Origin of the sequence: Phyllobacterium myrsinacearum, from assembly GCF_002980555.1 — a bacterium.
In the GTDB taxonomy this organism is placed as follows: Bacteria; Pseudomonadota; Alphaproteobacteria; order Rhizobiales; family Rhizobiaceae; genus Phyllobacterium; species Phyllobacterium myrsinacearum.
Genome location: NZ_PVBT01000002.1, coordinates 749,729 through 807,399, shown reverse-complemented (window position 1 = coordinate 807,399; position 57,671 = coordinate 749,729). Strand labels below are relative to the sequence as shown.

General features: G+C 54.8%; 54 protein-coding genes and 1 pseudogene (1 of these 55 cut by a window edge). 32 read left to right on the top strand and 23 right to left on the bottom strand.

The window, feature by feature from the left end; genetic code table 11:
* The 5 genes in view from C5750_RS10595 to C5750_RS10575 are tightly spaced (at most 7 nt apart) and all read right to left on the bottom strand, a layout consistent with a single transcriptional unit that may run on beyond the window.
* A protein-coding gene (locus C5750_RS10595) for an aldehyde dehydrogenase (RefSeq protein ID WP_105733815.1) crosses the window boundary here: on the bottom strand, positions 1-915 show its 5' portion. It extends 549 nt beyond the left edge of the window; only the first 915 of its 1,464 coding nucleotides appear in the window; its start codon is at positions 913-915; its stop codon lies beyond the left edge, outside the window.
* Between the two features lie 7 nt (positions 916-922).
* Positions 923-1,960, bottom strand: a complete 1,038-nt coding sequence (locus C5750_RS10590) for an LLM class flavin-dependent oxidoreductase (RefSeq protein ID WP_105733814.1) — start codon at positions 1,958-1,960, stop codon at positions 923-925.
* Between the two features lie 3 nt (positions 1,961-1,963).
* The gene (locus tag C5750_RS10585) at positions 1,964-2,890 is read right to left on the bottom strand and encodes a flavin reductase family protein (RefSeq protein ID WP_162800169.1); all 927 of its coding nucleotides are present in this window, start codon (positions 2,888-2,890) and stop codon (positions 1,964-1,966) included.
* A 6-nt stretch (positions 2,891-2,896) separates the two neighbouring features.
* Positions 2,897-3,697 (bottom strand): alpha/beta fold hydrolase, encoded by an 801-nt coding sequence (locus C5750_RS10580; RefSeq protein WP_105733900.1) that lies wholly within the window; start codon positions 3,695-3,697, stop codon positions 2,897-2,899.
* Positions 3,672-4,274: an amino acid synthesis family protein gene (locus C5750_RS10575; RefSeq protein ID WP_105733812.1), complete on the bottom strand. Its 603-nt coding sequence runs from the start codon at positions 4,272-4,274 to the stop codon at positions 3,672-3,674. The genes C5750_RS10580 and C5750_RS10575 overlap by 26 nt, the downstream gene beginning before the upstream one ends.
* A gap of 100 nt (positions 4,275-4,374) precedes the next feature.
* Between C5750_RS10575 and C5750_RS10570 the strand changes: the two genes are divergently transcribed.
* Positions 4,375-5,061 (top strand): GntR family transcriptional regulator, encoded by a 687-nt coding sequence (locus C5750_RS10570; protein WP_105733811.1) that lies wholly within the window; start codon positions 4,375-4,377, stop codon positions 5,059-5,061.
* A 269-nt stretch (positions 5,062-5,330) separates the two neighbouring features.
* On the opposite strand, the gene pdxR is transcribed toward C5750_RS10570, so the two are convergent.
* On the bottom strand, positions 5,331-6,827 hold the full coding sequence (pdxR, locus tag C5750_RS10565) for a MocR-like pyridoxine biosynthesis transcription factor PdxR (RefSeq protein WP_105733810.1): 1,497 nt from the start codon (positions 6,825-6,827) through the stop codon (positions 5,331-5,333).
* A 156-nt stretch (positions 6,828-6,983) separates the two neighbouring features.
* Between pdxR and tauA the strand changes: the two genes are divergently transcribed.
* The 8 genes from tauA (at position 6,984) to pta (ending at position 15,588) form a co-directional block, all read left to right on the top strand.
* The gene (gene tauA / locus C5750_RS10560) at positions 6,984-8,003 is read left to right on the top strand and encodes a taurine ABC transporter substrate-binding protein (protein ID WP_105733809.1); all 1,020 of its coding nucleotides are present in this window, start codon (positions 6,984-6,986) and stop codon (positions 8,001-8,003) included.
* A 76-nt stretch (positions 8,004-8,079) separates the two neighbouring features.
* Complete coding sequence (locus tag C5750_RS10555; RefSeq protein WP_105733808.1) at positions 8,080-8,892, top strand: taurine ABC transporter ATP-binding protein; 813 nt, start codon at positions 8,080-8,082, stop codon at positions 8,890-8,892.
* The gene (locus C5750_RS10550; protein WP_105733807.1) at positions 8,885-9,712 is read left to right on the top strand and encodes an ABC transporter permease subunit; all 828 of its coding nucleotides are present in this window, start codon (positions 8,885-8,887) and stop codon (positions 9,710-9,712) included. Before C5750_RS10555 ends, C5750_RS10550 begins: the two co-directional genes overlap by 8 nt.
* A 139-nt stretch (positions 9,713-9,851) precedes the next feature.
* Positions 9,852-10,238, top strand: coding sequence for a nuclear transport factor 2 family protein (locus C5750_RS10545; RefSeq protein ID WP_105733806.1), 387 nt, complete (start codon positions 9,852-9,854; stop codon positions 10,236-10,238).
* A 22-nt stretch (positions 10,239-10,260) separates the two neighbouring features.
* Positions 10,261-11,661, top strand: a complete 1,401-nt coding sequence (locus C5750_RS10540; protein ID WP_105733805.1) for an NAD(P)/FAD-dependent oxidoreductase — start codon at positions 10,261-10,263, stop codon at positions 11,659-11,661.
* A gap of 41 nt (positions 11,662-11,702) precedes the next feature.
* Positions 11,703-13,478: a sulfoacetaldehyde acetyltransferase gene (xsc, locus tag C5750_RS10535; protein ID WP_105733804.1), complete on the top strand. Its 1,776-nt coding sequence runs from the start codon at positions 11,703-11,705 to the stop codon at positions 13,476-13,478.
* 74 nt (positions 13,479-13,552) lie between these two features.
* The gene (locus tag C5750_RS10530; protein ID WP_105733803.1) at positions 13,553-14,584 is read left to right on the top strand and encodes a YeiH family protein; all 1,032 of its coding nucleotides are present in this window, start codon (positions 13,553-13,555) and stop codon (positions 14,582-14,584) included.
* Positions 14,584-15,588, top strand: coding sequence for a phosphate acetyltransferase (gene pta / locus C5750_RS10525; RefSeq protein WP_105733802.1), 1,005 nt, complete (start codon positions 14,584-14,586; stop codon positions 15,586-15,588). Before C5750_RS10530 ends, pta begins: the two co-directional genes overlap by 1 nt.
* Before the next feature lie 158 nt (positions 15,589-15,746).
* On the opposite strand, the gene C5750_RS10520 is transcribed toward pta, so the two are convergent.
* Both C5750_RS10520 and C5750_RS10515 read right to left on the bottom strand, forming a co-directional pair.
* Positions 15,747-16,154: a lysozyme inhibitor LprI family protein gene (locus C5750_RS10520; protein WP_105733801.1), complete on the bottom strand. Its 408-nt coding sequence runs from the start codon at positions 16,152-16,154 to the stop codon at positions 15,747-15,749.
* Between the two features lie 388 nt (positions 16,155-16,542).
* Positions 16,543-16,746, bottom strand: coding sequence for a hypothetical protein (locus C5750_RS10515; protein WP_105733800.1), 204 nt, complete (start codon positions 16,744-16,746; stop codon positions 16,543-16,545).
* Positions 16,747-17,016: 270 nt separating this feature from the next.
* Here C5750_RS10515 and C5750_RS10510 point away from each other — a divergent pair, with 270 nt between their 5' ends.
* On the top strand, positions 17,017-17,487 hold the full coding sequence (locus C5750_RS10510) for a YciE/YciF ferroxidase family protein (RefSeq protein WP_105733799.1): 471 nt from the start codon (positions 17,017-17,019) through the stop codon (positions 17,485-17,487).
* 56 nt (positions 17,488-17,543) lie between these two features.
* Here C5750_RS10510 and C5750_RS26540 read toward each other — a convergent pair whose 3' ends face one another.
* Positions 17,544-17,927 (bottom strand): sensor histidine kinase, encoded by a 384-nt coding sequence (locus C5750_RS26540; RefSeq protein ID WP_162800170.1) that lies wholly within the window; start codon positions 17,925-17,927, stop codon positions 17,544-17,546.
* Between the two features lie 37 nt (positions 17,928-17,964).
* Positions 17,965-18,870: a LysR family transcriptional regulator gene (locus C5750_RS10500; RefSeq protein WP_105733797.1), complete on the bottom strand. Its 906-nt coding sequence runs from the start codon at positions 18,868-18,870 to the stop codon at positions 17,965-17,967.
* 119 nt (positions 18,871-18,989) lie between these two features.
* Between C5750_RS10500 and C5750_RS10495 the strand changes: the two genes are divergently transcribed.
* The 3 genes from C5750_RS10495 (at position 18,990) to C5750_RS10485 (ending at position 21,164) form a co-directional block, all read left to right on the top strand.
* Positions 18,990-19,412, top strand: coding sequence for a DoxX family protein (locus tag C5750_RS10495; protein WP_105733796.1), 423 nt, complete (start codon positions 18,990-18,992; stop codon positions 19,410-19,412).
* A gap of 45 nt (positions 19,413-19,457) precedes the next feature.
* Positions 19,458-20,330, top strand: a complete 873-nt coding sequence (locus C5750_RS10490; protein ID WP_105733795.1) for an NmrA family NAD(P)-binding protein — start codon at positions 19,458-19,460, stop codon at positions 20,328-20,330.
* Positions 20,331-20,789: 459 nt separating this feature from the next.
* A complete protein-coding gene (locus C5750_RS10485; protein ID WP_105733794.1) occupies positions 20,790-21,164 on the top strand; it encodes an EF-hand domain-containing protein in 375 nt (124 codons plus the stop codon).
* Positions 21,165-21,426: 262 nt separating this feature from the next.
* On the opposite strand, the gene C5750_RS26365 is transcribed toward C5750_RS10485, so the two are convergent.
* A complete protein-coding gene (locus C5750_RS26365) occupies positions 21,427-21,777 on the bottom strand; it encodes a hypothetical protein (RefSeq protein WP_130502101.1) in 351 nt (116 codons plus the stop codon).
* Positions 21,778-22,187: 410 nt separating this feature from the next.
* Between C5750_RS26365 and C5750_RS10475 the strand changes: the two genes are divergently transcribed.
* The 3 genes from C5750_RS10475 (at position 22,188) to C5750_RS10470 (ending at position 27,089) form a co-directional block, all read left to right on the top strand.
* A complete protein-coding gene (locus tag C5750_RS10475; protein WP_105733792.1) occupies positions 22,188-26,396 on the top strand; it encodes a non-ribosomal peptide synthetase in 4,209 nt (1,402 codons plus the stop codon).
* 7 nt (positions 26,397-26,403) lie between these two features.
* Positions 26,404-26,634 (top strand): hypothetical protein, encoded by a 231-nt coding sequence (locus C5750_RS26360; RefSeq protein WP_130502100.1) that lies wholly within the window; start codon positions 26,404-26,406, stop codon positions 26,632-26,634.
* A 119-nt stretch (positions 26,635-26,753) separates the two neighbouring features.
* A complete protein-coding gene (locus C5750_RS10470) occupies positions 26,754-27,089 on the top strand; it encodes a hypothetical protein (RefSeq protein WP_105733791.1) in 336 nt (111 codons plus the stop codon).
* A 218-nt stretch (positions 27,090-27,307) separates the two neighbouring features.
* On the opposite strand, the gene C5750_RS10465 is transcribed toward C5750_RS10470, so the two are convergent.
* Positions 27,308-27,982: a response regulator transcription factor gene (locus C5750_RS10465; RefSeq protein ID WP_105733790.1), complete on the bottom strand. Its 675-nt coding sequence runs from the start codon at positions 27,980-27,982 to the stop codon at positions 27,308-27,310.
* A 1,292-nt stretch (positions 27,983-29,274) separates the two neighbouring features.
* Here C5750_RS10465 and C5750_RS26355 point away from each other — a divergent pair.
* The 6 genes and pseudogenes from C5750_RS26355 to C5750_RS26820 form a co-directional block, all read left to right on the top strand.
* Positions 29,275-29,520: a hypothetical protein gene (locus C5750_RS26355; RefSeq protein WP_130502099.1), complete on the top strand. Its 246-nt coding sequence runs from the start codon at positions 29,275-29,277 to the stop codon at positions 29,518-29,520.
* A 63-nt stretch (positions 29,521-29,583) separates the two neighbouring features.
* Positions 29,584-30,258 (top strand): response regulator, encoded by a 675-nt coding sequence (locus C5750_RS10460; protein ID WP_105733789.1) that lies wholly within the window; start codon positions 29,584-29,586, stop codon positions 30,256-30,258.
* Between the two features lies 1 nt (position 30,259).
* Positions 30,260-31,606: a sensor histidine kinase gene (locus C5750_RS10455; RefSeq protein WP_105733788.1), complete on the top strand. Its 1,347-nt coding sequence runs from the start codon at positions 30,260-30,262 to the stop codon at positions 31,604-31,606.
* A gap of 730 nt (positions 31,607-32,336) precedes the next feature.
* Entirely contained in the window at positions 32,337-33,305 is a 969-nt protein-coding gene (locus C5750_RS10450; RefSeq protein ID WP_105733787.1) for an AraC family transcriptional regulator, read from the top strand.
* A gap of 146 nt (positions 33,306-33,451) precedes the next feature.
* Positions 33,452-34,201 (top strand): SDR family oxidoreductase, encoded by a 750-nt coding sequence (locus tag C5750_RS10445; RefSeq protein ID WP_105733786.1) that lies wholly within the window; start codon positions 33,452-33,454, stop codon positions 34,199-34,201.
* A 73-nt stretch (positions 34,202-34,274) separates the two neighbouring features.
* Positions 34,275-34,484: pseudogene (locus C5750_RS26820) on the top strand (flavin reductase); the annotation flags it as partial.
* A gap of 108 nt (positions 34,485-34,592) precedes the next feature.
* Here C5750_RS26820 and C5750_RS10435 read toward each other — a convergent pair.
* The 7 genes from C5750_RS10435 to C5750_RS10405 all read right to left on the bottom strand — a co-directional run bounded on the left by C5750_RS10435 (position 34,593) and on the right by C5750_RS10405 (position 42,338).
* Positions 34,593-35,291, bottom strand: coding sequence for a LysR substrate-binding domain-containing protein (locus tag C5750_RS10435; RefSeq protein WP_105733784.1), 699 nt, complete (start codon positions 35,289-35,291; stop codon positions 34,593-34,595).
* 252 nt (positions 35,292-35,543) lie between these two features.
* A complete protein-coding gene (locus tag C5750_RS10430; RefSeq protein ID WP_105733783.1) occupies positions 35,544-36,332 on the bottom strand; it encodes an ABC transporter permease subunit in 789 nt (262 codons plus the stop codon).
* A complete protein-coding gene (locus C5750_RS10425) occupies positions 36,329-37,084 on the bottom strand; it encodes an ABC transporter permease (protein ID WP_105733782.1) in 756 nt (251 codons plus the stop codon). Before C5750_RS10425 ends, C5750_RS10430 begins: the two co-directional genes overlap by 4 nt.
* 2 nt (positions 37,085-37,086) lie before the next feature.
* Positions 37,087-37,851 (bottom strand): transporter substrate-binding domain-containing protein, encoded by a 765-nt coding sequence (locus C5750_RS10420; protein ID WP_105733781.1) that lies wholly within the window; start codon positions 37,849-37,851, stop codon positions 37,087-37,089.
* 32 nt (positions 37,852-37,883) lie between these two features.
* The gene (locus C5750_RS10415; protein ID WP_105733780.1) at positions 37,884-38,678 is read right to left on the bottom strand and encodes an ABC transporter ATP-binding protein; all 795 of its coding nucleotides are present in this window, start codon (positions 38,676-38,678) and stop codon (positions 37,884-37,886) included.
* Between the two features lie 566 nt (positions 38,679-39,244).
* Positions 39,245-40,747: a M81 family metallopeptidase gene (locus C5750_RS10410; RefSeq protein WP_105733779.1), complete on the bottom strand. Its 1,503-nt coding sequence runs from the start codon at positions 40,745-40,747 to the stop codon at positions 39,245-39,247.
* Between the two features lie 94 nt (positions 40,748-40,841).
* Positions 40,842-42,338, bottom strand: coding sequence for an aldehyde dehydrogenase family protein (locus tag C5750_RS10405; protein WP_105733778.1), 1,497 nt, complete (start codon positions 42,336-42,338; stop codon positions 40,842-40,844).
* A 267-nt stretch (positions 42,339-42,605) separates the two neighbouring features.
* Between C5750_RS10405 and C5750_RS10400 the strand changes: the two genes are divergently transcribed.
* Positions 42,606-43,445 carry a helix-turn-helix transcriptional regulator gene (locus tag C5750_RS10400; protein WP_130502098.1) on the top strand — a complete coding sequence of 280 codons (840 nt, stop codon included), beginning with the start codon at positions 42,606-42,608 and terminating at the stop codon, positions 43,443-43,445.
* A 158-nt stretch (positions 43,446-43,603) separates the two neighbouring features.
* Here the strand turns inward: C5750_RS10400 and C5750_RS10395 are convergent, their stop codons facing one another.
* From C5750_RS10395 to C5750_RS10385, 3 genes are all read right to left on the bottom strand, one after another.
* On the bottom strand, positions 43,604-44,305 hold the full coding sequence (locus C5750_RS10395; RefSeq protein ID WP_105733776.1) for a DJ-1/PfpI family protein: 702 nt from the start codon (positions 44,303-44,305) through the stop codon (positions 43,604-43,606).
* A 165-nt stretch (positions 44,306-44,470) separates the two neighbouring features.
* A complete protein-coding gene (locus C5750_RS10390) occupies positions 44,471-45,637 on the bottom strand; it encodes a pyridoxal phosphate-dependent aminotransferase (protein ID WP_105733775.1) in 1,167 nt (388 codons plus the stop codon).
* A gap of 451 nt (positions 45,638-46,088) precedes the next feature.
* On the bottom strand, positions 46,089-46,889 hold the full coding sequence (locus tag C5750_RS10385; protein WP_105733774.1) for an HpcH/HpaI aldolase family protein: 801 nt from the start codon (positions 46,887-46,889) through the stop codon (positions 46,089-46,091).
* Positions 46,890-47,642: 753 nt separating this feature from the next.
* Here C5750_RS10385 and proV point away from each other — a divergent pair.
* The 4 genes from proV to C5750_RS27015 all read left to right on the top strand — a co-directional run bounded on the left by proV (position 47,643) and on the right by C5750_RS27015 (position 51,213).
* Complete coding sequence (gene proV / locus C5750_RS10380) at positions 47,643-48,875, top strand: glycine betaine/L-proline ABC transporter ATP-binding protein ProV (protein ID WP_105733773.1); 1,233 nt, start codon at positions 47,643-47,645, stop codon at positions 48,873-48,875.
* A 14-nt stretch (positions 48,876-48,889) separates the two neighbouring features.
* Positions 48,890-49,801 carry an ABC transporter permease gene (locus tag C5750_RS10375; RefSeq protein WP_105733772.1) on the top strand — a complete coding sequence of 304 codons (912 nt, stop codon included), beginning with the start codon at positions 48,890-48,892 and terminating at the stop codon, positions 49,799-49,801.
* Positions 49,802-49,843: 42 nt separating this feature from the next.
* Complete coding sequence (locus tag C5750_RS10370; RefSeq protein WP_105733771.1) at positions 49,844-50,716, top strand: glycine betaine ABC transporter substrate-binding protein; 873 nt, start codon at positions 49,844-49,846, stop codon at positions 50,714-50,716.
* Between the two features lie 128 nt (positions 50,717-50,844).
* Entirely contained in the window at positions 50,845-51,213 is a 369-nt protein-coding gene (locus tag C5750_RS27015) for a transcriptional regulator (RefSeq protein WP_105733770.1), read from the top strand.
* Between the two features lie 22 nt (positions 51,214-51,235).
* On the opposite strand, the gene C5750_RS27010 is transcribed toward C5750_RS27015, so the two are convergent.
* On the bottom strand, positions 51,236-51,391 hold the full coding sequence (locus C5750_RS27010; protein WP_425350444.1) for a hypothetical protein: 156 nt from the start codon (positions 51,389-51,391) through the stop codon (positions 51,236-51,238).
* A 467-nt stretch (positions 51,392-51,858) separates the two neighbouring features.
* Between C5750_RS27010 and C5750_RS10360 the strand changes: the two genes are divergently transcribed.
* Genes C5750_RS10360 through C5750_RS10340 form a run of 5 tightly spaced genes read left to right on the top strand, consistent with a single transcriptional unit; the run spans position 51,859 to position 57,314 of the window.
* Positions 51,859-52,644, top strand: coding sequence for an enoyl-CoA hydratase/isomerase family protein (locus C5750_RS10360; protein WP_105733769.1), 786 nt, complete (start codon positions 51,859-51,861; stop codon positions 52,642-52,644).
* Between the two features lie 3 nt (positions 52,645-52,647).
* The gene (locus tag C5750_RS10355) at positions 52,648-53,853 is read left to right on the top strand and encodes an extracellular solute-binding protein (RefSeq protein ID WP_199538008.1); all 1,206 of its coding nucleotides are present in this window, start codon (positions 52,648-52,650) and stop codon (positions 53,851-53,853) included.
* A gap of 20 nt (positions 53,854-53,873) precedes the next feature.
* The gene (locus tag C5750_RS10350; RefSeq protein WP_105733768.1) at positions 53,874-55,076 is read left to right on the top strand and encodes a CaiB/BaiF CoA transferase family protein; all 1,203 of its coding nucleotides are present in this window, start codon (positions 53,874-53,876) and stop codon (positions 55,074-55,076) included.
* Between the two features lie 47 nt (positions 55,077-55,123).
* Positions 55,124-56,416 carry an MFS transporter gene (locus C5750_RS10345; protein ID WP_105733767.1) on the top strand — a complete coding sequence of 431 codons (1,293 nt, stop codon included), beginning with the start codon at positions 55,124-55,126 and terminating at the stop codon, positions 56,414-56,416.
* 58 nt (positions 56,417-56,474) lie between these two features.
* A complete protein-coding gene (locus C5750_RS10340) occupies positions 56,475-57,314 on the top strand; it encodes an IclR family transcriptional regulator (protein WP_158531289.1) in 840 nt (279 codons plus the stop codon).
* Positions 57,315-57,671: the final 357 nt, after the last annotated feature.

The window sequence follows — 57,671 nt, the reverse complement described above, 5'->3', positions numbered from 1 at the left end:
CTTGGCTTTGACGAGTGCGACAAACCTGTCCTTCACCGAGCGCTCGACGATCAGACGCGAGCCGGCAACGCAGCTCTGGCCGGTCGCGGCAAAGATGCCGGCAACCTGTGCATTAGCAGCACTTTCCAGATCAGCGTCGGCAAACACGATGAAAGGCGATTTTCCGCCGAGTTCGAGCGAGGTGCTGGCGAGGTTTTCCGCCGAATTGCGCACCACATGCGCCGCCGTCACTGACCCACCGGTAAAGGCAATGTGGGCGACACCCGGATGGCGGGTGAGCGCGCTGCCGCACGAAGGGCCAAAACCGGTGATAACGTTCAGCACACCTTTCGGAAAACCGGCTTCATGTACCAGGCGGGCAAATTCCAGCATCGGCGCCGGGCCATCTTCCGAAGCTTTGACCACCAGCGTGCAGCCGGCGGCCAGTGCCGGGCCGATCTTGACGGCCGAGAGAAAAAGTTGGCTGTTCCACGGCACGATGGCAGCCACGACACCGACCGGCTCGCGCCGGGTCCAGACATCCATTTCGGCCTTGTCGATCGCCAGCGTCGAGCCCTCGATCTTGTCGGCCAGCCCCGCGTAATACTGATAGTAGTCGGCGACATAAGCGATCTGCGCCGAGGTCTCGCGGATGATCTTGCCGGTATCGCGGGTTTCGAGTTCGGCAAGGTGCTGCGCATTGGCCTGAACCAGATCCGCCAGCTTGTAGAGGAGTTTTCCGCGTGCGGTGGCCGTCATCGCCGGCCACGCACCATTCCACAATGCCCGTTCGGCCGCGTTGACTGCGCGATCGACATCGGTTTCGCGCGCTTCCGGCATGGAAGCCCAGACCTTGGCCGTCGCCGGATCGATACTGTCGAACCGCGCGGAGCCGTTTTCAAAAACGCCATCTATATATTGTTGGAAGCTTTGCATTTCAGCCTCACCGGAATGCTGGCATGACGTCGGCGATAAAGCGCTCGAGCGACGCCTTCTTGCGCTCAAAGCTCATGCCGGTGTCTATCCAGAACGAATATTCGTCCCAACCCTGCTGCTCGTAAATCTTCAGGCGATCGATAACCGCCGCTGCGCTTCCAATCGGCATGTTGGTGACCATCTTGTCCGGTGACAGGTTCGGGTTCACCGCCAGTTCCTCTTCGTTCAACGTCTGGATCAGGCCCTGAGTGATCGGCCGCTCATTTTTGAACCAGGCGAAGAAGTAATTGTAATAGGTGCTGATTTCCTTAGCCGCTTGGGCGACATCGGCTTCGTCGGACCCAACGTAAGTATGCTGCAGCAGCATGATCTTCGGGCGCGTCACATCCGGCGCCTTGTCGCAGGCCGCATTGAAGCGTTCCATCAAGCTGCTAATCTCGGCCTCGCCATTGGCGAGTGGCGTGCATTGCACGTTGCAGCCATTGGCAACAGCGAAATCATGGCTGTTCGGATCGCGTGCTGCCACCCAAATCGGAGGATGCGGCTGTTGTATCGGCTTTGGCGCCGAGGTCGTCGACGGAAACTTCCAGAACTCCCCGTCATGGACGTAGTCACCGGCCCAGATCCCTTTGATAGCCGGGATCAATTCACGCATGCGCAGACCGGCACCCCAGGCATCAAGGCCTGGCAACAGGCGTTCGTATTCAAAACTATAGGCACCGCGGGCAATGCCGAGATCAAGACGGCCGCCGCTGATGAGATCCGTCATCGCCGCTTCGCCGGCAAGCTTGATTGGATGCCAGAACGGGGCAATAATCGTACCGGTACCAAGGCGTACGTTCTTGAAGCGGCTTGCCAGATCAGCGAGATTGACAAACGGGTTCGGTGCGATGGTGAAGTCCATGCCGTGGTGTTCGCCGGTCCAGATGGCATGCATGCCACCCTTATCGGCAATCTCACACAGTTTGATGAACTCTTCGTAGAGTTCCTCATGATTTTGGCTGGCGTTGAGCCGTTCCATATGAACAAAAAGCGAGAACTTCATAAATCACCCTTTCCGGGCCACAGCGTGAACGCGGCCTTTTTCCTGGTTGCCGACATAGATCCCGAAATTGCCGAGCGTACTTTCCTGAGCGTAGCGCTTGACCGTCTCGCGGACGGCGGAATCGTGGATATTGTCGAGAGGCAGTTGCTGAAGCGGAAACATCTGACCGACCTTGGGCGTGCCATCGCCCAGCGCTGCGCGATAGACGAAGTTCTGGCGTCCGGCTTTGGTATCTTCGTAGATGGAGTAGAGCAGGCCCGTCTGGATCGAGAGGCCGATCTCGGCAGTGAACTGCGGCTCTAGCGCTTCCATACCTTCGCTTTCGGCCTTGTCGACAAATGGCAATGTCCAGCCGCCATTGGTATCGCGCACCAGTAGAATCTCGCCGGTGCGTTCAGCGACGGCACCGACCGACAGGCTGCCTTCGACATTTGCGAGAAGACTCTTTTCGGTGAGCGCCGGGGTGAAATAGCCGCCGCGAGCATAACCCAGGCCTGTCTTGCCGGAGTTTTCGAAACCTTCGATCTTGCCGATCAGGATGACATGGTCTCCGGCATCAACGCGCTCGTACGCCGAACAATCGAACCAAGCGGCAACATTGGAGAAAACAGGCGAACCGAACGGACCCTTCTGCCAGTCGACCGCGGCAAAACGGTCCTCGACCGGACGGGCAAAGGTGTTGGACACATCCTTCTGGTCCTCCGAGAGGATGTTGACCGAAAACCCCTTGGCAGTCATCAGGGTCTGATAGTTACGCGAGGTCTTTGCCAGGCAGACCAGGAGCAGCGGCGGATCAAGCGAGACACTTGTAAAACTGTTGGCGGTGAAGCCGATCGGACCACCTTCGTCATTGAACGTGGCCACGACGGTCACACCTGTCAGGAATGCGCCAAACGCATCACGAAGCGCTCTGAGATCATTCATTGTCATTCCTCCTCACTGTGCAGTCTGCCATGTGAGCCAGTCGGCCAGTGCCTTACTTACCTCTTGCGGCGCCGTGAGATTGACCATATGCCGGTGACCTTTGATGACGACCGCCTGGCCTCGGGGTGCCGCCTTGGCCATCTCTTCGGCCATCTCAGCCGTCGAATTCTTGTCGCCATCGCCCGTCAGGAACATTGCAGGCGCTGTCACCGTCGGCCAGCTATCCAAATACACGGCATCGCCGGTCGCAAAGGCCCGATAGGCCGCAGCGTAACCGCTGGAATCGACTTGTTGCAGCAGTTCATGCACGAGGTGATAGGCTTCGCCATCCTTCTCGTCCGCCGAAAACCATCTCTCCAGCGGCGCCTCACGATCGAAGGCACCGGATAAGATTTGGTCGGCGCGGGCTTCTACCGCCTGCCGCGCCATCGGCGTCCGCTTGTAGACACCGTTCAGCAGGGCGACCCGACGCAACTTCGATGGCTCCGTCGCGGCAAAACCGGCGGCAATCAGGGCGCCCATCGAATGGCCTGCAACATTGACCGCTTCGAGCCCCAGTTCATCGATCAGTCTTGCAAACCAGGCGACGAAATGGGGCATTTCCGGCAAAGCATCGAGCGGTGCGGAAAAACCGTGTCCCGGTAAATCAACCGCAATCACGCGGTGATCTTTCGAGAACCGCGCAATCTGCGGCCCCCAGGCTTCGATACGCATGCCCACCCCATGGATGAGAACAAGTGTCTCGCGCCCCTGCCCCTGGTCAATATAGGCAGCGCCGGAAGGCGTCTTAGACCGATGCAGGGTTTGCAACATCATGGCCAAGCTCCTTCAGGTCCTGATAGCGATCACCGATACGGTGATGCGGACGGCCACCGATCGAGGCACCGAGCGCGACGACGATCTCGTCAGCGGCCGGCGCGTCCGGAATGGCGCACTGGATCGTCAGGTAATGCGAGCGACGGCCTTCATCGTTCTTGTCCATCAGCGGGATCATGATCGGCGCATTGGCGGGGCCGCGGGTATTGCAGAAGGCGAGATAGGATTTTGCGCCGACAGCGGTGCGGTAGTGGTTGCCGAAACGCAGAGTGTGAATGAGCGCCGAGCCATGTTCGATCTCGCCATCCAGACCAACCACTGCAGACTTTCCGTAAGCTTCGACAGCTTCGCCGGAACCGACGGTATCGATGATCATCTTGGTTAACAGTTCGCCGAGTACCGGGGCGACCGCATGGATCTCCGGCTTCAGATCATCCACGAAGCCGCGACCGGTCCAGGGGTTCTTCACGACGGCCAGCGCTGCAATCAGCTTCAGCGGCGCCGCCGCTTCCTTGCCGCCTTCAACGAGAGTCGTCTCGATCTGCAGAAACGTCTTGCGGATCACCGGTACCATGGAATTCCTCCCAGCAATTTCATCTGGTCATATGTTGGTATACCATAATACAAAATGTCAAGCACTTGCTGGAATGATTTTTTGAAGTTAGAAGGATGACATGAGTACCAACGACGACACTCTCGCCGCTTTGCGCATCGAAACCCCTCCAATAACGCTGCGCGAGATTGCGCTGCAACGAATGCGGAGGGCCATTATCAGCGGGCTCTTCGGACCCGGTACGCGCTTAGTGGAACGCACGCTTTGCGATCACCTTGGCGTATCGCGTTCGGTCATTCGCGAAGTTATTCGACACATGGAGGCCGAGGGGCTGGTAGAGATGCTCCCCAAGCACGGACCAATTGTTGCGCCGCTGGAATGGGATGTAGCCCGCCAGATTTACGACATCAGAGCGGCTCTTGAAACGACAGCCGTCGCGGATTGTGCTCGTGTTGCGAATGACGAAGTTAAGGCTGAACTCCGTAAGGCTCTGGATGAGCTTGATCAGACGTCTCGCCAGAACTCGCCGCTCGGAATATTGGACGCAACAACCGATTTCTACAGAGTGATCTTTCATACTGGCGGCCATACAATCGCTTGGGAAATAGTCGAGCGATTGAACAGTCGGATTTCCCGCTTGCGGGTAATGACGCTCTCCACAGCCAACCGGACCGTGTCTGGCCCTGCGCAAATCCGCGAAATATTTACAGGCATTGAGAACAACAATCCGGAAGCAGCAGCAGCGGCTTGTCGCGCCCATATCGCTGCCGCTACCACTATCGCTGAGGGTATTTTAGCAAATAAATAGACAGTTCGGATTTTCAAACCCCTGCGACGGATCAATCCCTGTCGCGTAATAAATACTCTAATGCAGCAGGTGGCATGCCTTCTGGTACTTCGAACAGGCATATGGGCTGAGTGTCCTGTCACCTCAGGGGTCTCCACCGAATCCGAGGCATCTGCCGCAGACGTTGCCGGGTCATGTGTGAAATCCAGAAACGGCGGGCGGCTGCGGTTTTTGCTGAGAACATCGCCACGCCACCGGGCCGGCCGCATGAGAAGGCAGAGCAACCTGGATCACTTCTTGGGAGTAGGCCAGGAAAGTAGCGTTTCGATCCGCGCCCTGGTCCGGGCAACGCCCTCATCGATGTTACTACGCGGGATCGATGAATAGCCCATGCGAAAGAAGCTGCATGGGCCATTGGCGTCAGGAAAGAAGGGGGAGCCGGATTCGATCAGCACACCGTCCTGCCGAAGCTCGGCCATCAACAAATCAGCGTCAAGCCCTTCCGGTCCCTCCACCCAGAACGAGGTACCGCCGAAAGCCGATGATCCCGCTATGGTGAAGCCCTCGCGCTGGAGCGCCTTGGCCATGATGATGTGACGCTTGTGATACTCATCGCGCATGCGATGCAACGCGGCGTCATGGTGGCCGAACGCCAGGAAATATGCCGCCGTACGCTGTAGGTGCCCCGGGGGATGGCGTAACATAAGGGCACGAAGCGCTCGGGCCTCGCGGATGAAGGGTGCTGGGGCTACCAGGTAACCTAGCCGCAGCCCGGGGAAGAGCGACTTGGAGAAGCTGCCGATATACAATACACGGCCTTTGCGGTCGAAGGCTTTCAACGCCGGCGACGGTGGTGCGAGAAAGCTCATTTCGAATTCATAATCATCCTCGATAATGATGAAGTCCTGTTCGTTTGCCGCCTCCAGCAGGCGGGCACGGCGCTCGATTGGCATCGTTGCTCCCGTCGGCGAGTGATGGCTGGGGGTAACGAAGACGGCGTCGACGTCCGCTGGGATATTTATCGGCGGCAGCCCCTCTTTGTCGACGCCTATCGCCGTCACCCGTGCCCCGCTCAGCAAAAGCGATGCGCTCATATCAGGGTGACAAGGGCTTTCACACACGGCGTGTGTCCCTTGCCGCAGCAAAAGCCTGGTGACGATCCAGAGCGCATTCTGCGCTCCCACGGTGACGAGGATCTCGTCGGTATTGGCCCGGATGCCGCGACTGGGTAGGGTGCGCGAGCATATATAGTTGACGAGCTGCACATCGTCGGCGGCAGCAAAGTCGCCTGCCATCAGCTCGAAATCTTCGCGGGCAAGTGCTCGCCTGGCACAATCGCGCCAGGCATTGAGGTCGAACAAGGATGGGTCCATTTGGCCATACAGAAACGGATAGGGATAGCGCCGCCAGTCCAACGGCTTGCTCATCTGCTTGGCGACGACAAAGCTCGTCCTGATCTTGGCCGGCCAGTCAATGGCGTTGTTCACAGCCGGCATCGCCTCCGTCGCCAGCAGTCCGATCGGTGGATTGTTTGAAATGCGATAAGCGCTGCGACGAGCCGTCTCGACATAGCCCTGCGATGCGAGCTCCTGATAGGCAAGCGTTACCGTGATGCGCGAGATGTTGAGATAGTCCGCAAGTTTGCGTGTCGACGGCAGTTGCGCGCCCGGCTGGATGCGGCCGGCGAGTACAGCGGACACAATCGTCTCACGGATTTGCACCTGCAAGCCCACCCGGCTGGCGGGGTCAAGGAAAAAAATCGTTTTGGAAACTGCTGAATGCGCCATGGCCGCCCGGAAGTTAAACTGGAGTCATTCAACTTCCAATCTGGATATAAGGCAATTGGTATCTCTCATTTAAGTCTATCAACCAGAACCAAGACCGGCACCAAAGCCAGCGGGTTTCCGGACCAACCGGAAGCAATAAAAACAAAGAGGGTAACAATGACCGAATTCAAACATTTCAAGCATTTTGCCGGCGCCGTACTGTTAACGGCCGGTATATGCGCAACCAGTTTCGCGCATGCCGAGACGACCGTGGTCGTCGGCTATCAGCAGATCGTCGGACCGTTCGTCACGGCGATTGCCGACGGTCGTTTCAATGCGGCAGCGAAGGATGCCGGCTACACCATTGACTGGCGTCAGTTCAGCTCGGGCGGCGATATCTCGACCGCACTTGCCTCCGGTAATGTGCCGATCGGCGTCATTGGTTCGACAGGTACCGCCGCTGCTGCTACCCGTGGTGTCGACCTTGAACTGTTCTGGATCCTCGACAATATCGGCAAATCGGAAGCGCTGGTTGTGCGCAACGGCTCAGGCATCGAGAAGCCGCAGGATCTTAAGGGTAAAAATGTTGGCGTTCCCTTCGTTTCGACCTCGCACTTCCATCTGCTGGTCGGCCTCGAACAGGTGTGGAAGGTCGATCCGCGCGAGGTTAACATCCTCAACATGAAGCCGCCGCAGATCATCGCCGCCTGGCAGCGCGGCGACATCGACGCCGCCTATGTTTGGCCGCCGGCGCTGACAGAACTGCTCAAGAACGGCAAGACCATAGCCGACTCCGAGGCTATTGGAGCCGCTTCGGTGCCGACATTCGACGGTCTTGTCGCGGACAAGAAATGGGCTGCCGACAACCCGAAGTTCATGGCTGCCTTCACCAAGGTGCTGGCCCAGTCCTACACGGACTACAACAGAAACAAGGCAAGCTGGACTGCGGACTCGCCACAGGTCCGGGATATCGTCAAGCTGATCGGCGGCGACGGTGCCGGTGCTGTCGAGGCGCTCAACCTCCTGTCGTTTCCCAACGCTGACGAGCAGGCCTCCGAAACTTGGTTGGGCGGCGGCGCCACCAAGGCACTGAACGAAAGCGCCAGGTTCCTCGTCGCGCAGAAGCAGATCGACAGGGCGCTAGACGACTACAGGCCTTTCGTCAACAGCAACTATGCCAAGGAGGCATCCAAGTAATCGAGATGCGTTGCCGGCTCGTCCGCGAGTCGGTGGCTGCCTTCCCTCCTCTGAAATCAGCGAAAGGCACGGCACGATGAAAACTTTCAATGTCAGCAATGTCAGCCTGACCTACCCAGGCCTCTATACCGATCAGGCGATCATTGCGCTCAAGGGCGTGAACCTGGAGATCAAGAGCGGCGATTTCGTCGTCGCGCTCGGCGCTTCAGGCTGCGGCAAGACCACACTGCTCAATCTCATGGCCGGTTTCATGGCGCCTACCGATGGCGACATTACGCTCGGCGGACAACAGGTTATCGGTCCCAGCGCTGACCGTGGTGTCGTGTTCCAGAAACACGCTCTGCTGCCTTGGCTCAACGTCATTGACAACACCGAATTCGGTCTCAAGCTGCAGGGTGTCAACAGGCAGACGCGCCGCGAGATCGCCACGAAGAACCTTGCGCTGGTTGGCCTGCAGGAGTTCCACCGGCACATGATCTACCATCTGTCAGGTGGCATGCAGCAACGTGTCGGCATTGCCCGGGCGCTTACCTGCGATCCGGCCATGCTCCTGATGGACGAGCCGATGGCGGCACTCGACGCATTGACCCGCGAGACCATTCAGGAGCTTCTGCTCAAGGTCTGGCAGCTCACCAGCAAGATGTTCTTCTTCATCACCCACAGCGTGGAGGAGGCATTGTTCCTCGGCTCCCGGCTGATTGTCATGTCACCGCGGCCCGGCCGCATCACCCACACCTACGAACTCGATTTCAATCGACGTTTCCTTGAGGAGGGCAACGCCCGTGCAATCAAATCCAGTCGTGATTTCATCGACATGCGCGAACAAATCCTCGGCATCATCTACGGCGACGAGCGCCAGTCCGACAACCCGGAGCTCCTCAATGTTTGATTTGGTATCGAAGGCCAAACCCGTCCGCCCCGGCAAGATCTATGGCGCGCCCGGCGACGGCATGAGCAGTCACATCAGCCTGATCACCGCACTCCTTATCTTCGCATTGTGGCTCCTCGTCACCGAAATGGGCTGGGTCAAACCGCTGTTCTTGCCGTCGCCTCTCGCCGTCTGGGACAAGTTCATGGTGGCCATGACTGAAGGTGTCTCCAATTCGACGCTGACCCAGCATACCCTGGCAAGCCTGAGCCGGGTGCTCGGTGCCTTCCTGCTGGCCCTGGTTAGCGCGGTGCCGGTCGGCATTCTGATGGGCGTCAACCGCATCATGCGCGGCCTGTTCGATCCGATCATCGAGTTCTACCGGCCCTTGCCGCCGCTTGCCTATCTGCCGTTGATTATCATTTGGCTGGGAATTGGCGAGTTCCCAAAGGTCTTCCTCATCTATCTCGCTATCTTTGCGCCGATGGCAATCGCCGCGCGCGCTGGCGTGCGCTCGGTGTCGACGGAGCAAATCCATGCTGCCTATGCAATGGGTGCGACCCGCACCCAGGTCATCAGCCAAGTAATCCTCAAGGCCGCCATGCCTGAAATCTTCACCGGCATGCGCATCGGCATTGGCGTCGGATGGACGACACTCGTCGCCGCTGAGATGGTGGCGGCCCATAGGGGGCTTGGCTTCATGGTGCTCAACGCCGCCGAATATCTCGCCAGCGATACCGTGATCATGGGTATCATAGTCATCGGCATCTTTGCCTTCGCCTTCGATCTGCTGCTGCGTTACCTCGAGAAGATCCTGATCCCGTGGAAGGGCAAGGTCTGATGACGACAGCCAATCACCAACTGCCGCCGCCGCCATAGGCGGCTCTGGTAACCGCATCCCATGACCGTTCAACCGGCCGGCTTGCCCGGCAACGGCGGAGCCATGTCCGGCCTCGCCCCTGAAATATGAGGACCATGCCATGGCGTTAACCGCCGACGATTTAGCCAGACTGTTCGACGCCTTCAACCGGCACGATATTGACGCCGTGATGTGTTACTTCGCCAAGAACTGCATCTTCAATGCGGTTGGTGGTCCCGAGGTCCATGGCGTTCGCTTCGAGGGCACCGAGGCCATCGCCAATGCTTTCAGCAGCGTATGGAAGACCATGCCCGACGCGCACTGGGCCCATTATGATCATTTCGTCCAAGGCGACCGTGCCGTTTCCGAATGGACGTTTACAGGCACCAATGCCGATGGCAGCCGAGTTGAAGCGGAGGGTTGCGACCTGTTCACGCTTAGCAGCGGCAAGATCGTGCGCAAACAGGCCTTTCGCAAAAGCCGTCCGCTCATTGCGGCAGGTGCATGAGCGGCTTCGGGAGGACCACACAATGGAACAGAAACTTATCCGGCCGGCGGCAAAGCGCAAGCCGTTCGATCCCGTCTATGATCCGGTGCATGCCTGCAGCCCCGGTGACGGCAAGGATTACGCGCCGACCTATTGGATCGCCACCGCCGGACCCGAACCCGAAGACGACGGACCGGTGCTACACGACATCGATGTCGATATAGCCATTGTCGGGTCCGGCTATACCGGCCTTTCCTGTGCGATCCATCTGGCACGCGAGCATGGCGTCCGGGCGACGGTACTCGAGGCCAATGGCGTCGCCTGGGGTTGCTCGACCCGCAATGGCGGTCAGGCGCAGATTTCCGCCGGCCGTCTCAAGCGTTCGCAATGGATTGAACGGTGGGGCGTCGATGTCGCCAGAAAACTGCACAGCGAAATCGCCGAAGCATTCGACCTGTTCCGCAGTCTGATCCGCGAGCCGGAGATCGATTGCGACCCGCAGGACGGTGGCCACCTCTACATCGCCCATCGCACTAAGGTGCTGCCGGCTCTGGAAAAGGAAACGCGCCTGCTCAATGCAGTTTTTGGCTACCCCGCGCGTATGATGGGTCGCGACGAGGTGCACAGCGATTTCGTCCGTGACGCTGAAGCGGAAGGTGCAATGTACGAGCCTGACGGTATGGGCATTCATGCAGCCAAGCTTGCCTTCGGCTATCTCAAGCTTGCCCGCAAACTGGGTGTGAAAGTGTACACCTCGAGCCCCGTGCTCGGCAGCGAGCTTAAAGGCGGCGTCCACCACTTGCGCACGCCGGGCGGCGTCGTCAGGGCGCGCGCGGTCTGTATCGCCACGGCCGGCTATACCTCGTCCGGCATGCATAAATCGACCCGTCACCGGCTGATGCCAATCCTGTCCAACTCGATTGTCACCCGCCCGCTGACGCCAGGTGAACGGGAAGCGCTCAATTTCAGGGCGCTGGTTCCGCTCACCGATACCCGCACGCTGCGCCATTACTACCGCATGCTGCCTGATGGCCGCGTGCAAATCGGCAGCCGCAGCGCCATCACGGGGCGCGACGCGGTCAACCCCAGGCATTTCGACCGGCTGGTTGAGGGACTGCACCGCAAATTTCCAATCCTGCGCGGAATCGAGGTCGATTACTCCTGGTGGGGTTGGGTCGATGTCAGCCATGACATGATGCCACGCATCTTTCAGCCCGACCCGAAGCAGCAGCTGTTCTATGCCATGGGTTATGGTGGCAACGGCGTCATGTATTCGGCCCAGGCCGGTCGCCGTATGGCTCAGATGGCGGTCGGCAAGGGTGGTACGCTCGACCTGCCGATCTTCACCTCGCCTCTGCCCAGCCACGGCATGCTGACGCCGTTCCGGCGCCTCGGCCAGTGGGGAATGTACCGCTGGTATTACCTCAAAGACGAAATCCTCTAGCCCTTCGAGGCCGTATCCGCTCTATTGAAAGGAATTAGAAAATGAAAATGACCACCGAAGAAGCATTCATCAAAGTCCTGCAGATGCACGGCATCGAGCACGCCTTCGGCATCATTGGTTCGGCGATGATGCCAGTGTCGGACCTGTTTCCCAAGGCCGGTATCAAGTTCTGGGACTGCGCCCATGAAACCAACGCCGGCATGATGGCCGATGGCTTCAGCCGCGCCACCGGTACGATGTCCATGGCTATTGGGCAGAATGGCCCAGGCGTTACCGGCTTCATCACCGCTATGAAGACCGCCTACTGGAATCATACCCCGCTGCTCATGGTCACACCACAGGCAGCAAACAAGACCATCGGTCAGGGCGGCTTTCAGGAAGTCGACCAGATGGCAATGTTCGAGGAGATGGTCTGCTATCAGGAGGAAGTGCGCGATCCCTCTCGTATTCCCGAGGTACTGAACCGTGTCATCGAGAAAGCCTGGCGCGGCTGCGCTCCGGCGCAAATCAACATTCCGCGTGACTTCTGGACGCATGTCATCGATGTCGATCTGCCGTCCCTCGTCCGTTTCGAGCGGCCGGCCGGCGGACCTCAGGCCATCACCGAGGCGGTGCGGTTGCTTTCTGAAGCGAAGTTTCCTGTCATCCTCAACGGTGCAGGTGTGGTCATCAGCAATGCGATTCAGGAATCGATGGCACTCGCCGAGCGACTGGATGCACCGGTCTGCTGCGGTTATCAGCACAACGATGCCTTTCCCGGCAGCCATCGCCTGGCTGTCGGTCCGCTGGGCTACAATGGTTCCAGGGCGGCGATGGAGCTCATCGCAAAGGCTGACGTTGTGCTGGCGTTGGGTACACGCCTCAACCCGTTTTCCACGCTGCCGGGCTATGGCATTGACTACTGGCCCAGGAATGCCGCCATCATTCAGGTCGACATCAACGCCGATCGCATCGGCCTGACCAAAAGGGTTGCCGTCGGTATCTGCGGCGACGCCAGACAGGTTGCCCGCCAGATCCTGGAACAACTGACGCCATCGGCAGGCAATGCGGGGCGCGAGCAACGCAAGGCAGCGATCCACCAGATCCATTCCGCCTGGCTTCAGCAATTGTCGTCAATGGATCATGAGGAGGACGACGACGGCACCGAGTGGAACGCGACAGCCCGGCAGCGGGAGGCCGACCGCATGTCGCCGCGACAGGCTTGGCGTGCGATCCAGGCTGCCCTGCCCAAGGAAGCGATCATCTCCACTGACATCGGCAACAACTGCGCTATCGGCAACGCCTATCCAAGCTTCGAACAAGGCCGGAAATATCTCGCACCGGGTATGTTCGGCCCTTGCGGTTACGGCTTTCCATCAATCGTTGGTGCCAAGATCGGCTGCCCCGACGTACCGGTTGTAGGCTTTGCCGGCGACGGCGCTTTCGGTATCTCAATGAACGAAATGGGGGCGATTGGCCGCGAAGGTTGGCCGGCGATTACCATGGTGATTTTCCGCAATTACCAGTGGGGCGCGGAAAAGCGCAATACGACGCTGTGGTATGCCAACAACTTCGTCGGCACCGAGCTCAATCCAAACCTCAGTTACGCCAAGGTTGCAGAGGGTTGCGGATTGAACGGCGTCGTCGTTGACACCACGGTCAAGCTTACCGAGGCATTGCTAAAAGCCATCGATGATCAGGCGAAGGGCACCACCACTTTCATTGAAGTCATCCTCAACCAGGAATTGGGCGAGCCCTTCCGCCGTGATGCGATGAAGAAACCCGTGCCGGTAGCCGGCATTGATCCTGCCGATATGCGGCCGCAACAGCGCGCCTAATCTTGCCCCATTACTGCCGGTCCGCCCTGCCGGGGCGGCAGAAATCCCAAGCTTAGCAATACGGAAATCAACGGATGAATACCGCTTCCGCAATCCAACGCTTCCATGGCTTGTCGTCGATGACACAGACCTATTGGCCCGGCCTGGCCGTCACCGGTGCGGTGGCGATTGCGGCCCAATTCCTCTCCGATCACTATGGCGCGCCGGCGATGCTGATGGCACTCTTGCTCGGCATCGCCTTCAACTTCCTGTCTGAGGAGGGCCGCTGCGTTGCCGGTATCGACTTCAGTGCAAAAAAGGTGTTGCGGATTGGCGTCGCCCTGCTTGGTATGCGCATCAGTATCGACCTGCTTGTCGGGCTGGGCGGCGGTACAATCCTGCTCTTGGTCTCAGCTATTGCTGCAACGATCCTGTTCGGTCTTGCCGCCGCAAAGCTGCTTGGCCGCGGCTGGCGCCTTGCATTGATTACCAGCGGCTCCGTTGCCATCTGCGGAGCATCGGCCGCCATGGCAATCGCGGCCGTACTGCCCAAGAACGAATTCTCCGAGCGCAACCTCATCTTCACCGTCCTTTCGGTAACGGTACTCTCGACGCTCGCCATGATTGGTTATCCGATGATCGCAGACGCCATCGGCCTTGATGCGCGGGCTACCGGAATCTTTTTTGGCGGCACCATTCACGACGTTGCGCAGGTGGTCGGTGCGGGATTTTCCGTGTCCCCCGAGGCGGGTGAAACGGCAACGCTGGTCAAGCTGATCCGTGTCACCATGCTGGCGCCGGTGGTGTTGGTCTTTTCGCTCGCAACGCGAAACGTCGCGTCAGTTGGTGAGACCGGCAAGCGGCCGCCGCTGCTGCCGGGCTTCGTCATAGCTTTCCTGATCCTCGCCGCCGTCAACTCCTTTGGTCTTGTTCCCGGACTGGTGTCGAAAATTGGCATGGAGACGTCCCGCTGGGCATTGCTCGCTGGCATCGTTGCCGTCGGCATGAAGACTTCGTTGCGCCGGGTACTCGATGTCGGCGGCGACGCGGTCGCCCTCATCGTCGTCGAGACAATCTTCATCGGTCTCTTCATTCTTACCGGCATCTATTATCTGGGACACGCCTGATGAAACCGCTTGAGCGTATCCTGCTTGCCGCCAAAACAGCGCCTCGCCACATCGTGCTCTCCGAGGGAGAGGATCCGCGTGTCATCGAGGCGGCCCTACGCTCGGTTCGCGAAAACGTTGCCGAGGTAACGCTTGTTGGCCGACGCGCAATCATCGAGCAGACACTCACCGCCATGGAAGCACCGGACGAAACGGTTCGCATCGAGGATCCCCGGACATCGGCGCTCTCATCACGTCTTGCTGCAGCCTATCATCAATTACGCAGGACCAAGGGTGTTGACGCAACTACGGCGGCTGCGGCTGTGCGATTACCGCTCGTCTTTGCTGCGATGATGGTGCGCACCGGCGAAGCCGACGGCACGGTGGGCGGCGCTGTTGCCACTACTGCCGATACGGTACGGGCCGCATTGCAGTGTATCGGGCGCGCTCCAGGTATAGGGCTCGTCTCCAGCTTCTTCCTGATGATGCTGTGCCAACCGCATCATGTGAAGAAGGGCGCTTTCGTCTTTGCCGACTGCGGCTTGGTGGTCGACCCCGATGCGGCAGCTCTCGCCGATATTGCCCGAATGTCTGCTTATTCCTACGAAGCACTCGCGGGTTGTGCGGCGAAAGTGGCGATGCTGTCCTTCTCCACCAATGGGAGTGCCGCCCACGAACGTGTGTCGAAGGTGATCGAGGCGACCCGCCTGGCACACGCCGCCGACCCCGCTCTTGTCATCGATGGGGAGTTGCAATTTGACACAGCCTTTGTCGAGGCCGTGAGTGTTGCCAAAGCGCCGAACTCGGCACTGCATGGCGAAGCCAATGTCTTCGTTTTCCCCAATCTCGACGCCGCCAATATCGGCTACAAGATTGCTCAGCGCATCGGCGGAGCGGAAGCCATCGGACCTATCCTGCAGGGCCTGGCCAAACCGGCAAACGACTTGTCCCGCGGCTGCACTGCAGATGATATCTTCCATATGATCGCCGTGACGGTGGTTCAAGCGGGCCAAGCGTCGGTATAAAATTGTCCGGTTCGCGCCTGCAAATGGATAAAACAACAATGCAAGTCGTAATGAGCAGTTGCATAGGGCGATCTAGCGCTGCCGTCCAGTAGCTCGTCATTCCTATAAGTTGGCATCGCAGGTTCGAATCCCTCCTGCGCTACCAAATTGGCTTTGGCTCAATTTGCGGCGGGAACCGGGCAGTCCAGATCACCCTCAGGGCACTTCAAATAACCCTGTAGATCTTTAATTCGGGTCTGGGTCATTCCGTCGAGACAACTACTGGAGATGAACGGATATACAGAGCCGCCGGCCACGCCAGAACTGGAAAACTTACATTCAGCATCGCGGAATGATATCCACGCTTTCTGTGTCGCAACCAGCAGTTTCGTTTTGCCCGCGTCATCCTTAACGCGTGTCTGAATTTGCTTATACAACTTGTTCAACTTGGCATCGGATATTTGATAGGCCTTTCCAGCACATATGTTCATATCCGATTGCGTGGTCAGGTCGGCACAATTTTGATCCGCAAATGCGAAAGTGGATGTTGCCAATACAAGTGCGGCAGACAGCAATAAGACTTTCATCGAACATCCTTTCCGACAGTCATAGTGTTGAAGTTAATCTTACAACTTGTACGTGTTATGTGAACGGTGGCAACCTCTATTTGTAACTTCTTGGTAAATTGAGCGGTGCCCGGATCGATGACGTTACGCGGGATACTCCATACAATACCAAGCAAAGCCCATGGAACACTAAGGCTGAAACATTCGGATGGCTTGATCCTTTATCAAGGACGGACGGGGGAGAACCTTAGCACGGTTGGACGCCCTGGCAGGGATCGCGCAACCGGTTAAATCGGCATAGCCGACAGTCGAAATACTGTATTCCTGAGAACCGGAGGCAGCGCACGGGGTGCCGCGCCGTCCTGATTATCCCCCCGCACATCATAGTGCGCTTGCGGTGGCACCGGGGTCAAGCTGGTGAGGCGATGGCCAGAATGACGGCTATAGCTATCAGCAGCGGTCCCATCCATTTGAATTGGGCTACTAGCCTTACAAGCCATGTAATTTGGTTGCCTTGATTTGAAGTTTGAAAGGGTAGGTAACCGTAGCCGACAGCGGTCATCCACAGTCCGGCGCAGAACATAATGAATTCGTCAATGTAGTTTGCGATCATGACGTTTTTCTCAACCTTGTAGCTCGATAAGCTAGTCCGACAGCATCCCTATCAAGAAAGCAATAGAGAGAACGCTCGTCGCGAGTTTGGGATCAGTTTCACGGTTTCCCGTCCTGGGTCCCTATTCACAAAGTTCTGACAAAAACGACAACACCGCAAGTTCGGGCCGTCGGCTCGAATCTGGCTCCTGCGACCATTACCTTCAACAATTCGGGAACGATCAACCGTTCCACGAGTTGGGTTAGTACTCAACCAAAAGGGAGTATCATTGTGAAGACACTCGCAGAACTGTTCGAACATACGCTCAAGGATGTCTATTACGCTGAGAATGCCATCGTGAAGGCGTTGCCGAAGGTGTCGGCCGCAGTGAAAAGTGCCGATCTCAAAAAAGCGCTGGATCATCACCTCGAGGAAACCAAAGGTCAGATAGCAATCCTGGACAAGGTGTTCAAATCCATAGGGGTGAAGCCTGCAGGCGAAAAGTGCGATGCAACGGAAGGGCTCATCAAAGAGACAGACGGCATCGTGTCAGAAGCATCCGGTGTTGCGCTTGAAGCGGGTGCGCTGGCAGCTTGCCAGGCGGTAGAGCACTATGAAATCGCCCGCTACGGCTCGCTGCGTGAATGGGCAAAGGTGCTCGGCAATGAGGAGGCTCATGTTCTTCTCAGTGAAATCCTCGATCAGGAAAAGGCAGCAAACAACAAGCTGACCAATCTGGCGGTTACTTCGATCAACAGATAACACATTGATATCAGAGAGAAATCAGCGAGTGTATTCTCGCTGATTTTGCTCCGCTCCTATTCTTCATCCTCACGGAGGCAGCGATCCAGCGGAGCCTTGAGTTCCCAGATGCGTTGTCCATCCTCACGCGCGAACACCGAAGTTCCATCGAGTGCAGATGGTGCTACCCGAAACAGGACAACGCTGCCGAACCCGGTCCTCTGCTTTTTGTCATCGGTCGGATCGCTAGGCGCGTTGTCTGTTTCGCTCCATGTTAGCAGCAGATATTTCTGGTTTTCTCGAAGAATCCTCCAAGTAACGGCAATCGTACCCTCGGACGTGGCGAACACGCCGTATTTGATTGAGTGATGCCCCCTCGCCGTGTTCTGTCCTATGCCGTTGCAGTTGCCGAGAAACATAGGATTGGCAAACGAGCATTGAGCAATTTTGATTGTTTTCACTATGCTTACCGATGGCCGAACGAAGCAATTCGGTTCGCTATTCTAAATACGGCGCGAGTACATCTTCGATCCATTTCATGAATGTGCGGACCCGGCGCGATAGATTGCTCCGATGTGCCACGACCAAGGATACGGCGAGCGCCCGGCGACGAAAATCGGGTATGATCTCCACAAGCGTTCCACTCTCCAAGTATCGGCCAATCCCTATGAGTGGCGCCTGAATCAGGCCAAGCCCGGCGAGGGCAGCGGCTTCGTAGGTCTGCGCGCTGTTGACATGTAGCGCACCTGGCAACTGAAGCGTCGCGTAGCTGTCGCCGTCCGGATATTCCCATCCATAGGGTTTTGCGCCCAGCATCGTCGAAAAGTGAATTGTCCGATGCTCCTGACGCTGGAGATCTTCTAGCGATCGAGGAACGCCGTAGCGCGCCAGATAGGCGGGACTGGCAGCGTTGACCATGCGCAACAGGCCCAGTGGGCGGGCAATCAGCGTCTCGTCCCTGATGGGTCCAAGGCGCAATACACAGTCGAACCCTTCTTGAACCAGATCGACTTGCTGATCCGTGCTCGATATCTCCAACTCCAACTCGGGATGAGCCGCCATGAAATCAGGCAAGGCCGGCATGATCGTTGTGCGCGCCACCTCAGTCGGCAGATCGACGCGCAGACGCCCGCGAAGTGCCACACGATCGCTTGCGAACATCGAGTGAAGATCGTCAACTTCAGCAAGCAGATCGCGGGCACGGGCATGAAATGCGCGTCCGTCCTCCGTCAACTGCACGCTGCGCGTGGTCCGGTGAAGCAGCCTGACACCGACTTCGTCTTCCAGCTTCCGGACCGCCGTTGAGGCTCTCCCCTTTTGGATGCCCAGGCTATCGGCTGCGCGGGTGAAGCTCCCCATGTCCGCCACCGTTATGAAAATGAGGATGGGTTCGAGATTCTGCATTTTTGTGCCCCGATATTGTTCTCTTTAAAGAGAACAGTGAGTTCCATTCTTCGGAATTTATCACACACAAGAGACACAGTAACCTTTGAATATGGGATCCGCCCATTGAAGAATGACAAATGACCGAAACCATGGATCTACATCAGATGCCTAAAGCGATTACCGCGCAGCGCGCCCTGCAGGCCGGCCGTATAATGAGCGCGATTGTCGTTATCGCTCTGGCGACAGACGGCGCTATTCAGCTTTTCGCGCCTGCACAGATCGCGAACATGTTGCAGGAAACCGGGTTCCCGATGGACCTGACCCGTCTCGTGGGTCCGATCATATTCGCCTGCACTATCCTTTACGCCATCCCGGCCACCGCCGTCCTCGGCGCGATTCTGGCGACGGGCTTTCTGGGAGGCGCCATCTGCGCCCATATCCGCATCGGTGAGTTGGGGTCGCCGCCGGAAATCATTTCCCTGCTTTTGGGCGCGATGATGTGGGGCGGCCTCTATCTGCGCGATCCCCGCGTCCGGGCCATTTTGCCGCTCATCCATTGAACCAACAGGGGCATTGTTCTGCCTCTAAAAATCAGGAGAAAACGCATGTTCTTAGTAATGGGAATTACCGGAAAAGTCGGTGGTGCAACGGCACAACATCTGTTGGCACAAGGCAAGAAAGTACGCGCGCTGGTCCGCAATCGCGAGAAGGCGGCAAGTTGGGCGAACCGGGGCGTGGAACTGGTTGACGGCGATTGGAATGATTCAGCAGCGATCGAGCAGGCGCTCAAAGGGGTCGATGGCGCGTTTGTCATGTTGCCGGCCGTCTGGACGCCTTCGCCCGATTACAAAGAAGCCAAAGGCGTGATTGCGAACTATGTTGAAGCCCTCACCAAGGCAACGCCGCCGCGGGTGGTTGCGCTTTCGTCGATGGGTGCGGACAGAACCAGCGGGCTCGGGATGATCACGGCGCTGTCGCTTCTGGAGCAAGGTTTTCGGGGCCTGATATCGCCAATCACATTTGTGCGCGCAGGCGGATTCTTCGAAAACTTCCTCTACGGCTTGCAGGTAGCCCAGGGTGGAACCCTACCAGTCTACTACAATCCGACAAACCGGAAATCGACCATGGTTGCGACGAATGACATCGGCGTGGAGGTCGCAACTCTTTTGACCGGGCCAGCATGGTCAGGGCAGCGCTTTGTCGAACTTGGTTCGATGGTCAGCGCCGATGAAGTCGCGAAGCAATTGGGTGAAGTCCTCAATCTCAATGTGAAAGCCTTTGCGGTCCCGCGTGCAGGGTGGGCGGAAGCGTTCGAGCAGTTCGGCATCCCGAAGGGCCGCACCGGACCCGCCGAAGAAATGTATGAGGCCGTGAATGCAGGATGGATGGACCTCGGCGTCGAGGGTACAGAGCACGCAGCGGGTACGACGTCCGCACGCGATGTCTTCGCGGCCGCACGGAACGCCGCCAAAGCCTGAGCCCGGGACGGGCCAGGCACGAGGCGAAGACTATCCGCTTCTGTGTCGGATGCCGGGCAGCATCGCGCGTAGCAAGCGTATTCGTCGGATGCAGATTGATATGGCCGTATCGATCTGGCCCGAAGTTTGGGTCGCTCAGATAATATCGGAAGCCGATAGAAAATGATTGATTGTTCGTGCTGCGAAAGGCTCATAAGTCTATCGCAACCGGATAGCCCCTAAATCGGCAGGTTTGCAATTTTCTTAAATAAAAAGCGGGACCGCGTCAGCCTCACAATGCTGCTGCAATGTCTGTTCCGGATTCTAGCCTCCCGCCCCACCGCAAGAGCGTACAACCACGTCACCGGGAGTAAGAAGATGAATATAAATTCGAAGAGCTCGGCGGAGCTTTGGCGTCGAAACGGCGACCTCTCGCCGAAAAACTCGCGCTAGTACCCTGAACAAAAAGGCAAGAATGACATGAAAACGATACTCGCTGCCGTAGTAGTCCTGACGGCCTTTACCACATTCCCAGCCCTCGCACAGGAAAAACCCGCCGACAAAGAAAAAGTCGACAAGACCTTCGACAGAATAGACACAAACAAAGACGGTTCTATCGATCGTGCCGAGCTGAGCGTGTATCTTCTTGCCGTGGTCGACAAGCAACGCTCCGATTTCGAGTCAGGCTTTCTGGAAATGGACGTGAACAAAGACGGCAAGATCGACAAAGAGGAGGCGAAAGCCAACGCCGTCCTATTGTCTTACTTCGATCCGCTCGATTCAGACAAGGACGGTTTCCTTTCCAAGGCAGAACTGGACGCGGCGATGGATGCTGCGGCGAAGATACAGAACTGAGGGCGCTGCCACCTTGTTCGGAGGACGGACGCATTAAGGGTCCGATACTAACAGTTTCAGACAATCCAATCGACGGCGTTCCACTGAGCCACAGGTTGCAGTCTGTGCTCACGAACTTGGATAGCCAATGGCTTTCATGGCCTCGAACGAAGAGTTTGCCAAGCTTTAGAGCTCAAATTCTGGGGCAATATTGCAGCATGTAAATGCTTAAGCTTTGCCCTCAGCCAAAATGGAGATTTCATTGATTACAACATTTTTTCGCTCAATCTGTTTTGCCGTCGCGGGTAACCTGATTATCACCGTGACGCCTGCGGGTGCAATTGAACGCGCTCCGTTGGGGAGTTTTCAACGTGTTCAATGGGACGGTGATCGGGGAGATTGCCGTGACTATGATGGTTGGGATCGCGAGCGCTGCTTTAGAGACGCAGACAGGTATGACGATCGTCGGCGTGAAGAGAGATGGCGTGAAAAACAGCGCAAAAAGAAAGAAGCTGATGCCGCGATCGCCGCTGGTGTCATTGGTCTTGCGATTGGAGCCATAGCAATAGGGGCAGCCAGCGAGGCCGAAAAAAACCGCCGTGATCAGTGTACATTTATCGGTCGCGATGGCCAACGTTACCGCTGCAGATGAATTAGCGTCCTCACTATGAGATCACGTTATTTGTGACTTACTGGAGGAGTTACCGACTCAATGCTATGTAGTGCTTCTTGGGAGTATCCCGCCCGATTTTCTTGGCCATAAGCCATTGAATTTGTTGCCATACGATTTTGTCTTAGTGAGTAGAAGGCAGTATCACCCGTTAAGTCGACAACGCCGTTCAACGTGTTGTCTACATATGTGTTTCACTGACTTCTCATCATCTCTGGGCAGCAATCCCCCACTGAACATCATGTACTAGGAGAACGAAGGTAGGTGCAATAATGCACGCCTATCTCCTCTTAGCAAATCAAGCCAGTACACGTGTCAGATCAACATTTGCGTAAAGATTAGAGACCGGATCTGGATTTCGGAGAGATACCCTAATGGAACATCGAAGCTATCGGAATAGCAATCGCGAGATCGATTCATCGGCTGCATCAGCGATTGGCAAATTCGCTTCCAACACAGAACTAACTGGGCTAATTATCCCGCTGACATCACCCCAACGTGAAATCTGGTTTGATCAGATGGTTCACAACGATGTGCCGCTCTACAATTACGGGGGGTATGTCCAGATTCTCGGCACTGTTGATCCTGAGCGGTTCGAGCGTGCAGTCAATCTTTTGGTACAGAAACACGATTGTATGCGAACGATCTTGGTCGAGGGCGCGGGCGAGGATGGCTTGCCAGGACAGATTTTCGTTGATGCTCTCGAAGTCGAAGTCCCTTTCCAAGATTTCTCCAATTATGAGCACCCGCATGTTGCAGCTCTCGAATGGATGCAGCAGCAAATGGATAGGCCTTTTGCGCTTTACGGCGAAAAACTGTTCCGCTATGAGCTACTTAAGATTGGCCCCAACTGCTTTTATTATCTGTGTGTATTTCACCACATAATCATCGATGGCTGGGGTATTGCTTCGCTGCTCAATCCTTCACTAGGTTCCATCTATACCGCGCTTGAATCTGGTGACAGGCCAGATTTGACAGCTCCTTTATATCTGGATTTCATTCAGAATGAACACACGTACACTAAGGGAGCTGCTTTCCAGCGTCAGCGGGCCTATTGGACTGAAAAATATCAAACTCTTCCCAACCCGCTATTTCCGCCTGTATACCGTCATCGCCTTTCTCATGCATGCACCATAAACGGATGCCAGCAGCTGTATTTAAACAGAAGTCTTTATGATCGTTTCGCAACCTTTGCAAAGGAGAACGGCGTCAGCACATTTCAAGCAATATTAGGTGTGTTGTACGTCTATTTGGCGCGCACCTGTCAACAGGACGATATTGCAATTGGCGTGCCGGTGCTGAATCGTTCTACAGCTGCATTTAAGGCGACGGCCGGAATGTTTGTGGGTGTTAGTCCGGTACGTATTTCAAGCAACACAAATCAAAGCTTTGTGGAATTGCTACAAGAAGTTAATGGAGTTATCAGACGAGATTATCGCCATCAACGGTTTCCCATCAGCGAGGTCACCCGTGCAACGAGGCCCCTCGCCGATCATCGAAATCTCTTTGACGTCCAGATTTCTAGCGGGCCGCCTCAAGTCCAATCCAGATTCGGGTCGGCCGTTGCTCGAGATTTCATGCTGCACAACAGTTATTCCCAACTTCCCTTGAGTCTTTGGGTCAGGGAACCTTGTGACGATAGCGATGTCCTAATCGAATTTGTTTACAACAAGGCCTATTTCGATGATGCTGAAATGCATGCCTTGCGGGATAGATTGGCTGTTATATTTCAGTACGTGTTGAATAACGCTTCCTTTCCGATCAAGTCTATTCCCATTCTTCCGGATGCAGAACGTACTTTGCTGCTCGAAACCTTTAACAGGACGGGTGGGGCATATCCTCAGGATCGCTGCATACATGAACTATTCGAAGAACAGGCAGCAGTTCGGCCGAATGCAATTGCCCTCGTTCATCAGGGCGAGACACTGACCTATGAAGAGCTCAATGGACGCGCCAACCGGTTGGCGCATCACTTGATAGAGCTTGGCGTTGTGCCTGACAGCCGGGTTGCGCTCTGCGTGGAACGTTCCTTCGACATGATGGTCGGGCTTCTTGCGATCCTGAAGGCAGGCGGGGCCTATGTGCCGCTTGATCCAGCTTATCCACGGGAGCGGCTGGCCTTCATGCTCAAGGATAGTATGCCGGTTGCGGTGCTCACACATGGTGCGGTGGATGCCGGTGTGCGGGATATGTTAGCCGCCGCTTGTAAAGGACAGATAGCGGGAGATGATTGCACGACGGACAGCACCCACAGCGGTTCGGTTCAAAAGACGGCCATTCCGCTGATCGATCTGACGATTGACGCCTGCAAGTGGGCCCAGAATAATGCCATCAATCAGCGCATTGCTAACCTTAGTCCGGAGAACCTTGCCTATATCATTTATACATCGGGCTCTACCGGCATCCCAAAAGGCGTCATGGTCGAACACAGGAATGTGCATCGCCTGTTCAGCGCCACAAGCCCTTGGTTTAGCTTCAACCATGACGATGTGTGGGCACTATACCATTCGTTTGCATTTGATTTTTCGGTCTGGGAGATGTGGGGTGCCTTGGCCCATGGTGGCCGTCTGATCATTGTTCCGCAATTGACGAGCATATCCCCCACCGAGTTTTACCAGTTGCTGTGTGATGAAAGCGTCACCATCCTTAACCAAACACCTAGCGCTTTCAGGCAATTGATTGCCGTTCAAGGAGAAGAGGCACAGTCGCACCGACTGCGTCATGTGATCTTCGGCGGCGAAGCACTCGAAGTAGCGATACTCAAGCCATGGTATCAACGCCGGCAGAATCAGCAGACCCAACTTATCAACATGTACGGCATCACCGAGACGACAGTTCATGTTACATACCGGCCACTGGTGCCAGCCGACGCCGACAAGCGGGGAGCCAGTCCAATTGGTCGCCGCATTCCAGATCTAAAGGTCTACCTGCTTGATGATCATGGAGAGCTTGTGCCGACGGGGTCTGTTGGCGAGCTTCATATCGGGGGCGCAGGCGTTGCGCGCGGCTATCTGAACCGGGAAGAACTGACTGCGGAGCGGTTCCTGCCCGATCCGTTCTCAGCTGTGGCCGGAGCACGCATGTACCGCACGGGAGACCTTGCCCGGTACCTGCCCGATGGCAATATTGAATTCCTGGGTCGCAATGACTTCCAGGTGAAGATTCGCGGCTTCCGCATCGAGCTTGGCGAGATAGAGGCAAAGCTCGGAGAACATGCCGCCGTGCGTGACACGGTCGTGGTGGCGCAGGATGATGCAGTCGGTGCCAAACGGCTTGTGGCTTATTACACACCGGCCCGGGTGCCGGGTGGAGATGCCGGGAGCGGCGAAGTGCTACACGCCAGGCCGGCAATGGCCGAGGCACTGCGGACGTATCTCGCCGCGCTGCTGCCTGACTACATGATCCCGGCTGCCTACGTCTGTCTGGATGCCCTGCCGCTGACACCCAATGGCAAACTGGATCGCAAGGCACTGCCAATGCCGGATGGCAATGCTTATGCGATACGGGCCTATGAGCCGCCCGTCGGCGAGATCGAGACGGTGCTGGCCAACATCTGGGCTGAACTGCTACAGGTCGAACGGGTGGGACGAAGCGACAACTTCTTCGAACTCGGCGGGCATTCATTGCTGGCCGTCAAACTGGTAGGGCTTCTTAAACGGGCGGGCATCTCAATCACTATAACTCAGTTGTTCAAGAACCCCACGATAGAGCTGCTTACAGAATCCATGTCATTGAAACTCAACAAATCCACCATGCCAGAGGCCATCCCCGTAAGGACAACTGGGACGAAGCGACCGTTGTTCCTGCTTCACGAGTTTATGGGACTGGATTTATATTTTCCCGTGTTGGCAGCGCATATTGACCGCGACATTCCTATTTATGGATTGCCAGGTATTCCACTCGATAAGCCCCAATTACAAACAATGGAAAGTCTTGCAACGCGTCTGGTTCGTATTATTCGTATGGTCCAACCTTCTGGTGCTTACCGTCTTGCCGGCTGGTCCTTCGGTGGCATGTTGGCCTATGAAGTAGCCAAGCAACTTATTGGACAAGGACAGAACGTTGAGTTTTTGGGCCTCCTTGACACATATGTTCCTGAAAGGAAGATGTATGAAGAGACATTTGGGGCAAACTCTGAAACTGATTATCTAATTGATTTTGTGAGAATGATATCTGTCTCAACCGACGATGATGGCGATTTTTCTGGTTTGGAGAAATTGGCTAAAAGTTTGGGCTACGAAGAGCTTTTTCACAAGTTCCGTGAATCTGGCGTTTCAATTTTTCAAGAGTATTCGAACAGTGAAGTCAAGAAATATACAAATCGCATGGCGGCGCATCTGCATGCGACAATGAACTATAGATTGCATTCCTTACCCATTCCAATCCATCTTTTTGCTGCCGAAGATCAACCATCCAATGCGGAGCCACAGGGCAGAGATCTATTGGAAATTTGGAAACGAGCCGTACCAGATCAGCAATTCCAATACATTGTCGTTCCCGGCAATCACTATACAATGATGACCTCACCACACCTGACTATCGTTGGAAAATTGATATCAGACGCAATAACCGCTAGCTTCTAGGGAGTATATGACCACTGATACTACTGATACTTCAGAATGGAATTGGGATACGGAGGCAACGGCTATGAGTTGGCATGAACGTATCTGCGAGAAAACTGTGATCCCAGACCGTTATGCAGAAATTACGCCGCTGCCTGCGAACACTTTCATTGCAAGAGCGGCTGCAACGTTGATGGTAGACGGCTTATTTCAGGTGCGTAACATCGCCGTAATTTTGTGTTCCTATCTTGATGACTGAAACATTCTCGACCTTGTGCCAAAGCTGTTGATATCGACAGTTGCTTTTTCGGCTTCAACGGCGGCGCCAATACATGTTGATACGGCTCAAAACCAAGAACCTGTCTAGGAATTTCATTGATGAAAGACAGCTGCCCCGTTCTTACGCCGGCTGAGAGACAATACCTCGAAATACAGGATCGAGTCCAACAAGCCATGTTGGTTACGATCTACAAAGCCATCGATGATGCCACCGCACAGGCCGCAGCGGAGTTGAAATCGACAGAATGGCAGCAGGAACCACCGCCGAGGGACTATTTTGCTGCCGTAGCACACCAGCGTCTGTTCGTGCTGCTATGCGGTGGGGATACTGAGACTTACGAGGGAGGCAATCCGCAATTAGCGACCCACATTCTCCAAAACGGGCAGAATATATCCGATCACTACTGGGGCAACCGTAAAGCGGGTAATCCTTAGTCATGTATCAAAAGGGGGGCGCTTTGAAATTTGAGGCGAGCCGATCATTGTCGTCGATATTGACGCATTTCCCGTTCTAATCTTATGGACGCTCATTCTTGTCGCCAGCCGAGATTCCGGGAATGCGCTCATGTTTCGCCAGGCAAAAATCTGGCTGCGATGCACTATAGGACATGAAGAGGCGTCAATATTCCCTCAATGAGTGCATGTTAAAAAGCTCAAGTAGCTTCCTTTAACAAATACCCTATTCCACGTATTCCATGAATTTGTATATTGGCTTTTGAAGCCATGAGCCGTTTTCGAAGCCGCGATACGTGACTATCGAGTGAGTTCGATTGAATCTCGTCACCATATCCATAGACAGCTTCCTCGATCGTTTGACGCAGGACCGTCTTTCCGGCCCGCGCAAGCAGGCTTTTCAGTACCAATGTTTCACGTCGTGGAAATGGCATGACACGACCATCAATGATTACGTCAAGATTGCCGAGGTCTAATTTGACATTTCCCGCAGATATGACGTTCGATGAATAAAAGTTTGATCGTCGTATTGCGGCACGAATCCGCGCCATCAATTCCTCTGAAAGGAACGGCTTACCGATGTAATCATCCGCGCCATAATCAAGGCCAGTAATTCGATCGAGAGGCCCATTGAAGGCACTGAGTACGATCACCGGGGTGGTGACGCCAATGTTGCGCATAGATCGAAGAAGTGTAACCCCATCTCCATCGGGGAGATTGCGGTCTAATAGAACTACGTCATGAACGTTGGATCGAAGTGCCTCTTCACCCATCGCAATCGTGGTAACGTGATCCATGATGCAGCCTTGTTGTGCAAACATCTTCATCAAAGCCAGCGCCATAGCCTCTTCATCCTCGACAAGAAGTATTCGCATCGGACTCCCAATCTGTTCGCTCTGTCTTCGATATTTCCATTGTTCCACTCGATGAGGATGCCATAGTGGTGGATGATTGCAGTCAAGGTTAGGGACACTAAATCGGGCGGGTGGTTTATTTGCCCGTCCGAGATGGACTCTATTTGCGATCCAATAGGATCATAAAGTTTTATTGGTACAAGGTCTCTCCTGCTTTGCAGGTAAGGATGAGGCTTCAGAATTACGGCAATGTTACAATGGTAAACACCATACAAGACATGGCATTTATCTGGGGGAAGACTCGCTGGTAGCTTTGCGGCCCGCTTGGGCGATCTTCATGCGTGCGATTTGCTTCTAGATATCATTGCCGTCTGAAATGGCTTGCAATGACGGTTTGAAACCTAGCTGCTGGAAACTGATAGATTTGGGCCGCAAGATGGTGAACAGCGGGAATATTTGAAGTGTGTCCTGTCGGTTTCGATGCGATCTTGCTGCCTTCCTGCACCCCCTATCACCGGATAGGTTGGCAATTCCGTCCCTGGCCTTCGTGGTTCCGCTAAAAATCTTGTGATGTAACATTGCCGTAATTCAGAAGCCTCATCCTTACCGGCGAAACAGGAGAGGCCGTTTCTTGAAAACGATTGAATCTCGCTGATCTTGTTTCAAATCACCCCAGTGAAGCGTCGTGAGATCGACGCAACGCGCATCACCAAGTCCTGCTACCACAAAACCATCAATCTGGTGTGTAGGTCGGCGTGTCTGCCTGCCATAACGCACGAAATACTGGCTAGGTGGGAGCACGTTTCATCAAAGAAAAAGCCAAGTCATTTTAGGACTGACCCATGCAAACAAAGACATTACCAGCAATCATGCTCGTCGCCGCTGCCTTGTTATCAGGTTGCCAATCATCCCAAGACTCCATGAATAGCGCTTACATAACCTGTGATAACACTGGCTTACGTCCGGGAAGCTGGCGGCATGAGCGTTGTACTCGCAATGTGTATGCAGAAAATCGGCGAAAGTCGGATCAGGCAGCGAGTGCAGTCGCCGTGGGCGTGGCTGCAGGGGCAATAGGCGCATATGCGATCTCCGAAGCCTCAAAAGACAAGCAGCCAAGACGCCGGTATTATGAAGAATGGTAAGTCGAGTGCGATCGACAAGTGAGCCTTCCATCCAAGGGACAAAATGTTGTTTGTGCCGCGCCCGTGGGGTGCCTATGGCGCTGCGATAAGGGTCGCCGGAGAAGAAAAACGGCTTTTTACCTGATGCGCAAATTACGAAAATGCAAAGATATCGGGTGACATGGCGACGACGTGGCGGCTTTGTGGGTTGGCACACAAACAAAACGCGCGCTGGCCAAAATCTACCCGGCTGAAGGTTCAAATATGCTCCCCCTAATCCTCAAGCGACCGGTCATATCGTGGCTTATCAGTGAGGTACAGGCTCGAGTTGGCAAAGGGGAATTGGGTGGAGCTTATTTGCGTGGCGGCAATGATTGGAAAGGTTTTACTTTCCATATTATTGCTGCATTATTGATGAACACGAAATTATCAGCGTAATACTAATGTAATTCGCGTTGAAGCCTATCTGTAATTAAAAGCCTCATCAGAGTGGGACCGCTAATGAAACTCTTGCTCATCGAAGATGATCTGGAAATGGCTGACGCGTTGCGTACGGCCCTATCGCAGCATGGTGTTGTGCTTGATTCCGTTGCTGATCTCGCAACGGCCCGCGAGGCAATCGCCATGGCAGATTACGATATTGTTCTCATCGACCGGCAATTGCCGGATGGGGATGGCAGCGCTCTGCTCGCGGAGATGCGCCGCTCGGGGAAGTCCGTCCGCTCGATCATCGTTTCTGCACTTGGTTCGGCCAACGATAGAATTTCAGGATTGAATGATGGGGCTGATGACTACCTGCCCAAACCATTTGAGATAGATGAATTGGTCGCCAGGATGAGCGCAGTACTAAGACGCGCTGCAGATAAGGCGTCTCCAATTCTCGTAATCGGAAACGTCACTTACGATCATACGTCGCGAGACGTGCATGTAAAGGGAATCAGACTTCTTCTCGCCAGACGCGAGCTCCTGATTTTCGAGACTTTTTTGAGAAACCGGGGGCGTACCGTCTTGAGATCGTTGCTGGAAGAACGAGTCTACTCGTTCAACGACGAAATCCAGTCTAATTCGCTGGAGGTGAACTTGTCCCGACTGCGCCGCAAGCTTGCTGATGCTCACGCTAATCTTGTCATCAAAAATGTGCGCGGCATCGGTTACTTTCTTCACGAGCTAGACTGAGATGAATGTTTATTCACTTCGCTGGCGCTTCACGATTGGTTTCATTTTACTGCAACTCTGCGCCATAGCAGCATCGCTTGTGCTTGTTTTCTATGCTGCGTCCGGGGCCAGACCTGATAGCGCCATCCCTTCCATTTGGCTTTCGGATGCGATAGCAGAATCGATCAAGGTAGGTGTCGATGGAAAGGCAATAATCGTTCCCTCGCGCCAATTGTCGGGCATGATTGAGAAGTGGCCAAGCCTATGGTTCGTCGTTGAACTACCCAAAGGTGACCTAATCACCCACGGTGATATTCCCGAAAAGGTCGCTGGAAATATATCGTTTTTGCGGACGTTTCGCAACGCCGAACTTCATGGATACGTCGATGATCCTACAAACGTTGTACGGCTCCAAAGAATGGAGACCATAGCTGGAGAAGCGGCCATTTTCACGGGTGGGATGTCCATGTCGCAATATAGCCTGATTCTGTTGCTCGGCAATATTGCGATAGGCGTGCCGTCGATCATTCTAGCCACGATCACAGTTTTAGGCGTTCCTTTGGTTACCCGATGGGCGCTTCGCTCTTTCAATGACCTCACTGATCGCTTGGATAAGATCGATTTCGAAGCGCGGGGCGGCGTCGTTGATGATCGCGCCATGCCTAACGAAGTACTTCGCGTCCTCAATGGCATCAACATGGCCCTGCGGCGATTGGATAGCGGATTCGAAACGACAGAGCGGTTCTTCGTCAATGCGGCACACGAACTGCGCACACCGATTGCAATCCTTCAGCTGCGTATAGACACCTTGGCACCTAGTCAGGATAAGTCTCATCTGCAGACCGGCATAAAGCGGCTCACAGCCATTACCAATCAGCTTCTCGATATCGAGAAATATCGGCAGAAGCCGCCTCGCAAAACCAGAGTGGAACTCAATAGCATCGTGTCGAAAATAGTGGCCGATTTCGCCCCTTTGGCAATCGCTGAAGGTTATGAAATGTCCTTCGAGTCTAGGGCAAAATGCGCCTTTGTACTTGGTGAACCCGATGCGTTAGAACGCGCCCTCGCCAATCTGATCCGTAACGCAATTCAATACGGTGGTAAAACAGGAGAGATTTCTGTCGGCATCGAGGCGGATGGTAGCATTCTCGTAACGGATCAGGGCCCTGGCATTGCGGATGACATGCAAGTACGAATCTTCGAACCGTTTTACCGTATCAATCCTCATGGAACTGGCGCAGGCCTGGGCCTCAGTATGGTCAACGATATTGTCACCAGCCATGGGGGTTACGTTGAAGTTGTATCGTCGCCTGGAGCCGGCAGCAGTTTTGCAGTGAGATGGCGCGAAGCGCGCGTTGATTTTCACTGAGAACTGACCCTGCGCGTTTTCAACGTCGCTTAGTCTTCCGGAGCGGCTGCGCAAGCTTGACCCTTTTGCGGACCTTTGAACAACATCGCCGGTAGCCAAAAATGATTGGTTATTCATGCTGTGAAAGACTCGCAAGTCTTCGTTTGTAAAGACCGCTAATAGCTAATTTTCGACAATTGTCGAATAGAGATAAAAGTCCACTATCGCGCATTCAGACCATCAAAATCAGCGGCAGTCGATGACAGATTTCAACTGAAACCGGCATATTGAGCAGGATTGTTCACCGCCGGATTTTGCGATTTGATAGCAGCTGTAGCAAAATCACCAAACGGATTTCATCGACCTACCGAATGACTTCTTATTCAGCCGGCACCAGTTTCCATTATGCTTTTGAACAGAATACAAATATCGATTTCACAAGCCAACTTCTACTGCGAGCGCGAACAGATTTGCCCTATCGCCTTCCCGCATATTTCTGGCTAAAATGATTTTCAAGGATTGTGATAGTTCAGTTCTTTGGATTACCTTTGGCACCTTCTTGGAAGCATAATAAAGATATCCCTTCAATATAAGTTTTCCTGCGGCGCAGTACTCCCGGATAACGTCTGGAGTGTTATTGCTCAATTTTGACGGGGTAATATCCCATACGGCGTTTAACAGTTCAGTGAAGCGCGGGTACTCTGTTGTCTGTAGCGCTGAATGATAGCAATGTTGTCAGTGCCACATCGCTATGAAGGGAGCCGAAATTGGCGGCGCAGGGGAGACGATATTGGTTTTGAACGATCCGTCCACTCCGGCGCCGATCCCGGAGCGGACCTCTCCAGTCGGGCTTGAAAGCTACATCAGCGGCACCACGTTGATCAGCGGCGACGGACCGGCGTGGAAAGACGTCTTCGTGCAGATATTCTCCCGTAATCGTGTTCAGCACCCTTTCTTGGTTCCCGCCGTCGCGGAGCCGATGATCGTGTGGGTTATGTCAGGCGGCGCCACCGTCGAAGAACGGGATCTGGGCGGAGAATGGGAGGCAAGCCGCGTTAGCGTCGGCGATTTCTTCCTGACGCGGTCGCCCGCACCCTATGAGATGCGATGGCACGCAGACGGCGATCAGCCATTTCAGGTCATGCATCTCTATGTCTCTGTCCCACTATTCGAAAAGGTGGTGCGCGCGATGCTGGACAAGGCAGGCGGCAACGTCGCCTTGAAGGATGTCTCCGGTGGCCGTGACACGGCGATGTCGAAAATCCTGAGCCTGCTGCATGGCGAACTGGTCCGGGAAAGCAGCGGTAGCACACTGTTTGTCGAGGGGCTGGCGCTAAGCCTGGCCGTGCATCTCGTCCGCCATTATGTGGTTGCAGTTTCCGGGGTGCGCGCCCAAAACGCACTGCCTGGCGCAAGACTACGCCGGGCGGTTGCCTTCATGGCAACCCGGCTTGACCAGCCATTTGATCTCAACAGCCTGGCTCATGCGGTGGGCATGAGTCAGTTCCATTTCAGCCGGCTGTTCAAGAAGGCAACGGGCCTCTCTCCATCGCTCTACTTCATCCGGCAGAGAGTAGCCAAGGCGCAGCAACTGCTGCAGGAAACCGACATCAGCATCATCGAGATCGGATTGGCCGTCGGCTATTCCAGCCCCAGTCATTTCGCGCAGATCTTCCGCCGCGAGACCGGCCTCTCGCCGAGCGATTACCGCCGCGGCTGAACCCCCGAGCCTGTCCGAAGGCAGAAACAAGCAAAATCCCGACAGCCTTCGCATGACACCGGGAGAGGGAAAAGCCGCGGTTTCCTAGATTTCTCCTTGTCGAAGGCGAACACCTTTCCGGTTCGCAAGCAACAAGGAGACACGTCATGATGAACATCAATGGAAACGTCGCGCTGATCACCGGCGCGTCAAGCGGCATCGGCGCAGCGACTGCCCTGAAACTGGCTGCCGCAGGCGTAAACGTCGGCATCGCCGCCCGTCGCACCGATCGGCTGGAGGCTTTAAAGACTGAAATCACGGAAAAGGGCGGTAAAGCTCTGGTGATTGCAATGGATGTGGTCGATCCAGCCTCTGTTGAAACCGGCGTCAAGAAACTGGTCGATGCCTACGGCTCGATCGACATTCTCTTCAACAATGCCGGTCTTATGCCTCTTTCCGACGTTGACCAGCTCAGGACCGGAGAATGGCATCGGATGGTCGACGTGAACGTGAAGGGCTTGCTCAACACCACAGCGGCGGTGCTGCCGCAGATGATCAAGCAGCATTCCGGTCACATCTTCAACACATCTTCGATCGCCGGCCGCAAGGTCTTCAAGGGGCTGTCGGTTTATTGTGCAACAAAGCACGCCGTGACTGCTTTCTCCGATGGCCTGCGCATGGAAGTTGGGGAGAAGCACAACATCCGCGTCACCTGTATCCAGCCCGGCGCGGTTGCCACGGAGCTTTATGACCAGATCACGGACACAGGTTACCGCCAGCAGATGGATGATCTTGCCAAGCAAATGACCTTTCTGCAGGGGACTGATATCGCCGAGACCATCCTGTTCGCGCTTCAGGCGCCAGCTCACGTCAACGTTGCGGAACTCTTTGTTCTGCCGGTCGGCCAGGGATGGTAAGCGCCTATCCGCGCAGAACACAACGTCCGCCTTCCCGATATTGTTGGGAAGGCGGCATTCAAGGAAGGCCACCATGAAGGAATTATCAGCCTCGCAGACTTATCGTCTACTCGGGCCCGGCCCGATTGTGCCAGTCACGACCAGCCACGACGGCAAGCCTAACATCATGACGATGGGTTTCCACATGATGATCCAGCACGCCCCGCCCCTAATAGGCTGCATCACCGGCCCTTCGGATCATAGCTATAGCGCTCTGAGGGCAACCGGCGAATCTGGAATTTCTGGGGAATTCCCGTTTGTCCGATGGAACATGGAGGAAACTCAAAAGTGCCCTCGGTGTGCAACCCAGGTTCCTATGAATTTTGCCGATTATAAAGATATTGCAGCTGGTCTACAATTGAGTGGCCTGCTTTCCGATCACTTCCACGCACCAGTCCTTGAAGGCTCGAACAGCGGGCGAAAGATGACGGCTACGCGGGTATAAGATCGAGAGCGGCTCTCTTGGAGTCTCAAGCCCAGCTAAAACTCTGACTAGGCGACCCTCAGTTAGCGGGGTGCGCACCACATAACTGGCAGCGCGGATCAATCCCAGCCCGGCAACACCTGCGGCTATGTAGGCATCGGTGTCGTTCACCATCAATCCTTCCTTCATGGAGATCGAGGTTTGTTCCTGATCCTCCTGAAATGTCCAGTTCATCGAGCGGGTTGTTCGGCTGCTCGCGTATCCGACAACCACATGCTCTCGAAGCTCTGCGAGGCTAGCAGGATTACCATGCGGTTCGAGGTAATCCGGAGAGGCACAGATGTACCACTGGAATAAACCGACACGACGCACCCTAAGGCTTGAGGGTTTCGGCTCTCCAGCCCTGAGGACACAGTCAATCCCTTCCTGAACCAGATCGACAACGGTATCGCTGAGATGCAAGTCGATTTTAATGTTCGGGTAGCGTTCCCTGAACCGGGGAAGCGCCGGGATGATGAAGTGCCGCGCCAGTGAAGATGTTGTTCCGATACGAATTGCTCCGCGGACCATTCCCGTTTGGTGAGCGACGTTTCCCTCAGCAGACTCCACCTCTCTCAGGATTGCCATGCAACTGTCGTAGTAGCGTACCTCAACGCACTCGCACCGATGAAGGCAGCAGCATGATCGGTACGGTAATCCACTTAGCAAAACGCGCCGAGCGGTTCAGACAAACCGAGCCACTTTGCTCACACTGCGCGCCCGCTATAGGCACGACATACTATGGTGCAAGGCAAATGCCGGAGTGCACTTCCGAGATGCCCCCCATGACGTTGCAGGAAGCTGCATATGAAGTGTCTTCAGGCAATCAGGACTGTATCTCTAGCCGCCCAGACTCCGGTTTGGAACACGCCGTTCCAGCCAGCGGAAACACAAAGCGACGATGCCGGCAAAAAACACATACATCACAGCCAACGCGATCAAAGGCTCGTAAACAATGAAGGTGTCCTGGCGCACCTGGTCGCTTACGAAGAAGAGATCCTTAACAGCCACAGTTGCGACCAATGGCGTACTTTTCAAGAGAAGTATCGCGTCCCCGCCCAGTGTCGGCAAAGCCAAGTGAAAAGCTTGGGGTAGCCAGACACGCCGCAACTGCATGGACGGAGACATGCCAAACGCCTTTGCAGCTTCAAGCTGGCCCTTTGGAACACTCCGAAGCGCTCCCCGCAACACTTCTCCTTCATAGGCCGCGAAACACAATGAAAGTGAAAGCACTGCAAACGGCCAGCCCTCACGCAGATAAACCCAAGCGCCGGAATTCCGGATCCAGGGAATTTGCGGAAACAATGACCCCAGTCCGAAATAGATCAACCACAACTGTAGCAGCAGCGGCGTGCCACGCATGATTGTACAGTACACCCTGGATGGTGCAGCCGCGTATATTGGTCCAATTGCCTGTGCGAGGCCAAGGAGAGTACCGAGTAAGAGGCCGGCCGTCCAGCTAATGGCGAATATCAACACCGTGTTGCGCAGCCCGGCCTGTATCAAACCGTTGTGCCAATAGAGTGGCAGCCAATCCCATTTCAAGCGGGTAGCGCACCAGTATATCAGCCATAGCGCCAAGAGCATCATCGCAGAACGATGCAGGTGAACAAATCTCGGAACGGTCATACTTTGCCTCGGCGTATTTCCGGCGCGCCTCGCCTGGCTCGCCGTTCTGCCCAGGCAAAAAGCTGGGTAGAGAGCACTGAAACGAGAAGATAAAGACAGCCAGATGCGATGAAGAACGTGAAGAAGGCCCTCGTTGATCCGGCGGCCTGTTTCGTGACCAGTGTCAACTCGTTAAAGCCGATCACAGCCAGGAGCGCCGTATCCTTCGTCGCGCTGAGCCAAAGATTGGCCATCCCTGGCAGGGCATTGGCCAACATCTGTGGAAGCGTGATACGAACGGCTCTATGGTATGTCGACATTCCAAAGGCCAAGGCTGCTTCGGTTTGCCCCCGCGACACCGCGATTATTGCCCCACGAAAAATCTCGGTCATATAGGCCCCAATGACCACCCCCAGCACAAGCATGCCGACGACTGTGGGTGAGAATCCAATGCGGGCCAAACCGGAAGCGACGAGTAAATCGTTGATGATCTTCGGAACCGCGTAGAACAGAATAAGGATTAATACCAACTCCGGAACAGCGCGGATGAGGGTCGTGTACACTGACAACCAGTCTCGTATTAACGGTCCGCCATAAATCTTGCCCGTTGCGCCCAGTATCCCGAGTACAATCGCGATGATATAGGCGCCGGATACGATCGTTATTGTATGCAGCAGACCAACCAAGAGAGCCCCGCCCCAACCGGGAGGGGAAAGTGATAAAATACCTTGTGAGACAACGTGGTCCAGATAGGCAGCGATATTCTCGATCATGTTCAATCGCCATAGATCGAGGTTTTGAAATACCTCCTGGTGATCTCGTCATATTTGCCATTGGCGCGAATATCCTTGATCCCGGTATTGATCTTGTTCTTGAGGCCGGCATCATCCTTCCGGATTCCGGCGCCAATACCAGGCCCGTAAATCGCCGGGTCGTATTTCACATTGCCCTTTATCTCGCAGCATGATCCTGCATCACTCGACACCCAGTCCTCCAGTCCGAAGCGGTCGTCCAGAGTCGCATCGATTCTTCCGGCCACAAGATCCTGCCGGACTTCGTCGGTAGACTTGTATGTCTTGATCTCGGAATCTGTGAAGTGCTTTTGCGCATATTTCTGATGGATATTGGCAACGACAATCCCAATAACCTTGCCTTTCAGATCGTTCGGCGCAACGCCTTCCTGCACGTTCTTTGGTCCAACGATCGTGCCAGGTGTCGTGTAGTATTTGTCAGAAAAATCAATGATCTGCTTGCGAGCGTCTGTGATCGACATCGAAGACATGATCATGTCAATCTGCCCCGACGTCAAAGCAGGAATTAATCCATCCCACGCGAGCGGCACCACCTGGCAATCCAGTTTCTGGTCCTCGCAAATCGCACTCATGACGTCGATTTCCCAGCCCGAGAATTTTCCGGATGCATCCGGAACATAGAAGGGCTGCACAGCCATTGCAGCAACGCCAACTTTTACCGTTTCAGCGCTCGCTGATACATTCGCGCCCAATATGACCGCAAATGCCAAGAGTATTGTACGTGACATGATTAGCTCATCCTCCCCTGTTTATCTTTGTTCTAACGCGTATTCTTCAGAAATTGCTTGAGCCGCTCCGATTTCGGCTCCCCGAATAGCTGCTCAGGCGGCCCCTCTTCCTCAATGAGGCCGTTGTGCAAATAGATGACATGGCTGGCAACTTCCCGCGCAAACTTCATTTCGTGGGTGACCAGGATCATTGTTCTGCCCTCGGCCGCGAGATCGCGAATAACGCTCAAAACTTCACCGACCAGCTCTGGATCGAGGGCAGAAGTCGGTTCATCGAATAACATCGCCCGCGGCTCAATCGCTAGCGCACGCGCGATCGCCGCGCGTTGCTGCTGGCCGCCTGACATGAACGATGGATAGACGTGCGCCTTTTGAGCAAGCCCTACACGGGCAAGCAATTTTTCTGCCCGTGCGATCGCCACCATTTTCGGTATTCCCAAAACTCTTATCGGGACCTCGGTCAAGTTCTCCATCACGGTCATGTGAGTCCAGAGATTGAAACTCTGAAAGACCATGCCAAGTTGTTGCCGGGCTCGTTCAACCTGCTTACGCTTGGCCGGCGTTCCGTCGGGCCGCAGGAGGATTTCATCCCCCGCAATCGTGATCTTTCCCCGCGTCGGGATTTCGAGGAAATTGATACACCTCAACATCGTGGACTTACCTGACCCGGATCCGCCGATGATTGCTACGACATCGCCCTGACAAGCGGATAAAGACACTCCTTTGAGGACCTCCAGGGAGCCGAATGACTTATGCAGATCTTCAACTTCAATTGCTGAAGATTTACCCGTTACGGAAAGCGAAATTGATCTGGCAGTTTCGGACATTATTCGTTCCTATGTCACGGCTTGACGTCACGTGTGTTTTCCGACCGCAGGAGCGCAGCATGAGCTGATCCCGTGAACATCACCTGGCTACAGATCCATTGCGTTCTTGATCATCACCCGTGAGGGCCGGTGTATCCGGCGCCGTTTTTCCCCTGTATTTCTGGATTTATTTACCAACAAAACATTGTCGCCACCCTCCTCCCGGAGGAGGAGGGTGAGATGTCCGCACAATGGATTGCGGCCTGTGCACGACCTAATAACTTTGCAGCGCAAAGCGGTTGCAGATGCGGCAAGATCGGGGACGAAATGCTGACAGGTCCATTTGCACGACAGGCATATGCTTGCTCCGGCTATTTGCCGTGATGCCTGCCAAACGTCTGGTCATTTCGCTGGATACACAATGAAGAGCCCGGCAATCTGCTGGCACTAACTGCTCCGCAGACCGCACGTGGTTTAGACGGTTCAGGGAGACTGGGGCTCATCGCATCACAAAATGCAGGGTGCTCAGATGCGCGTCACACCGATAGCCAAGTTCGGCACATCAGGTGAATCGCGCCTATTTTGAGTTATTGCTTTGTCACAAAGGCCGGTCCGAGCGGCGAAAGCCGCAATCCCTGGCTGAGATGTTTCCATGGAAGATCTTGCGGATCTGCTGCCACTGGGCCGGGAGATTTGGCGACGAGTATGGCTCCCGAAATCGGCTCGAAATCGGCTCGAAAATGAACCGAGCTCTTTACAGCCAAAACCTTCTTGGCTTCTGGTTCGATCCCGACCATTCTGAAAAGGTTTCTATCGATCATCTGTGTCTTGAAACTTGAAACAGCGATCTCCACTCCGCCAATGGATAAGCGAGCGCTGGGGCCCACATCTGCGATCATCCCAGTCAGCATAGGGCCATCGAAACGGCAAATCCCGTTGCTTAGCTGCTCCACGCGATATTCTGCCCTCAACGGCCCATCTCCGATGATTCCAGACTTTCCCCCGAGAGCGATTTCGATGACAGCCCCTTCACCGGCTTGGTGCGCAGCCTGAGCGGCCGCCTGATCGACAATCAGACCAACCGCAGCGTCAGTGGCTCGCAGTTGCAGCAGCGCGCGCACGAGCCCCATTGTATCGGAGTTGCCGCCAGCACCCGGGTTGTCCTGCGTGTCGGCAATGATAATGGGCTTGCTTGCAGTAGTGGCCAGGCGTTTAGCCTCCTCGACCGCATCGACCGGCCTTAAAAAATCCACTCTCCATTCAGCCTCACGTGAAATGACGCTCTCAAAGAGACCATCAACCTTTGCGCGAATTTCGTCGGCGTCTACCCCGACACCCCAGACAGCTCCGCCACATTCCGGAAAGTCGGACGCGGGGAAGCCTGGCGCAAAGGATAGTACTGTTGAGCTCCCCAATTCGGCTTGCGCGAGCCATCGGTATATGCCGTTTGCGGGCTCAACAGAAGTCGCTTGAGCATTGATTGGAATAAGAAACGGCAGGCGTCGATAGTAAGAATGAAAGGGCTGTTTTGTTTCCAAGAGCTGGGTCAGCAACGTTGCGGCTCTCTCACCCGTTGAAGACATGTCGACATGAGGATACGTCCGGTAAGCCACGAGTGCATCGGCGCTCGCAAACATCGAATGTGTGACATTTGCATGCAGATCCAGACTGGCGACCAGTGGAACGCTGCGGCCAATGACCTCTCGAACTCTCTTTAAAAGCTCGCCTTCGCCGTCATTACAATGTTCGGCAATCATCGCTCCATGAAGATCAAGATAGACACCATCTATCTCGTTCGCAGAAGCGGCCAGGACGATTTCACAAGCTATTCGCTCGAACGCTTCCTCAGTAACGTGGGCGGAAGGGCTCGCGCCTGCCCAAACTACAGGAACCAGTTCAATATTCCTGGCCTCCATTGCGCGGATGAAACCACCAATCGGTATGTTGACGTCCCTGAATTTCAGAATATCTTGGCCCCGCGCCATCGCCGGGTACATCTCACCGCGTTCGAAGCTGGAATAGTTTGCCTTTGTGGGCGCAAACGTATTCGTTTCATGTTGAAAGCCGGCTATCAATACGCGTTTTCTCATGACGTTTCATCTCAATTAGGCATCAGGTTGGCTTTGTTGGCAGCTAACGATCCAACATGGTCTGTCCGCTTCAGAAACCCGCCACTCCACCCTATCAAGGTTTGCAATAGCTCGTGACCGGGATGGACAGGGTACGTACTTCTGTCATGGCTTCGATCGCGGATCGCCCGCCAATCCGGCCAGTTCCACTAACGCTGCCTGAGCTTCCCCCGAACGGCATATGGGTCTCCCAGTAAAATGTTGACTCATTGATGTTTGTAATTCCCGCCGACAGTTCGCCCGACATTGCCAAAGCCAACTCAATGTCTTTCGAGAATATACCGATCGACAAGCCGTATCCTCCTTCCTTGGCGACACGAAGAAGTTCATCATCACCGTCGAGGGGAACAACCGGAACTACCGGCCCGAACGTCTCTTCATGAGCTACGCGCATGCTCGGCGTCACATCGCCTAGAACGGTTGGAGCATAAAAAAGGTCGCTACCGAGTTGCGGAAGGGGCCGACCTCCTGTCAGGCATCGCGCTTTGGCGGCAATTGCCTCTTCGACGTGCTCACGAACTTTGCGGGCGACCGCATTGTTGTTGAGCGGCCCCATGGTTGTACCTTGCGCCAGAGGGTTACCCAGGACTTGAGCCTCTGCCAGCGCGGCTATTCGTTCGGCAAGTTCAAAAGCGATATGCCGGTCAGCAAGGACACGCCCTGTTGCAGAGCATATTTGTCCGCAATTCGTAAAAGCTCCAACTGCAGCTGCCGCCGCGGCCTTTTCAAGATCTGCATCTTTCCGAACAATGAGTGGTCCGTTCCCGCCAAGCTCGAGAATCATCGGCTTTCCCGCACCGCGCTGCGCAATGATCTGGCCTGTCTTTGTCGAACCGGTGAAACCGATAGCATGAGTTCCAGTGTTGGAGACAATCTCGTCCCCGACGATTGCACCCTCGCCCACCACGAGATTGACAAGGCCTTGTGGAATGCCCGCATCATGCAGGACGCGCATGAGTGCCACGGCTACCAGAGAGGTTGATGGCGCTGGGACCCAAACAATCGCGTTGCCTGTAGCGATACCCGGGGCGATGTATTCGACCGGGATGTTGACAGGAAAATTCCATGGGGTGATGACGGCATATACCCCTCTCGGATGGCGATGTGAAATCACCTGTCGACCTTTGGCTGTACCGTGGAGTACCTCTCCCGTCATATATCTGACTTGTTGAGCGGCCATGTGAAAGCCGTGACTGGCCAGACCGACTTCCGCGTGGGCTTCCGCCAGGGGTTTGCCTTGCTCGAGAGACAAGAGTCTCGCAAGTTCATCTTGTCTTGCCTTGATGGCATTGCCGAGCTTTTCACAAAGGTCTGCCCGTTCCCATTGGCTCGTGCGCGTCCATTCTTTTTGGCAAGCGGCCGCCGCTGCAATGGCTCGTCGCGCGGCATCCCTACCGCTGTTCGGTAATTCCCCTAGAATCTCGTTGTTGGAAGGATTGCGACAGATAAGTCTACCTTCCTCTTGATCTTCCCATTGTCCGGCGATGTAATTGCCCGGGAATAGCTCAGTTCTAGACAACTCATATGGCGAGCCCGTGATCGCGTTAGGCATTGAGTGCTTTCCTCAATCTTGGAGACGATAACCGCTGAAAGAGCCCACGACCAACTGGTGACCACTCTCATCATGTCAATACTTGATCAGCCAAGTGCAGTCGGCTATCCTCCTTGGGGAGGAGTATCCCTTTCGATGATCCCGCGTAGTAAGTGGAAGATCGGGAATGTGCGGTATGGCGCGAATATTCGCACGACCTTCTCATAATTGGGGATTTGCGTTCGCTGGATCGTCGGATACGCCATCAGCAAGCGCGAGGGCAAGACGATGAAGTTCTCAGACTCAAATATCGGCAAACTCCCAGGAGCCTGGGCGGCCTCCTGCGCGGAGGTCGTCGATATGATCGACTCGCCGGGACTACTGCAAAGTCTTACACAGTCATTGGGAACACTGATCAGCTTCGATGAAAGCAGGACGATCCTTTTTTCAACAAGAAACGCACCATCGCTCTTGTTCGATAGCCACCCGGATTTGCGATATCGGGAGGGCTGGGAGAACTACGTCAAAGACAGCTATGCAATCAGTCCCACGTTTCGTCTCTTCCAGACAGGCAGACTCCCCGGGGTCCACCGCGTACGCGACATCGCCCGCTTGACGGCCGGCAAGATCGATCTTTCACACCACAGGGTTTCAGCTGATGCGAGCGAGGAAGCCGGCTATCTCACGCATGGCATGCCAGCCGGTTACGAGGAACTGTGTGTCGGGCTCGAATTGACAAACCGTTTAGGGGGATTGATCACACTAACGCGCAGGCGGACACCTAGCGGCTATTCGCCAAAGGAGATTGAGCTCATAAAATCAGTAAGACCGTTTGTCAGCTCCGCATTCCGGCGACATTGGGAAAAATCCCGAACTGTCGACAAAGGAAACGACGTCCCTTCGGCTTTCGCCGAATTTGGAATGCTGTCGCCACGAGAATTCCAGATCGCGCAGCTCTTGATCAAAGGGCATTCCTCGCTTTCAATCAGCCTCACACTGAACATCTCTGTCACCACCGTTAAGACGCATCGAAAGAATCTTTATGCAAAACTGGGTATAGCCACACAGTGGGAATTGTTCAGTCTATACGTCAAACGGCTCGAAGCTCTCACCGGTCAAACTCGTTAATCCACGTCGGATATTGCGCCGAGAGTGCCGCTATACGCGGCATCACAGGAGTGAATGTTTTCAGCAACACGCTTCGCACGCTTTCTGCCACCGCTCAGCTGGGAATGTTGGTTCAACAGTGGCTAGATTTGCCTATGGAAATAGGGGTAATGACCCAATCATGGGCGGGCCCTGTTTTGGCGCTGAATTACAATCTGACGTTCAGCGGCGGCATTGAGCAATTTTTCAGCCAACTCGATCACCTTTGGTTCTGCCTTTTCGGGCGACCCACTTTCAAAAGGTGGATTTGGATCATATTCGATCATCAGCTGCCGTGTTTGAGCAGCCAACTCGCCGCGCAGATGAGCGAGCAAAGAAAGGCCGAAATCAATGCCCGCTGTGACGCCTCCCCCGGTTACGCGATTGCGGTCAATTACGACACGCTTTGCCACTGGGTTCGCGCCGAATGTTTTCAGGACGTCGTGCCAGGCCCAGTGCGTGGTTGCGTCAAACCCCTCTAGCAAACCAGCTGCGGCTAGAATTAATGCGCCGGTACATACGGAAGTGACATATCCGGCATTTTGCCCTCTGGTTTTCACGAAACTCAGCAATGCAGGATCTACCATAGCATCAACGACACCGTCGCCGCCGGGAATAAACAAAATATCCAGGTTCACAGGACATCCGTCGTAGTCACAATTCGGAACCAATTGCGCCCCTTGGTCACTGGTGACCGGTTTCAGGCTGGACGATACGAGATATATCGTCGAATGATACGCCAACACGGTCAGCGGACCGATCAAATCAAGCAAAGTCAGTCCAGGGAACAAAACCATCCCAACGACGAGCTTTTGTTCCGCATTTACGGATTCGTTCAACATCACATCGCCTCTTCGAGTTAATCAGTAAGTTGCAAGATACTTTCGTGGTGCTTGGGATACCGCCAAGATGACGCGTGCAGTTGTGCAGTTCCCGGTATTCAAGGTAGCGCACGCGCACTGAATAGGGGTTCCGGACCGGCTGGATCCTAATGGTCAGTCGGCGTGCTAACGGGACCGTACCCATTCGTCTATTTTGTCCGCTGCAGCCTTGAGTTGTTCGATATCGCGTAAGAAGCAGATTCGAAGGAAACCATTTCCCGCGTCGCCGAACGCACTACCCGGAGCAACGCCGACCTTCGCCCTGTCAATTAACTCAATGGCGGCTTGCGCGGAGTCATCCAATCCGGCGATCGAGAACAACAGGTAAAAGGCACCCTTTGGCACAGCGAAATCAATACGACCTGTCTTCTTGAGAATGTCCACCAACAAGTCGCGTCCCGCCAAGGCGCGGGTGACTTGAGCGTTGACATAATCGTCGCCATGATCAAGTGCCGCAATTGCCCCGCGCTGCAGGAACTGTGGCACGCCCGAGGTCGAATACTGAACCAGAGTGGCAAACTTTTGTGAAAGACTGGGATGGGTGTTCAGCCAACCAATACGCCATCCGGTCATAGCCCAGTTCTTCGAGAACGTGTTTACGAATATGATACGATCTTCCTGCTCCATGACGTCCGCAAACGAAGGTGCACGAAGCATTCCATACGCAAAGCGGGAATAGATCTCATCGGCTATGATCCAAAGCCCGAAACGGCGAGAAAGCTCAATGATGGCTCGGAGTTCCTCGCGCGTTGCAACCCAGCCCGTCGGATTTGAAGGCGTGTTGATGAAGATCGCTTTGGTGCGGGGTGTGATAGCCGTTTCGATTGCCGTGACGTCACATACCCACTCCTTCTCACTAATCCGCAACGGGACGGGAACAGGAACGGCTCCTGCAACCGCAGCGGCGCCTACGAGATTGGGCCATCCTGGCGTGAGATAGATTATCTCGTCCCCTGCCCCTGCGGTCGCTTGCAAGGCAAGCAGAATGGCGTGCATTCCGCCGTTTGTAACGGTGAATTCGTTTGCATGAAATTCGCGTCCGAAATGCCGCGTATGATATCTCGCCAGTGCCTCTCGCAGGGCTGGAATACCCGTTTGCCACGTGTAGAATGTCTCGCCTGCTTCCACTGCAGTCGTCGCGGCATCTCGAATGAACGCGGGCGTAACCAATTCACTTTCACCCGCCCATAGAGCGATCAAGCCCGGCTTGCTTCGCCCGTGATTGATCACCGCATCGATTCCACTCATGGGGACACAAAGAGCTTCGTGTCGCAAACTGTCAATAATTCCCATGATACCTCCGGAATGCTCTGTTACGATGAAAGATACTGCAGGTCCGGTATTGCATTGGCACGCATCCCGGGCTTTCTTGGGTGAAGTTACGGCGTTTCGAAAGAGATCTTCCATCCCACCAGAGGATGAGATTCATTGCGTATTGCATGCGGCAACCCACGATCAGATTGCAGCAGCAACCCTCAGTCTCCCCAGATCGAGGAAACGCTTAAAATCACACCACCCTTCAGCCCTTCCAACCCATTGCAAGGACGTTGAGAATGGAAAATCGTCTCGTCTCGCAAGAGACCATTGGGTGTATTGGCATTCTACGAATACTGTCCGCCCGATACATTGGTCTTACGCTTTAGATGTGGAGGCTGCGGACTGGCTGGCAACCCGATCATCTCAATAGAAACAACAACCAAACTTCAGGAAACCTACTCGATTGCAGTGTTACACGGTCCATTTATCATATTTGTATCGAGCGGCTGTCGACACTCTCCTGAAAACAATCGCGCATTTGCGATGCGGCCCTGCGCCCGCCATCTAGGATGTAGAAATGATCCGACCTGAAAGAAAAGAGCTCAATACCTATGCTTGCATACTCTTTCATGAACTCAATTGACGCAACATCTATGCCGGTTTTGATCCCATTCTGACGGGCTGCGGAGACCACAGTCTTGTAGGACTCGAGCAATGACGGATGCAGAAGCCCAGGTTCGACACCTTGCGAAAGGGCCAGATCACCAGGCCCCAGATAAAGAACATCGATGCCAGGCACTGCAGCAATCGCATTCACGTTGCGAACAGCTTCTACTGTCTCAACCTGCAATATCACGACCGTCTCGTCATCCGCGCGCACTATGTAGTTTGCACCGTCCTGGTAGTAGTTGGAGGCTCGCCAGGCACCCATGCCGCGAGAGCCATGAGGTGGATATTTTGCTGCTGCCACCGCCGCTGCCGCCTGCTCAGCGCTATTGACCATCGGGACCAGCACACCTGCAACACCGCTATCGAAGGCGGCTCTGATGTATTCCGGTCTGTTATAGGCAACACGATAAACAATGGGCATGGAGTATCGATCGGCGGCCGGCAATATCTCCAAAAGAGCATGGGGAGATACGGCCCCATGCTCGCCATCTGCAATCACAAAATCCAACCCGGTTTGTGAGATCGTTTCGGCGATAATCGGATGCGGCGTCCCCATCCACGTCCCGAAGACGGGCCCTGGCGCTCTGACACTTGCTGCAAACCCGGCGGTAATAGTCATGTTACGCACTCCTCCATAAGTGATCACGTCAACTCATAGATACGACACATCCCAATCGTTGGTATCCTTCCAAGGTATGAGGGAGCGAAGGTCTCCAGCGCCTCTTGGACAGACAAGTTCTAATTGAAAATCATCACTGCGATTGCGCGCCTGCCGGTCAGCGCATGGGACTGGCGCAGCATCTTGCGCAGCTTGCCGGAAAGCCGAAATTTGCTCGTTAAACTCAATTCCGTAATTGATATAGTGTGTTAGCGCTGTGAACGTCGCTTCAGTATGGCGAATATTCTGCCGCGACTGCTCCAGCAAGAACGAAGCAGTAACGTCGGCCCGCCGTCTCGACGTCGTTGGTGAGGATGTGGGATTTCTCGAGAGAGTTGCGGACGTTGCTGAGGCCGCAATTCGAGGCGCACATATCGCTATGGCAGTGAACTATCAAGCCAGCTTTCATTTAACGCGAGGTGCAGCTATCGAAGCAGCATTGCACAATAGGACACAGACGGGTGGACTTTTATAGAGCAGCATGGTAATGTCGCTTTTAGAATATCAGGCCATGCGGATTGCACGTGGCCGAGTCCGGCTCCGTTGGGCGTTCACGTTAAATCCCGCATCTGATGCTTGATTTATTCCTTAAATTTGCAACTTTGAACCGCTTAAAATCTGATTGTGCGACAAACACATCCAGATTTCGATCAAATCGCTTCGCGGTTCAAATGAAGGAGATTTCCAACTGCAGTCGCACGTTGAATATTGCCCATGATATCAGATACTGGAATCGACGATAAAAACCTCTCGGCAAAAGTCAAAATTCGCATCGAGAATGTCTTCAAAGTCTTTGGCAACAAGCCCGATAAGGCACTCGCCCTTTCGCGATCAGGCAAGGAGAAGGCAGACATATATGCCGAAACGGGCAGTACGATCGGTGTCAATGATGCCAGTCTCGAAATTCGTGAGGGTGAAATATTCGTCATCATGGGTTTGTCGGGTTCAGGAAAATCTACGCTGCTTCGCCTTCTCAATCGCCTGATCGAGCCGTCTGCTGGCAGCATAGAGATCAATGGCACCGACATCACCAAAATGTCTAATCGCGAGCTCATTGAATTGCGTCGACGCGATATGAGTATGGTTTTCCAATCATTCGCTTTGCTGCCAAATCGCAATGTTATCAACAACACTGCCTTTGGACTGGAGGTGGCCGGAGTTGATGAAAGCGAGCGCCACACCAAAGCTCTGGCTGCGCTTAAGGCGGTTGGGCTGGAAGCCTACGCCACAAGCAGTCCCGACGAGTTATCGGGCGGCATGAAACAACGTGTAGGCTTGGCAAGGGCGCTAGCGAGTGAACCGACCATCCTTTTGATGGATGAAGCTTTCTCGGCGTTGGATCCGCTGATCCGGACCGAAATGCAAGATGAACTTATGCGTCTTCAGGCTGAACACAGCCGAACTATAGTTTTCGTGAGCCACGATCTGGACGAAGCGATGCGTATCGGTGATCGGGTTTGTATCATGCAAAATGGCCGGATCATCCAAGTTGGTACCCCTGACGAAATTATCCTCAAACCTGCCAACGAATACGTTCGCTCATTCTTTCGCAATGTGGATATTGCGCACGTATTCAAGGCGCGCAATGTCGTTCGCAACAACCAGATCGCAGTTTTTGACAGACAAGGAGTGGCAGCGCCCGTAGCGCTCGGTCGCATGCAACAGGACGATCATGACGTCGCAATCATTTTAGGTAGTGGAAAAGAGTATTTGGGCATGATCAGTCTCGAATCTTTGCTCGAGAAGGTGAATGCCGATGACGCTGATCCTTATCGTGGCGCATTCCTGCAGAGTATCGAGCCGATCCTTGCCGACGAACCGCTGTCTGATGTGATGGGCCGGATAGCTGACAGCCGTTGGCCTGCTCCTGTGGTCGATGAACAGAAGAGATATATCGGATCGATCAGCAAGTCCTCCCTTCTCGAAGTGCTTGATCGCGCGCATTAAAATTGGATATTCTCATGTATTTCGACTTTAGCGTCGGCGGGTATGCCGATACCACCGTCAATTTTATCCTGGACCATTTTACTCCCGCTCTCGACACGATTGCGCTGATTATCGGCATTGTCACCGATGGCATTGGGAGTGGGTTACTTTTCATCCCGCAGCCGGCCGGAATTGTGTTGCTTGCCGTCCTTGCACTGTGGCGCGTTGGTTTAAGCTTCGCGGTCTTCACTGTGCTTTCCCTCTGGCTCGTTGGCCACATGGGGCTTTGGCCAAGTATGATAGAAACGTTAGCACTGGTGATTGCAGCCACCTTGATTGCCATTCTTATCGGAATTCCCACCGGTATAGCCATGGCAAGAAGCGACACCATGGCTTCAGCGGTGCGCCCCGGGCTCGATCTGATGCAAACGATGCCAGCCTTTGTGTATCTCATCCCCGCGGCGATGTTCTTTGGGCTTGGAGCAGTACCAGGCACAATTGCCACGGTCATCTTTTCCATGCCCCCAGTCGTACGGCTTACCAATCTTGGTATTCGACAGGTTCACAGTGAATTTGTCGAAGCTGGCCTGGCGTTTGGCTGTACGCGGATGCAGTTATTGTCCAAGGTACAGGTTCCTAATGCCATGCCCTCGATAATGGCGGGTATCAATCAGACAATCATGCTCTCACTTTCAATGGTTGTGATTGCGTCCATGATCGGCGCCGGCGGTCTGGGTAATACCGTATTAACCGGTATCCAGAGACTGGACATCGGCACCGGATTTGAAGGCGGATTGGCCGTCGTTATCCTAGCTGTCATCCTGGATCGCATAACCCAGAGTTTTGGCAAGAAGCGCCCCAAGCTGTTTGGTTTCCGAGCATCCAGCAAGCGGACCCGTAAGGGCATGCGATCATCCCTTGAGCCCCTTGCGCAAAATCAAAAATAGAGCCGCTCCTGGCCATATTCATTGAAACGATAAGGAGAACCCATGTTCCGGAAAATAGCATCAATAGGACTGACTGCCATCCTCGCAGCTTCGCTTTCGACGGCAGCTTTCGCGGACGAGAAGGCCAAGCCTGTCAAGCTTGGCTGGGCCGCCTGGTCCGATGCCGAGTTTGTCACAAAACTCGCAGCCAAACTTATAGAGGATAAGCTTGGCCGCAAGGTCGATCTGGTACAGACTGACGTCGCCCCACTTTATCAAGGCGTTGCTCGCGGTGATCTGGACGCAATGATGATGGCCTGGCTGCCTCAAACTCATGCGGATTATTATGCGCGGGTGAAAGACAAGGTCGAGACCCTGGGAACAGTATATAAGGGCGCCAAGCTTGGATGGATCGTGCCAACCTATATTCCCGCAGATGCAATAAGCACCATCGAGGATCTTAAGAAACCCGACGTAGTGAAAAAACTTGGCGGCACCATTCAAGGGATAGATCCTGGCGCTGGTCTTACCCGATTGTCCGAACAAGCCGTTAAAGACTATGACTTGGACTACAAATTACAGATCTCCAGCGAAGCAGGAATGCTGACATCGGTTGAAAGAGCGACGCGATCACAAAAGTGGTTCGTTGCCACGTCGTGGAGTCCCCATTGGATGTTTGGCAAGTACAACCTGCGTTATCTTAAAGACACCAAAGGATCACTGGGCGAGGCGGAACATGTCGATGTCATCGGCCGTAAGGGACTAAAGGAAGAAGATCCAAAAGTGGCTGGGTTCCTGTCGCGCATAAACCTACCCATCAACGACTTGGAAGCTGCAATGTTTGAAGCCCAGGAAACGTCTTATGACGCGGCTGTCGACAAATACATCACCGATCATCCAGAGCAAGTGAAAGCTTGGCTCGAAGGATCGAATTAAACATCTGCCACAGATTGAGCCAAAGGCGTGGCAATCCCCAATGACTTGGTTCGTGCTGGACGCTTCTTACCGGCAGCCAGCACAATCTCGTTAGGAAAAGGGCATTCCTCAAAAACCAGGAGGCACTAATGTTTCACCAAACTTCGGGCAATGACTTCACTCACGATGACACACTGGGTGGACGTATCTCGCTTGCTCGGGAATATATGCAAATATCATCCGAGCAAGCGGCTAGCCAATTGGGCGTTGCAACGTCAACGTGGAAATCCTGGGAACGCGATCGGGCTGCTCCACGTTCGAACCGTCTTGCAATGATGGCGGGAATTTTAGCGGTCACTCCGGTCTGGCTTTTGACCGGCATGGGCTCGGGGCCGAATGAAAGTGTTGGGGATGACCGCACCATCCTATTGCAGAGGCTGCAATCGGCAACAGCGGCGGCATCCACAGCACAGCAGTGCGTACAACACCTCGCGCGCCGGCTGGAGATGTTGGGTTAATCTCATTGTGCCGGGAATGCGGCTATCCATCTATTTGGCTCATGGCCAGATGTTTGGTGTGATCGCTGTTGATGAGGATACCTGTGCCGGCAAGGGGGCGTATCAATACCTGATCGATCTCAGGCTGAACACCATGATCGGTGCGGTCGACAAGCCAGCCATCAAGAATCTCAGTCACACAGGCTGATGGCACTTCCTCGCCGGCATGTGCCGTCGTCTGCAATTCAAGCGCGCCAAAGCGAAGACCTCGCGAATGGCAGAGGCGGATACCCTATTTCCGTCGACCCGGTCCGAGTGCCACCACTCCACCCCACAAACGCGCGCCATCTTCACAGCAACGAAAGTTTCCTCCGCTGGCATATGCCTCCGGACGCAGAGGATCAGCCGCTCGTGATATCACATTGCGACCAGGTATCAGCATCGGACGCGTTGGTACCCGGCTTTGGTCTCCACCCACTTCAAGCGCCAGTGGCCCCCGGCTAATCCTCCGTCTTCAATCCGGTTCAATACCGAATGTGACCCATCCATCGAGATTCCTTGTTGCAAAACACCGTTGTATTTTTCATACTCGCAATCTAGTATCACATATGAAACTACTCGAATACCTCGATTGACCACTGCCCTTCCCTTCTCAGGACAAAATTGATGAGCGAAAACCTTGTAATTCGTGAGACCGTGCTCGACGGCATCGTGCGCTTGCGTTTTAACCGCCCGGAAAAACTCAATGCCCTATCAACCCCTATGGTGGAGGAGCTTGACCACCATCTCGATCAATTGGCGCTCGATCCGCAGGTGCGCGGTTTGGTGCTCGTGGGGACCGGTGGAAGAGCGTTTATTGCTGGTGCCGACATTGCTGAGTACCAAGGCGGCAAGCATGAGAAATTCACTGCTTATCAACTTCGTTCGCGGAGCGTATTCGACAAACTGGAAACCTTTCCCAAGCCCACCATTGCCGCGGTGCAAGGGTATGCACTCGGCGGTGGGTTCGAAATTGCCTTGTGCTGCGACATTCTAATCTGTGCCCACAGCGCGCGAATGGGATTACCGGAGGGCCGTCTCGGCTTGAGTCCCGGTGGCGGCGGAACACAGCGCCTATTGCGCTCGATTGGAAAACACGCGGCCTCCGATGTCATGCTGGCGGGCCGGTATTTATATGGCGAGCGCGCATACCAGCTTGGTCTTGCCAGCGTGCTTTGCACGGACGAAGCGTTCGACGAAGCTATTGAATTGCATTCACGCGCACTGCTCTCGATTGCACCCTTGGCGCAAGCACAAATGAAGCGATTGATGCGCCAGGGTATCGACGCAGCGCAGTCAACGGCCCAAAGCCTGGAGCAGGAAGTCCTGTTCCGCCTTTACGCAAGCGAGGACGGGCAGGAAGGCATCGACGCATTTCTCGAAAAACGTACACCGCTATTTAAAGGCCGTTGAACGATGACCATGCAACACTCATCGAGCGGTCACTCGAAAGATACCGACGACATCAAATCTGCCCAGCGTGCCGATTATACGGCGTTGACCTGGCAACATCCTCGCGGTTACGAGCCATTGGCGGCGGCGGCACGGGCATTTGAATCGGCGCATGGCCACAGATTGATCGAGTGGCAAGCCCAGAGGCTTGAAGGTTTCGAAGAACATCCGATTGCCGACCTTGCAGCCCGCTACGATCTCATTGTGTTGGACCATCCCCACATTGGCGAAGCTGTTGCCACTGATTGCCTCTCCCCCCTGGAAAAATATTTCACCGACGTCGAAATCGCCGCATGGCGGACAGGTTGTGTTGGTGGTTCCCTCGACAGTTACCAATGGGCAGACAAGCATTGGGCATTGCCGATTGACGTGGCCGCCCAAGTCTCAGCCTATCGCCCTGATCTGTTGGAATCACCACCAAAGGATTGGTACGATGTGCTGCTTCATGCTGAACGAATTCCGGTGGCTCTGTCGATTGCAGGACCGCATGCCTTTCTCTCCTTCCTATCCATTTGCGTCGCACTGGGTGAGGAACCCCGACCCGACGAGCTGCTGTTTTCGGATGACGTGGCTATCGAGGCGCTTGACATCATGGCGCGGCTCTCGGCGCGCGCACCGCACCTGACGCACAAGCTCAACCCCATCGACCTACTCGAATCCATGGCCCAGGGCGAACAGATCGCCCTGGTGCCGCTGGTATTCGGCTACGTCAATTACGCCCAAGCCAAATCTGGCCAAAAGCGGGTCGCTTTTACCGATGCGCCTACGGGATCGGGGACCCGTCATGGCAGCGTGCTCGGCGGTACTGGCATTGCAATAAGTTCGCGTACTGATGCCAGTCCGCAGTTGATCGATCATCTGCGCTGGCTGATGTCGGACATGGTCCAAACGCGTTTCTTCACGGCAAACTTGGGACAACCGTCGGCACGGGCCGCCTGGACAGACCGCGACGTCAATGAGCAATGGGGCGACTTCTACGCTGCAACATTGACGACCATCGAGACGGCACTCGTGCGGCCTCGATACGACGGTTACATCGCTTTCCAGACCAAAGCGTCCGATCTCGTTCGCAGTACGCTTGTCGCAGGCAATACCCCCTCTGAAACGCTCACGCAGATAAGGCAAGCCTGGCAGGTTAGCCGTAACCGTGCGCGTACAACTTTCATTTAAAATACTGGAGGAAACACACAATGAATTCCAAAGCGCTGGAAGACGTGACCGTCCTGGATCTAAGCCACCTGCTTCAGGGACCGTTTGCGACCCAATTGCTGGCCGATCTGGGGGCGACCGTCATTAAGGTTGAACGTCCGGGTCAAGGTGATCTTTTCCGCACCCTAACATTTAATAACCGTTGGCTCGGTGGCACTGAGAGTCCCAACTTTCTGGCCTGGAATCGCAACAAGCGGTCGCTTGCGCTTGACCTGAAAGCCACGCAGGCACGCGAAGTCATTTATAAACTGGTCGAAAAAGCCGACATCGTCGTTGAGAACTTCAGACCTGGTGTACTAGACCGCCTGGGGTTCGGTTACGAGGATTTGAAACGTATCAATCCCCGTATCATCTATTGCTCTGGATCGGGCTACGGCGATAGTGGGCCCTATCTCAAGCGTCCGGGGCAAGACATGCTCATTCAGGGCCTAACCGGCCTGGCCGCAGCGACCGGGCGCGGTGACGGCCCGCCCGTGCCGGTGGGCGCGGGCTTCTCGGATCAAGTGGGAGCTATGAACATTGTCTATGGCGCACTCGCGGCCTTGTATTGGCGCGAACGCTCCGGAGTGGGTCAGCATATCAAAGTCAATCTGTTGGCAGGCATGCTGGCTCATCAAGGTCAGGAAATGCTGATGGCGATGAATTTCGAGACTGACTTTGAGCGCCCAAACTCCGGCATCGGCCATCCTGGCATGGATGCCCCATTTGGCGTCTACCCGACGAAAGACGGGTGGGTCACAGTGGCCATGAGCCCCTACAGCCGCTTGGTCGGTGTGCTTGGCGATGACAGTTTACTCCGTTACGACAATCCCAAAGACCTGTTCGAGAAGCGCGACGAAATCTGGGCAAGGCTTGCCGAGCGCACGGCCACCTGGAACACGGAAGAACTGATGAACGCTCTACTCGCGGTCGACATCTGGTGCGGCGAAGTAAAGACTCATCTGCAGGCGGAACAGGACCCGCAGGTGCAGCATCTCGGCGCGATCAGTTACTACGACCACCCGATCGCCGGCCGGGTCAAAGTCGTCGCACCGGCGGTTTCGTTCAGCGCAACCCCGGCTGAAATTACCCGTCCAGCTCCCCTTGTCGGACAGCACAGCCGGGAAATCCTGGCCGAATACGGATTCAGCGAAGACACCGTCAATGCCCTCATCGATTCAGGGACTGTTGCCCAATCATCATGAGTACTGCCTAGCAATCCACAAAAATAAAAAACCAATGGAGGAGCATCGTGTTAAAAACGGTTCGCTGGCAATTAATTGCCCTTATTTTCGTCGCTGGTATCATTAATTATATTGATCGTGCAGCGCTTTCCATAGCCGCACCGCTCGTATCAAAGGAACTTGCCCTTGATCCGGCGCAACTGGGCATCCTCTTCAGCAGTTTCTTCATCGGATATTCGCTCTTTTGCTTCATCGGCGGTTATGCAGCTGATCGTTTCGGCCCGCGTAGGGTGATGGCTATTGCCATGCTGCTCTGGTCTTTATTTTGCGGGGCAACTGCGCTCGCCTTCAGCTTCGGCAGTCTTCTGGTGCTGCGCGTGCTGTTCGGAATGGCTGAAGGACCATTCAACACAACGATCAACAAAACCATCAGCAATTGGTTTCCGCGCCGCGAACAGGGGCGCGCTTCTGGCCTCGCCAATGCGGGAACCGCTTTGGGTGGTGCCATTGCGGGCCCCATCGTCGGTCTCGTCGCCCTGCACTTTGGTTGGCGTGCGTCCTTTATTGCCATAATGATGCTCGGCTTGATCTGGGTCGTGGCGTGGATGATCATGTCGAAAGACCAACCGTTTCAGCACAAACGGGTCACGGCCCAGGAGCTCCATGATATCACTTCGGACCAGGAGCCAGAGAATAGCGCTACTGAACGCGGCGCCCTTACCTCTTATCTCCGCAAACCAACCATTCTTGCCACTGCCTTTGCGTTTTTCGGGTACTCATATCTATTGTATTTCTTCCTGACTTGGTTCCCCAGTTATCTAATCAACATCCAGCACCTGAGCGTGTCGCAGATGTCTATCGTCAGCATGATTCCGTGGTCTGTTGGGTTCGTCGGTATGGCCCTGGGTGGCTTTGTATCGGATTTCATTTTCCGCAAGACGGGTAATCTCGTTTTTTCACGCAAGATCGTGCTTGTTGTCAGTCTATCCATCGCCGCCGTCGCAGTAGCCGTTGCCGGCATGGTAACCAGCGTCGTACCCGCTGTGACAGCGATGACAGTCGCTGTGTTCTTCATGTATCTCACAGCCTCCGCTTATTGGACGACGATATTGAGTGTTGTGGAAAAACGTCACGTGGGCAGCGTTAGCGGGTTTGTTCACCTGGTGGCAAATCTTGCGGGAATTGCCGCGCCCACCATTACCGGAATCCTGATCCAATGGACTGGGGTCTACCAAAGCGCCTTCTTGCTGGCGGGCGCCATTGCGGTAAGCGGCGCGCTTTGTGTCTTTATCTTTGTACGCAAGGAAGTACCGTCCGCAGTCTGGACCAAGGCTCTTGGAGAGGAGCACCCAGTGGGATAACATCGAATACCACCGAGAAATGGCGATCTACCCACGCCTGTATTCAATTGAGAAGTCCATGAAGAAACCACGCCAATCACGCATCAGAGACGATAGTGCCGACCTGTCACCGAGTGTCACCTACAGCGTACCGGCCGGCACAAAGACGATTGATGTCATCGAATACATGGCGCAGGCACAAGCGCCGCAAACCAAGAGCGAGATCGCAGCCGGGATTGGGAAATCCATACAAGAGGTCTACCGTATCATCCAATTGCTGGTAGCTCGCGGGTATCTCGTAAGCGAAGACAATGGCAACCGCTTCTCACTTTCGATGAAGCTTTTCTCGCTTGTCCACACAATGCCTTCCGTGCGCAGTCTATCGGAAGCCTCGGTGGGGCCAATGCGACGACTGGCAAGTGAAGTCAACCAGAGTTGCCATCTGGGGGTATTGTGGGACGCTGAGCTTTTGGTGGTATCGCAGATCAATTCGCCACTGAACATGTCGTATTCGGTCGCATTGGGTGCCCGCTTTCCAGCACACGAGACAAGTTCTGGGCTGGTGTTGCTCGCCGGTCTTGAACCCCAAAGACTCGAGCGGCTGTTGGCCATAATAGAAAGCCGCATGCATACCGAGGAAGATATCGAGAATGTTCGCAAGCATGTAGCCGAAGTCTCCCGCGTTGGCCATGATCTACGGCCCTCATTAATGGTCCCCGGAATTACCAATATTTCCTATCCCGTATTTGGCCTGCATGGCGAGACGCTTGCAGTGCTGACTATCCCTTTCCTGGCAATCAAGCGCTCGACGCTTCCATTGCAACAAACTGCGATTGCCGCATCGCATGCCGCGCAAGAAATATCGCAAGCGATGGGTTACCCCCTCCATTTCCTGAAATCCGTATCGGGGTCATCGTAAAGTTAAATCCGATCTCAGAGCCACTGCAAAGTTATCGAGTGTGGAAACGCACTGAACTGCGTCCGAGCCCACATTCTGGGCCGATTGACAGTCGGCCCAGAATACGACGGACATCAAGGGCTGATCGCGCCGTTGGACCAGTCATTTGCACAATACAGTCGCCGCGCTCGACCAGTGTAAGGTGGCGCAAGCACACAAGATACCATCGTTGATCGCACACTGACGGGAAGGTGCAATCGAGGCTATCACAGGGCCCTCATAGCAGATCCGTAAACCATCTTGGTCGACCGCCCCCCCGCCTCCAAATTCACGTGAAATATGGATGATACCATCGCGCCGCGGATGTTTAGCGCCTGT

Excerpts from the sequence above, each read along its gene's own strand:
- C5750_RS10590 (WP_105733814.1), bottom strand. The coding sequence starts at position 1,960 with ATGAAGTTCTCGCTTTTTGTTCATATGGAACGGCTCAACGCCAGCCAA.
- C5750_RS10585 (WP_162800169.1), bottom strand. The coding sequence starts at position 2,890 with ATGACAATGAATGATCTCAGAGCGCTTCGTGATGCGTTTGGCGCATTC.
- C5750_RS10580 (WP_105733900.1), bottom strand. The coding sequence starts at position 3,697 with ATGTTGCAAACCCTGCATCGGTCTAAGACGCCTTCCGGCGCTGCCTAT.
- C5750_RS10575 (WP_105733812.1), bottom strand. The coding sequence starts at position 4,274 with ATGGTACCGGTGATCCGCAAGACGTTTCTGCAGATCGAGACGACTCTC.
- C5750_RS10570 (WP_105733811.1), top strand. The coding sequence starts at position 4,375 with ATGAGTACCAACGACGACACTCTCGCCGCTTTGCGCATCGAAACCCCT.
- pdxR (WP_105733810.1), bottom strand. The coding sequence starts at position 6,827 with ATGGCGCATTCAGCAGTTTCCAAAACGATTTTTTTCCTTGACCCCGCC.
- tauA (WP_105733809.1), top strand. The coding sequence starts at position 6,984 with ATGACCGAATTCAAACATTTCAAGCATTTTGCCGGCGCCGTACTGTTA.
- C5750_RS10555 (WP_105733808.1), top strand. The coding sequence starts at position 8,080 with ATGAAAACTTTCAATGTCAGCAATGTCAGCCTGACCTACCCAGGCCTC.
- C5750_RS10550 (WP_105733807.1), top strand. The coding sequence starts at position 8,885 with ATGTTTGATTTGGTATCGAAGGCCAAACCCGTCCGCCCCGGCAAGATC.
- C5750_RS10545 (WP_105733806.1), top strand. The coding sequence starts at position 9,852 with ATGGCGTTAACCGCCGACGATTTAGCCAGACTGTTCGACGCCTTCAAC.
- C5750_RS10540 (WP_105733805.1), top strand. The coding sequence starts at position 10,261 with ATGGAACAGAAACTTATCCGGCCGGCGGCAAAGCGCAAGCCGTTCGAT.
- xsc (WP_105733804.1), top strand. The coding sequence starts at position 11,703 with ATGAAAATGACCACCGAAGAAGCATTCATCAAAGTCCTGCAGATGCAC.
- C5750_RS10530 (WP_105733803.1), top strand. The coding sequence starts at position 13,553 with ATGAATACCGCTTCCGCAATCCAACGCTTCCATGGCTTGTCGTCGATG.
- pta (WP_105733802.1), top strand. The coding sequence starts at position 14,584 with ATGAAACCGCTTGAGCGTATCCTGCTTGCCGCCAAAACAGCGCCTCGC.
- C5750_RS10520 (WP_105733801.1), bottom strand. The coding sequence starts at position 16,154 with ATGAAAGTCTTATTGCTGTCTGCCGCACTTGTATTGGCAACATCCACT.
- C5750_RS10515 (WP_105733800.1), bottom strand. The coding sequence starts at position 16,746 with ATGATCGCAAACTACATTGACGAATTCATTATGTTCTGCGCCGGACTG.
- C5750_RS10500 (WP_105733797.1), bottom strand. The coding sequence starts at position 18,870 with ATGCAGAATCTCGAACCCATCCTCATTTTCATAACGGTGGCGGACATG.
- C5750_RS10495 (WP_105733796.1), top strand. The coding sequence starts at position 18,990 with ATGACCGAAACCATGGATCTACATCAGATGCCTAAAGCGATTACCGCG.
- C5750_RS10490 (WP_105733795.1), top strand. The coding sequence starts at position 19,458 with ATGTTCTTAGTAATGGGAATTACCGGAAAAGTCGGTGGTGCAACGGCA.
- C5750_RS10485 (WP_105733794.1), top strand. The coding sequence starts at position 20,790 with ATGAAAACGATACTCGCTGCCGTAGTAGTCCTGACGGCCTTTACCACA.
- C5750_RS10475 (WP_105733792.1), top strand. The coding sequence starts at position 22,188 with ATGGAACATCGAAGCTATCGGAATAGCAATCGCGAGATCGATTCATCG.
- C5750_RS26360 (WP_130502100.1), top strand. The coding sequence starts at position 26,404 with ATGACCACTGATACTACTGATACTTCAGAATGGAATTGGGATACGGAG.
- C5750_RS10470 (WP_105733791.1), top strand. The coding sequence starts at position 26,754 with ATGAAAGACAGCTGCCCCGTTCTTACGCCGGCTGAGAGACAATACCTC.
- C5750_RS10465 (WP_105733790.1), bottom strand. The coding sequence starts at position 27,982 with ATGCGAATACTTCTTGTCGAGGATGAAGAGGCTATGGCGCTGGCTTTG.
- C5750_RS10460 (WP_105733789.1), top strand. The coding sequence starts at position 29,584 with ATGAAACTCTTGCTCATCGAAGATGATCTGGAAATGGCTGACGCGTTG.
- C5750_RS10455 (WP_105733788.1), top strand. The coding sequence starts at position 30,260 with ATGAATGTTTATTCACTTCGCTGGCGCTTCACGATTGGTTTCATTTTA.
- C5750_RS10450 (WP_105733787.1), top strand. The coding sequence starts at position 32,337 with ATGAAGGGAGCCGAAATTGGCGGCGCAGGGGAGACGATATTGGTTTTG.
- C5750_RS10445 (WP_105733786.1), top strand. The coding sequence starts at position 33,452 with ATGATGAACATCAATGGAAACGTCGCGCTGATCACCGGCGCGTCAAGC.
- C5750_RS10435 (WP_105733784.1), bottom strand. The coding sequence starts at position 35,291 with ATGGCAATCCTGAGAGAGGTGGAGTCTGCTGAGGGAAACGTCGCTCAC.
- C5750_RS10430 (WP_105733783.1), bottom strand. The coding sequence starts at position 36,332 with ATGACCGTTCCGAGATTTGTTCACCTGCATCGTTCTGCGATGATGCTC.
- C5750_RS10425 (WP_105733782.1), bottom strand. The coding sequence starts at position 37,084 with ATGATCGAGAATATCGCTGCCTATCTGGACCACGTTGTCTCACAAGGT.
- C5750_RS10420 (WP_105733781.1), bottom strand. The coding sequence starts at position 37,851 with ATGTCACGTACAATACTCTTGGCATTTGCGGTCATATTGGGCGCGAAT.
- C5750_RS10415 (WP_105733780.1), bottom strand. The coding sequence starts at position 38,678 with ATGTCCGAAACTGCCAGATCAATTTCGCTTTCCGTAACGGGTAAATCT.
- C5750_RS10410 (WP_105733779.1), bottom strand. The coding sequence starts at position 40,747 with ATGAGAAAACGCGTATTGATAGCCGGCTTTCAACATGAAACGAATACG.
- C5750_RS10405 (WP_105733778.1), bottom strand. The coding sequence starts at position 42,338 with ATGCCTAACGCGATCACGGGCTCGCCATATGAGTTGTCTAGAACTGAG.
- C5750_RS10400 (WP_130502098.1), top strand. The coding sequence starts at position 42,606 with ATGAAGTTCTCAGACTCAAATATCGGCAAACTCCCAGGAGCCTGGGCG.
- C5750_RS10395 (WP_105733776.1), bottom strand. The coding sequence starts at position 44,305 with ATGTTGAACGAATCCGTAAATGCGGAACAAAAGCTCGTCGTTGGGATG.
- C5750_RS10390 (WP_105733775.1), bottom strand. The coding sequence starts at position 45,637 with ATGGGAATTATTGACAGTTTGCGACACGAAGCTCTTTGTGTCCCCATG.
- C5750_RS10385 (WP_105733774.1), bottom strand. The coding sequence starts at position 46,889 with ATGACTATTACCGCCGGGTTTGCAGCAAGTGTCAGAGCGCCAGGGCCC.
- proV (WP_105733773.1), top strand. The coding sequence starts at position 47,643 with ATGATATCAGATACTGGAATCGACGATAAAAACCTCTCGGCAAAAGTC.
- C5750_RS10375 (WP_105733772.1), top strand. The coding sequence starts at position 48,890 with ATGTATTTCGACTTTAGCGTCGGCGGGTATGCCGATACCACCGTCAAT.
- C5750_RS10370 (WP_105733771.1), top strand. The coding sequence starts at position 49,844 with ATGTTCCGGAAAATAGCATCAATAGGACTGACTGCCATCCTCGCAGCT.
- C5750_RS27015 (WP_105733770.1), top strand. The coding sequence starts at position 50,845 with ATGTTTCACCAAACTTCGGGCAATGACTTCACTCACGATGACACACTG.
- C5750_RS10360 (WP_105733769.1), top strand. The coding sequence starts at position 51,859 with ATGAGCGAAAACCTTGTAATTCGTGAGACCGTGCTCGACGGCATCGTG.
- C5750_RS10355 (WP_199538008.1), top strand. The coding sequence starts at position 52,648 with ATGACCATGCAACACTCATCGAGCGGTCACTCGAAAGATACCGACGAC.
- C5750_RS10350 (WP_105733768.1), top strand. The coding sequence starts at position 53,874 with ATGAATTCCAAAGCGCTGGAAGACGTGACCGTCCTGGATCTAAGCCAC.
- C5750_RS10340 (WP_158531289.1), top strand. The coding sequence starts at position 56,475 with ATGAAGAAACCACGCCAATCACGCATCAGAGACGATAGTGCCGACCTG.